Raw genomic sequence first — 56,338 nt, 5'->3', positions numbered from 1 at the left:
CTGTAGGGCTCCTCGCCGCTCGCGCAGCCCGCGCTCCAGACCTGGAAGGGGCCGCCCTGGTGCTGCCGGGCCCGCGACGCCAGCGAGCGCAGGTGCTCCGGGTGGCGGAAGAAGTAGGTCTCGCCGATGACGGCGTGCTCGATGAACGCCTCCACGGCCGTCGGCTCGCGGATGAGCAGCTGGCGCAGGAAGGCGGCCTCGGACATGTGGCGCGCGAGCGCCGCGCGGGACAGCGCGGGCTCCAGCGAGCGACGCAGGCTGCTCGCGAGCGTCAGGCCGCAGGCGCTCTGGAGCACCTCCTCGACCTTCGCCAGCGTTGCGTCGTCGAGAAGCCCGTCGCTCACAGGCCCTCCGTGCCGTTCAAGAGCGCGCTGGTGCGCAGGAGCGGGCGCAGCCCTTCCGGCGTGCGGCACAGCCCGGCCATCAGCCCGGTGCCGTCCCAGGGCAGCTTCTCCTCGCCGCCCTGCGTGCCGTCCACCAGCACCGGCGCCTCCACCAGGTCCTTCACCCGGTCCACCAGCAGCGCCACCAGGCGGCCCGCGTCCACCACCACCAGCAGCGAGTCCAGATCCGGCGTGCGCTTGACGCCCATCATCCGCGCCACGTCCACCACCACCGCCGGGCTGCCGCGGTACACGAAGGATCCGGGCACATGCGCGGGCGCGCCGGGCAGCGGCTCCAGCGCCACCAGCCGCACCACCTCCTGCACCTGCTTCGCGGGCACGAGCGCGGTCGTGTTGCCTGCCTCCACGGTCAGGTAGAGGCCCGGCAGGCGGACCTCTCCCTGCAAGGTGACGAGCTCCTGGCGCAGCTGGTTCTGCTCCGCCTCCAGCGCGCTCAGGCGCTGTTGCACGGAGATCCGGCGCACCTGCGGAGGAACGGGGACTTTGGGGGTTTCGGCCATCGGATGACTCGGCCCGCCAAATGGCGGGCAGGAAGAAAAACCGTAAACCGGGAGCCCTGCCTAAAGCAATGCGGGCTTGCCCGAAGGTCGCGACTCACATCCCCCCCTGCGACCGGGGTCGCTCTTGCCCCGACGTGGTGGATTCCGGACCCCCTTGGCGTGCGCCACACCGGCGAGTTGTGCTTGGATACGGATCCGCTGCTTTTGCCGGAGAAACCATGTTGCACGCAGCTTCTAGGGGACACGAATGATCAAGAGCGATTCCCCGAGCCCTGAGGCCCCGGGAACGGATCCGCTCATCGGCCGGACGTTGAACGGCCGCTTCAGCATTCTGGAACCCCTGGGCGTGGGTGGAATGGGCAAGGTGTACCGCGCCCTCCAAGCACCGCTGGAGCGGGTGGTCGCACTCAAAGTGCTCAACCCCAACTTCCCGAGCAGCCGCGACCCCGGCTTCCAGAAGCGCTTCCTGCGCGAGGCGTCGCTGACGTCGAAGCTGCGGCACCCGAATACCGTCACCGTCATCGACTACGGGCAGACGGACGACGGCATCTTCTACATCGCGATGGAGTACCTGGAGGGTCGCACGCTCCAGCAGGTGCTCGGCCAGGCAGGGCCGCTGCCCTGGGCGCGCGCGGTGTCGGTGGCGCAGCAGGTGTGCCGCTCGCTGCGCGAGGCGCACGCGCTGGGCGTCGTCCACCGCGACCTGAAGCCCGCGAACATCATGATCCTCAACGAGGCGGATCAGGACCTGGTGAAGGTCCTGGACTTCGGCCTCGTGAAGTCCGTGGCGCCGCAGCAGGAGGGGCCGGTCAGCCCCGAAATCACCCAGAACGGCACGTTCCTGGGCTCGCCGCAGTACATGGCGCCGGAGCAGGCGCGCAACGTGGCGGACGCTCGCAGCGACGTGTACTCGCTGGGCATCATGCTGTTCCAGATGCTGATGGGCCGGCCGCCCTTCATCGCGCGCGACCACATCGAGCTCATCTTCGCCCACTACAAGGAACCGCCTCCCACGTTCCAGTCCGTGCGTCCGGACCTGGCGGTGCCCCCGGAAATCGAGATGGTGGTCCGCCGCTGTCTGGAGAAGGACCCCGCGCGGCGCTTCCAGACGATGGACGAACTGCTCGAGGGCCTGCGCGAGGCGCACATGGCCGCGGGCGGCAACAGCGGAGTGTTCCGCCGGCTGGGGGGCGCGTCCACGACGGGCCCCTACCCCTCTCCGCCGACGACGGGCCCCTACGCGTCCGCGCTGTTCGCCAACGTGGGCAACGCGGAGCCCGCGGACGGCGGGCTCGCGGTGGACATCAGCGTGGAGGTGCCCGCGGACGTGCAGCGCGCCCGCCAGCGCACGCTCATGATGGGCGCGCTGGGTGGCGTGATGGTCGCGGGCCTGGTGGGCATCACGGCGTTCTTCCTGCGCGGCGGCAGCTCCGAGGAGAAGCCGGCGCAGCCGGCGGCCCAGGCGCAGGCCCCCACGGCGCAGGCCCCGGCGGCGGAGGCCCCCACGGCGGCGCCCGCGCCCGGCAAGGTGCGCTTCCGGCTGATGAGCCAGCCGTCCGGCGCGCGCGTCTACTACAAGGGCAAGGAGAAGGGCGTCACGCCCTTCGTGATGGAGCTGCCCCTGGGCAGCGAGGGCAGCATCACCGCGGAGCTGACCTTCGCGCTGGAGGGCTACCAGACGGAGACCATCATCACCGGCGGCTCCGGTGAGGTGGTGCTGTCCCAGAAGCTGACCAAGCGCCGGGGCGGCGGTGAGCGCCCGAGCCGCGTGGACCTGGCCACCGCCTCCACCCCCGAGGACTTCGAGAACGTGGCCCCCGTGACGCCGGGCGGGCTGGCGGCGCCGGTGATGATGCAGGCCACTCCGGCCGCCACCGCCGCGGTCGTCCCCGCCACGACGACGGACAAGGCGCCCGGCGCGCTGGGTGCGTCCGTCGCGGCGCCCGTCAGCGCGGCGGGCAGCCTCGCGGTGCCGTCGCTGACGACCGGCGCGCTCGCGCCCGTCAACCCGAACGCCGTCATCCCCTTCAACGACGCCATGGAGCGCCCGATGCTGGTGGAGGAGGGCCGCGACATCGCCTACACGCGCGAGGCGCTCGCCACCAAGGCGGAGGGGCTCGTGGCGGTGCGCTGCACCATCACCACCAAGGGCCGCGTGGAGAACTGCCGCGTCCTGAAGATGGTGCAGCACATGGACAAGGCGGTGCTCGACTCGCTCATGTCCCGCGTCTACAAGCCCATCCAGTACCAGGGCCGTCCGGTGAACGTGGACTACACGTTCACCATGCGGCTCGTGTCGCCGCGCCGCTGAACCGCCGGGCCCCGGCTCAGGGGCCGGTGGAGGGCACGAGCGGCGGCGACGGTGGGACGGACGGGGTGGCGCCTCCGGAAGGCACGCCCCAGTCCACCACCGGCCAGCCCCGCCGCCGGGCCTCGCGGCGCAGCCGGTGGTCCGGGTTCACCACCACCGGGCGCCCCACCACCTCCAGCACCGGCAGGTCCGAGTACGAGTCCGTGTAGAAGGCGCATGCGGACAGCGGCACTCCCGCCTCCTTCGCGGTGGCCTCCGCGTAGAGCCGCTTGCCCTCGCCGAAGCACACGGCGCCCAGGGGACGTCCGGTGTGCAGCCCCGCCGCGTCCACCTCGAAGCGGTTGCACAGCACGCCGTCCAGGCGCAGCTCGCGCGCCACCAGGTCGGACAGGTAGCCCGAGGACGACGTCAGCAGCACCAGGCGGTCTCCGGCCGCGCGGTGGGCCTCCAGCGCCAGAAGGGCCCCGGGCCGGTACTGCCCGCGCACGGCCTCCGCGTAGAAGTCCGCGGAGCGCGCCTCCAGGGCCTTCGCGTCGGAGCCGTGGAGCAGCGCCGTGGCGCGCAGGAGCACGTCCTGCATGGCCACGAAGCCCAGGTGGTACCGGGCGAGCAGGAGGCTCGCGCGCAATGCCTCCCAGCGGGAGATGTGCCCCAGCGCCAGTTCGCGGCGCACCCAGAGCGACGCGGAGTTGGCGGCGAGCAGCGTCCTGTCCAGGTCGAAGAAGGCGACGGCCACGGTGGGAATCTAACCGCGGGCCCCGCGCCGGGCAGCGCCAGGGAGGCGGGCCAGCAGGGCCGCTGACCGCCTGCTCCCGCGCAAGAGCGCCGCGCCCCAGAGCAGCACGGCGGCCAGGGCGGGCCCTCCCGGGGACGCGCCGCAGCCGGTGCCCTTCCCGTCCGCCACCAGCTTGAGGCCCGGGTCCTCCGGGATGCGGCACTGCGTGGGCGGCAGGCCGCGCGGATAGGCCGAGCAGAAGCCGGCCGCGGAGCCCGCGTCGATGACGCGCTTGGAGGTCTCTCCCTGCGCGGCGGTGTTCTCCATGGTGGAGCCCGCGGAGAAGACATGGTCCAACCCGACGACGTGGCCAATCTCATGCGTCATCGTGTTCTGCACGTCCGTGGCGACGCAGCTGGTGGACGGAGCGTCCACGCACGGCGGGCCGTTCACGGTGGTGAAGAGGAAGCTGGGGCCGTACTCCGTCTCCGCGGCGTTGAGCTCGATGTCCGAGTCCACCACCGTCCCGTCCTTGAAGCTGAACGAGGACGTGGTCAGCCCGATGGTGGCGCCCCCGTGCGCCCAGCACTGGTAGACGTTGCCGCACGTCGCCTTCTCCCAGCACTCGTCGTCCGGCGGGGCGACGTCCTGGCAGTTGCGCTCGCGGAAGGTGACGGCGTTGTAGTTGTCGAAGGGGTGCTCCCGGTCGTAGCCAACCACCACGGGGCGCGTCCAATCCTCGCCCCGGATGAAGCGGAAGTCGCTGCACGACGCGGACAGCGCCCGCCACGAGTCGAAGGCCGCCTCGATGGCGGCGAACTCCGTGTCCCCGGGCGTGCGCGTGCTGCCGGCCGCGTGCAGGTGGTAGACGTAGTCACGCCCCGGCCACACCAGACACAGCGGCCGGCCCGCCACGAGCGTGCGCTTGTAGTCCTGCTGCGCGCCCGCCGCTCCCGCGCACAGCAGCACTCCCAGGAGTAGCAGGCGGCGGCTCACTTCACACCCCGGCGGCGGCGCGCCAGCAGCGACGCGGCGGCCAGCAGCGGCAGCACCGCCAGGCCCCCCGCGGCCGCGGTGCAGCCGTCGCCGTCGCTCCCCTCTTCACCGTCCCCGTTCCCATTGCCGTTTCCACCGGGCACCGGGAAGCAGGGCTGGCTGGCGCTGCCCTTGGGGTACGCGACGCACACGAAGCTGCGCGAGCCGGAGTCGATGTTGCGCTTGGACGTCTCCCCCGGAGGCGCGCTGGGGTTCATCGTGGAGTTCGTCGCCAGCGTGTGGTCCAGGCCGACGAAGTGGCCCACCTCGTGGGTGGCCGTGTTCTGCACGTCCGTGTCCACGCAGTCCGGCGTCGCCACGATGCCGCACGGTCCGCCGCTGCCGGTGGTGAAGTTGAAGCGCGCGGCGTTGAAGGAGATGTCCGAGTCGTAGACGACGCCCGTGCGCTCGTCGTACGTGGTGAGCGTGATGGCGATGGTGCCGTCGCTGTCATCCCAGCAGTCGTAGGTGTTCGCGCACGTGTCCTGGGCGAAGCAGGCGTCGCTGGGGTCCACGGCCTCGCGGCAGGCGCGGCCCCGGAAGAGGATGAGGTTGATGTTGCCGCCCTCGCGGCTGTAGCCCACCGTCCGGTTGTTCACCCGCGCGCCCTCCACCAGCGACAGGTTGCCGCAGGAGGCGAAGATGTCCTGCCAGCTCTTGAACGAGCGGGTGATGGCGTCGAACTCCGTGTGGTTCGTCGCCTTCGGGTTGCCCACGGTGCTCTGCTGCCAGTTGACCTTGGACTGGGTCCAGTACAGGCACTGCGTGGACTCGTCCCCGGGGGACACGCGGCTGCGCACGTAGGGCGCGGAGCTCTGTCCCATCACCGCCGCCAGCACCACCCACGACGCGAGCGCGCCCATCACTTCGCCCCCTTCTTCGCGGGCGCCGCCTGCTGCGCCTGGACCGCGGCGCGCACGGCGGCCTTCAGCTGCTCCAGCGTCACCGGCTTCGCGTTGGAGACCGTCTCCTGGCGCGTCTTCGGATCAATCAGCACCGCGTCCCCGGTGGACGCCGGCACCGCCATGGCGCCCGGCCCCGTGCGCTGCACCTGGTACTTGCCCTGCGCCATGCCGGACAGCTGGAACGCGGCCGCGCCGCGCTTCTCCAGGAAGACGACGACCTCCTCACCCTCGGAGAAGGACGCCAGCCCGCTCACCACCTGGCCAATGTCCCCCACCCGGCCTCCCGGCTGGGTGACGACCACCGTGCCGCCGGGCTGCCCCTTGAGGGCCTCCGTCACCTGGATCTCCACGTCGGTCACGATGCGGCGGTTGTCCCCGCTCCAGCGGCTCTGGACGCGCCGGACGACGCCCTGCACCACCGTGTCGGACGTCTGCGCCATCCGCGGCAGGTCCGCCCTCAACATCGTGGTGGCCCCCACCGGCAGCCCTCCGAGCAGGGTGGCCAGCACCACCATGCGAACCGCGTGTCGAATCGACATGGAAAGTCTCCTTGGCCGCGCAGCCTAACCCCAAGCGGGCGGCTTGCGTTGACCCTCGTGCATCCGTCCTGCTATCGCGCGCCTGCTCATGGCTCCGTCAAAACCCCGCGTCCGTTTCGCTCCGTCACCTACTGGATACCTCCACATCGGAGGCGCCCGGACGGCGCTCTTCAACTACCTCTACGCGAAGCGCTACGGCGGCACCTTCGTCCTGCGCATGGAAGATACGGACCAGGAGCGCTCCACGCCGGAGTCCGTCCAGGCCATCACGGATGGTTTGAACTGGCTGGGACTGGAGTGGGACGAGGGCCCCGGCAAGGAGGACCCGAAGTACGGTCCCTATTTCCAGACCCAGCGCCTGGACACGTACCGCGCGCACGCGGACCAGCTCATCGCGCAGGGCAAGGCCTTCCGGTGCTACTGCACCCGCGAGGAGATCGCCCAGCGCCGCGAGGCCGTGGAGAAGGTGAAGGGCCAGGGCTCCTACAAGTACGAGGGCACCTGCCACGACCTGAAGGCGCCGCCCGCGGGCAAGACGTTGCAGGACGCCGTCATCCGCTTCCGCATGCCCTCCGGTGAGGGCACCGTGTCGTTCGACGACAAGGTGCTGGGCACCATCACCAAGGCGTACTCGGACCTGGATGACTGGGTGATGATGCGCGCGGACGGCATCCCCCTCTACAACTACGGCTGCGTCATCGACGACCACCTGATGGAGATCGACCTGGTGGCGCGCGGCCAGGAGCACGTCAACTCCACCTTCCCGCAGCTGATGCTCTACCAGGCGCTGGGGTGGACGCCGCCGGCCTTCGCGCACCTGCCGCTCATCCTGGGGCCGGACCGCGAGAAGCTCTCCAAGCGCAAGCATCCGGAAGCGGACGTGATGCTGCACAAGCGCACGGGCATCATGCCGGAGGCCCTGCTCAACTTCGTCATCCGTCTGGGCTGGAGCCACGGCAACGACGAGGTCATCTCCCGCGAGCAGATGGTGGAGTGGTTCGACTTCGACGGCGTGGGCAGCACCTCCGGCGTGTGGAACCCGGAGAAGCTCCAGTGGCTCAACCAGCAGTGGTTCAAGCTGCTGCCCCCGGCCGTGGTCGCGGAGCGCCTGGTCCCCTTCCTGGAGGCCCGCGGCTTCCAGGCGAAGGGCGATTCCCGCCTGGAGCCGCTGGTGATGGCCCTGCGCGAGCGATCGCGCACCCTGGACGAGATGGCGAACACCGCGTCCATCTACTTCAAGAGCGGCGTCACCCTGGATGAGAAGGCCGCCGCCAAGCACCTGGGCGGGGACTCGCTGAACCTCCTGCGCCAGGCGCGTGAGCAGCTGGCCGCCCTGCCCTCGTGGACGGTGGAACCGTTGGATGGCGTGGTGAAGACGGTGAGCGAGGCCGCCCAGGTGGGCATGGGCAAGGTGGCCCAGCCCATCCGCGTGGCCATCACCGGCAACACCACCAGCCCCGGCATCGGGGAGACGCTGCTGCTCGTGGGCCGCGAGGAGGCCCTCAAGCGCATCGACGCGGCGCTCGCTCGCGGGACGTGAGATTGGCGGTGGACGCGGACATCGCCGGGCCCTATCTTGGCCGGCGATGACGCGACCGCTTGACAGCCTGAGACCGCATTTCTATAAGGCGCGCCCGCTCGGGGCGGTGCTGCTGGCCCTCTGGGCAACGGCCTCTGGCGCCGAGCTGGTGAACGGCGCCCAGATTCCGGATGGTGCCCAGAAGGTGGGCGAGAACAGGTACCGGGCTTCGCGAGACTTCGAAGCGACGCTCGACTACTACAAGAACGTCTACCCGACCTCGAGCTACCCGAGGCGGTCGATCGTCAACCAGCCGGGCGTCAAGGCCGTGCACATCTCCAACCCCTCCGGGAAGAACTTCGAGGGGCTGAATATTTACGAAGCGAACGAAGAGGTTCGCATCTATGTCGTCCCGCTGCAGGGGGCGGCGAAGCCGGCGAAGAAGAACGAAGGCAAGCCGGTCAGGAAAACGAAGTAGTTGAAGTCAGCAGCAGAAGCCGGTAGTAGAAGCGCCCGCAACACCGCAGCGAGCAGCACGCAGCGCCTTGGGGAATCGTCTAACGGCAGGACAGCAGACTCTGACTCTGCTTATCTAGGTTCGAATCCTAGTTCCCCAGCTGAAAATCTCCGGTTGACGAAGCAAAACGGAGAATGTAGGAAGCAGCAGCAGAAACGAAGTGGTTGTAGGGAAGCAAGCCGGCCCTGTCGTCTAGTGGTTAGGACGGAGCCCTCTCACGGCTCAAACTCGGGTTCGAATCCCGGCAGGGTCACTCAGAGACGCCCACCTTCGGAAACGAAGGTGGGCGTTTCGCTTTGCGGGCTACGACGCTCTGGCTCCCGTGCGCCGCGGGCCGGTGGCTTCCCGGCCCGGGCGTTTCTCTTTCAGTTCGTGGCGGCGATGCTCTGGCGGAAGGCGTCCAGGGCGGAGGTGAGCCGCTGCTGGGCGCGCTGGATGCCCCGGCGCATCAGCAGCATGCGCACCTTCTCCGGCAGGATGCGGGCGGCGTTGGACTGGCCGTAGCCCACCAGGTCCATGCGCAGGGTGATGGCCTCCAGCAGGTCGCTCAGGTCGGCGTCCGCGCCGGCCAGGAGCACCACGTCCGGAGAGCGGCCCTGAAGCCGCTCCGCCAGCGTGTGCCACTGCGGGTCCCCGGTCTCCACCACCACCACGTCCACGGTCTCCAGCTGGGGCGAGTACGGCGGCAGCTCCACCACCTCGAAGGCCGCGTCGCGCAGCACCTTCACGGCCTCGGCGCTGCCCACCACCGCGACGCTGCCGCCGGGGCCCATGCGCACCGCCTGCTCGTAGTTGCGCAGCTCCGTCTCCAGCGCCTCATGCGCGGGCTCCGGGGCGTCCCGGCCAGCGTCCAGCAGCGCCGCGGCCTGCCGGGCCATCTCCCGGGCGCCGTCCCGCGTGCGCACCCGCTCCGAGCGGCGCTCCAGCGCGGCGCGCACCTTCGCGCGCAGCACCCGCAGGTCGTCAAAGGGCTTCACGATGTAGTCGCTGGCGCCGGCGGCGAAAGCGGCGATGACGGACTCGGAGCTGGCGTAGGCGGTAATCATCACCGCCTCCAGCGCGGGCTGCATCCGCCGCGCTTCGGCGATCAGCTCCACCCCGCCCATGCCGGGCAGGTTCTTGTCCGTCACCAGCACGTCGAAGCGCTGGTCCTTCAAGAGGACGAGCGCCTCCTCCGCGCTGCCCACGGGAGAGACGATGAGGTCCGCCTCCCGCCCCAGAAGGCGCACGCAGATGTCGAGCACCACCGGCTCGTCATCCACCAGCAGCACCTTCGAGGCGAGCGTCCCCCGCCCTTCCCCTTCACCTTCACCGGTCTCGAACGGGAGATCCATGAATTGGGAGGATCGCACAGCTCACGTTCAACTTCGAGGGTGGGAATCAGGCGCGCCCACTATGCTCGCCGGGTGAGCTTCGAAGACGCGCTCCGGGAGAACCGGGTGCCGCCGCGGCTGGGCGACGTGCGGCTTTTCTACGACGGGGGCCGGCTGGTGGGGGAATCCCTGCCGCCGGCCTGGACGCTGCGGCTGTTGCCCACGCTCTTCGTGGCCCTGGCCGCCGGGTGCACCGGGGCAGGACTGCTGCTGCTCGTCCTGGACAAGGGCCGGACGCCGGGCGGCGCTGGCCTGCTGCTCCTCTTGGCGGGGGCCCTGGTGGGGGCCGCGCTGGTGACGGAGGCGCGGCTGCGGCGGCGCAGGTTCGTGCTGCACTTCAAGACGGAGTCGCTGCGCCTGGAGACGCTCGCGTGGGCCCCGGGCGCGGCGCGCACGGAGACCTTCCCCTTCGACGACGTGCGCGCGGTGCACATCATCCAGCCGCCGAAGGGCGGATACGCACTTGTAGTGGAATACGGCCCGGAGGCGGCGCCCCGGCGCGCACTGCTGGTGCGGAACGTGCGGCCGCAGGAGAGCGACACCCTCTACCGGGTGTGGCGGCTCCTGCACAACGCCTTCGGGCTCAAGGGAGCGGGGCTCGCTTGAAGGTGAGCTCGATTTCGGTGCCCTCGCCCGGCGTGGACGACAGGCGCAGCTGACCGCCGAACTGCATCACCAGCTCGCGGCAGATGGACAGGCCCAGCCCCGTGCCGATGCCCACGGGCTTCGTGGTGAACAGCGGCTGGAACACCTTCTCCTGGAGCGCCAGGGGGATGCCGCAGCCGTTGTCGGACACGGTCAGCACCACGTCTTCGTCACGCGCGGCCCACCGCACGTCGATGCGGCCCGGCCGGCCCGTGCCCTCCATGGCCTGCGCCGCGTTGACGATGAGGTTGAGCAGCACCTGGCACAGCTTCACCGGCCCGAAGACGATGCGGATGGGCTCGCCGCTGCTGGTCAGCCGCGCCCTGTCCCGCACCTCCGCGCGCGCCAGCTTCACCGCGAAGGAGACGACCTCCGCCACCTCCGCCGTCGCCTCCATGTCCTCGCCGCGCGCCTGCGCGCGCAGGCCCAGGGCCACGCCGCGCAGGTGGGTGGCGCCCTCGGACAAATCCTTGATGAGCGACGGCAGGTCCTCGATGGTGGAGGACACCTCCGCGTCCGGATCCGTCAGCAGGTGCCGCGACACGTACTGCACCACCCGCTCCATGTCGCGCTGGAGCGACGACACGTTCTGCGTGAGGTAGCCCACCGGGCCCATCAACTCGTGCGCGATGCCCGCCGTCACCTGTCCCAGCGTGGCCAGACGCTCGGACTTCATCATCCGGCCTTCCACTTCGCGGATGCGCAGCTCCAGCCGGGCAATCTTGAGCGCGTCCTCCAGCGCCGCCAGCAGCTCCGCGCGGTCCCACGGCTTGACGAAGTAGCGCGTCACCTGGCCGCGGTTCACCGCGTCGATGACGGCCTGCATGTCCGCGTACGCCGTCACCAGCATGCGCCGCGCGTCCGGCGCGATGCTGCGGGCGCGCTCCAGCAGCTCCACGCCCGTCATGCCCGGCATGCGCTGGTCGGACAGCACCACGCCAATCTCGGCGCGCCGCTGCTCCAGGAGCGCCAGGGCCTCGTTGGGGGACGAGCACCGGAAGATGCGAAACCGCTGCCCGAAGTTGGCGTCGAACACCCTCAGGTTGAGGGCATCGTCGTCCACGTACAGCACGGCGGGCAGGTCCGAGGCGTTCATGGAGCTCCTCCAGACCATGGCTTCCTCATCCGGAAGACAGGCTGGTCCCGCCGAAGATAACGCGCACGTCCGACCGCGCGCCTGGGGGTACCTTGTACCCAGGCCGCAAACGAACGTCGCAAACCACACTCCACCTCAGACGGAGGCGTTGCCGAGCGCGAGGGCCACCCTGTCCACCGACGGGAAACGGCCCCGGGGCAACGTGCCCAGCAGCGACACCACGTGCGAGGGCGCCTCGTTCTCCCGCGCCACCCAGACCAGCTGCTCCGCGGTGAGCGGGTACAGCGCGCCGAGCAGCGCCTGCTGCAGCGAGTGCGCCAGGGACACCACCGGAGTCAGGGGGGCCGGAGACGGCTCCACCTCCCGCAGTCCAAGTCCCAGGCGCTCGCGAGTCATGTCGTCGTTCATTGAGTGAGAAGTTAAGCAGCGAACCGCACCGCCTGCTGACCTTTTTTCGCCGTCCGAAGGGAGTCAGGCAGACAAGCGCTCCGCGCCTCCATCCCACCGGGTGGCGGCGCGGAGGTGGGCATCCCACCGTACCGCCACGGAAGTCGTACCCACACCCCGGCTCCGGGGAGGAGTGACGCACCATGGCGAACAAGAAGAACGAGGATTTGGAGCCCGTGAAGCACGTGCAGGCCACCCGCCCGGATCCGTGGCCCGGCATCAAGGGCCGCAGCCCGGAGCACGAGGAGGACCTGGAGACGGGCACGAAGCGCGCGGACCAGGCGGACGTGACGGAAGCCCAGCGCAAGCTGGAGAAGGACGTCGAGTCGGAAGAGCCGACGCGGGAGTAGTCCTCGCCGGGCTTTCGCCCCCGTGCACGTCGCACGGGGGCGAAGCCAGCGGACCGCTCGACCGCTAGAACAACAGCCGCGAGGGGTGCTCCAGCAGGCCCTTCAGCTCGCGGAGGTACTCCGCGCCGGTGGCCCCGTCGATGACGCGGTGGTCACCCGACAGCGTCACCGTCATCATCTTGCGCACCGCCAGCTGGCCGTCACGCACCACGGCCTTCTCCGCCACGGCGCCCACCGCGATGATGGCGGACTGGGGCGGGTTGATGACGGCGATGAACTGGTCGATGCCGTACATGCCCAGGTTGCTCACCGTGAGCGAGCCGCCGTTGTACTCGGCGGGCTTCAGCGAGCGCTTGCGGGCGCGCTCCGCCATGTCGCGGGACTCGGCGGAGATGGCCTGCAGGCCCTTGAGGTCCGCGTCGCGGATGATGGGCGTGATCAGCCCGTCCTCGATGGCGACGGCGATGCCCACGTCCACGGTGCCGTAGTGCAGCACCTGGTCGCCCTGGAGCGACACGTTCATCTTCGGTGAACGCCGCAGCGCGATGGCCGCCGCCTTCACGATGATGTCGTTGACGGACACCTTGAGGTCCAGCGCCTTGGCCTCCTCGCGGATCTTCACCGCGGCGTCCATCTCCACCTCCACCGTGAGGTAGAAGTGCGGCACGCCGGGCTTCACTTCCGACATGCGCTGGGCAATCACCTTGCGCATGGAGGACACGGGCACCGCCTGCGGCTCCGGACGCGTGCCGAAGGCGCGGGCCTCCGGCTGCGTCGCGGCCTTCTTCGCCGCCGGCGCCTGCGCGGGAGCCTTCGCCAGGCCCTGGCCCAGCGCCTGCTCCACGTCGCGCTTCACCACGCGGCCCAGCGGGCCCGTGCCGCGCACCTGGCTGATGTCCAGCCCGCGCTCCTGGGCCATGCGCTTCGCCAGGGGGCTCGCACGCAGCCGGCCGCCACCGGAGGCAGGAGCCTCGCGGCGCGGCGGAGCGGCCTGTCCCCCGGCGGGCGCGGACGGAGCCGCGGCGGCAGGGGCCTGGGCAGGAGCCTTCGGCGCGGCCGCCGGAGCAGAGGCCCCGGCCTTGGCGCCCTTGGGCGTGAGGAACGCGATGGGCGCGCCGACCTTGGCCATGTCACCCGCCTGCACGGTGATGCGCGCGAGCGTGCCGTCGTCGTACGCCTCCACCTCGAGGTTGGACTTGTCCGTCTCCACCTCGGCGATGGCGTCACCGGAGGAGACCTTGTCCCCCTCCTTCTTGAGCCACTTGACGATCTTCCCCTCCGTCATCGTCGGAGAGAGGGAGGGCATCAGGATGGCAATCCCCTCGCCCGCGCCGCTGGCGGCGGGGGCCGGGGCCTGCTCGGGAGGCTTCGGCGCGGCGGGAGCGGCGGCCTTGGGGGCCTCCGTCTTCTGGGGCGCAGGAGCCGAAGGCGCACCACCACCGGTGGCCTTCTCACCCTTGGCGCCGAGGAAGCCGATGGGCGAACCCACCGTGGCGACCTCGCCCTCGGGCACGGCGATGGAGATGAGGTAGCCGTCGTCGAAGGCTTCCACCTCGAGGTTGGACTTGTCCGTCTCCACCTCGGCGATGGCGTCTCCGGAGGAGATCTTGTCTCCCACCTTCTTCAGCCATTTGACGATCTTCCCCTCCTTCATCGTCGGGGAAAGGCTGGGCATCTGGATGGGCGTAGCCATACGCGTTCAGGCCCCCTCGCCGCGGTACATGACCTTCTTGACGGCTTCGATGATCTTGGGCGCGTCCGGCTGCGTCGCGTTCTCCAGATTCGCCGCATAGGACATGTTCACATCCAACCCGGTGACGCGCACGACGGGCGCGTCCAGGTCGTCGAACGCCTGGGACTGGATGAGGTCCACCACGGACGCGCCGATACCCGCCAGCGCCCAGCCCTCTTCGCAGATGACCGCGCGGTTCGTCTTGCGCACGCTCGCGAGGATGGCCTCCTCGTCCAGGGGCCGCAGGGTGCGCAGGTCCAGCACCTCCACGCTGATGCCTTCCTTCGCCAGGGCCTCCGCGGCCTCCATGCAGAAGTAGTACATCCGGCTCCAGGTGATCAGCGTGACGTCCGTGCCCTCACGCTTCACGTCCGCCTTGCCCAACGGAACGATGTGCTCGCCTTCCGGCACCTCGCCCTTGATGGCGTAGAGGCGCTCGCCCTCGAACATCACCACCGGGTTTTCGTCCCGGATGGCGGCCTTGAGCATGCCCTTGGCGTCCGCCGGGGTCGCCGGGGCGATCACCTTCAGGCCGGGGAAGTGCGCGTAGTTGGCCTCCAGCGCCTGGCTGTGCTGGCTGGAGAGCCGGCCGCCCGCGCCGCCCGGGCCGCGGAACACGATGGGGCAGCGCAGCTGGCCGCCGCTCATGTGGCGCAGCTTGGCCGCGTTGTTGACGATCTGGTCCATCGCCAGGATGGCGAAGTTCCAGGTCATCATCTCCACCACCGGACGCAGGCCCACCGCCGCCGCGCCCACGGAGAGGCCCGTGAAGCCCAGCTCGCTGATGGGCGCGTCGATGATGCGCGCGCTGCCAAACCTGTCCAACAGGCCCTGGGACACCTTGAAGGCGCCGTTGTAGCGGCCCACTTCCTCGCCAATGAGGAACACATTGGCGTCGCGCTCCATCTCCTCGGCGAGCGCCTGGTTCAATGCTTCGCGATACATCAACTCGGGCATCGTCGGCTCCGAACTCGAATCTCGAAAGGGTAGTGGCTTGGGGGAACGTGGGCGCTAGCGGATCAGGCCCGCCTTCTTGTCCGCCTGCTCGGCCTCGGCGCGGGGCTCCAGGTCCCATGTCACCTTCAGCTCCTGGCCCGACGGGTACTTCGGCCAGTGGGTGACCTTCACGCCCAGCACGCGCTCACGCGGGCGCACGTCCTGCTCGCCCTCTTCCACGATGGTGTCGCGCCACAGCTCGTCCACGCTGGGCTCGGGCGACTCGTCGGCGAACTTCACCGCCGCGTCCACCGCGCGCTTCTCCTCCTCCTCGATGGCCTCGAAGTCCGCGTCGGTGAGCTTGAAGCCCTGCTCCATCGCGAACTCGCGCAGCTTCGGGATGGGGTCGTTCTTGCGCTCGTCCTCCACCTCCTGCTTGGTGCGGTAGTTCGCCGGGTCCGCCATGGAGTGGCCGCGGAAGCGGTACGTGTTCGCCTCCAGCAGCACGGGGCCCTTGCCCGCGCGGCAGTACTCCGCGGCGTCCTTCACGGCCTCGTACATCTTGAGGACGTCCATGCCGTCCACGGCCTCACCGCGCATGCCGTACGCGGAGGCGCGCTTGTGGATCTCCGGCACCGCGGACGTGCGCGCGATGGCCGTGCCCATGCCGTAGCGGTTGTTCTCGCAGATGTAGATGACCGGCAGCTTCCACTTCTGCGCCATGTTGAAGGTCTCGTGGAACGAGCCCTGGTTGGCGGCCGCGTCGCCGAAGAAGCACACCGTGACGCGGTCTTCGTTGCGGTAGCGGCTGGCGAAGGCCATGCCCGCCGCGAGCGGAATCTGCCCGCCGACGATGCCGTAGCCGCCGTAGAAGTGGTGCTCGATGTCGAAGATGTGCATCGAGCCGCCCTTGCCCTTGCTGTAGCCGGTGCCCCGGCCGAACAGCTCCGCCATGATCATCCCGGCGTCGCTGCCACGCGCCAGCGGCTGGCCGTGGTCGCGGTAGGCGGACAGCATGTAGTCATCCGGGCGGATGGCCTCGTTGCAGCCCACCGCCACGGCCTCCTGCCCGATGTAGAGGTGGCAGAAGCCGGCGATCTTCCCCAGCGTGTACTGCTGGCCGGCCCGCTCCTCGAAGCGGCGCAGGAGGTACATCTTCCGGTACATCGTCAACAACAGGTCCTTCGAGTACGCGCTGGCCACCGCGGCATGCCTCCGGTTGGGCCGCCCCTTGAAGACCCGAGGGGGAAAAGGGCGGCGGACGCCGTGCGCCTCTTAGCGCGCGGCCATGGGACTTCCAAAGCCTTTCAGAAACCGTCGTCCATCACGCCTTTCTTTCAGGCGCGCTGCGTCACGTCCTCCATGGAGAAATGCGGCACCGACACGATGCCATCCTTCAATTCCACGACCCGTCCCGAGTGGTCCGTGGCCAGGTGGATGACCGTCGCCTCCGGGAAGCGGTGGCGGTAGTCATTGGCGTGCGTGGGTTCATTGTCGAACGCGGCCACCACGGTGCCCATGCGGCCCAGGCGCGCGTGCGCCTCGCGCTTGAAGGCGTCGTCGTTCTCCGCGAGCGTGGGCTTCATGATGAGGTGCACGCGCCCGTCCACGCCGGGGGGCGTCACCATCCCGCAGCGCGCGAGACACGACACGGTGCCCTCGCGCATCGCCTCGTGGCGGCCCGTCAGGTAGACGACCTGCGCGCCCGTCGCGGCCACCGCCTGCGTGAAGGCGGCGGCGCCGTCAATCGCCTCGTCGGAGACGCAGTAGTCGCTGGTGAAGAAGCGCTCCTGCCAGAAGGCGCGCGCGTCCGCGTAGCGCTGCTCCACCTCCGCGTCCTCCATGCCGCACGCCCGCATGGCCGCGCGCATGTCCCAGCCGGTGTCCCAGTGGCGCGGCTCGCACGCGGAGAGCAGGCGCAGGGACCGCGCGTCGCCGTACTCGCGCAGGATGCGCGCCTGGCGGGGACGGTTGTCGAAGAGGGTGGAGTCCAGGTCGAACGCCAGGACGGCCTGGGGGCCGAGCGAGCGGGCCTTCTCCAGGATGCCCCGGAGTGCGTCGCGCCAGTCCGGCCGCACGCGTTGCTTGAGGTCTTCAAAAGCCATGTGCGCCGGAAGATACATGCCCCCGGCGCGGGGCTGGGCATCAAATCACGCGCCCTGGCGCAACGCGGCCGGCTGGATGGGCACCGACCCCACGGGCTCCTTCGCCTCTCCCAGGACCTCCGGAGGCCGGGCGAAGTTCTGCATGCGCTGGATGCCGTTGCGGTCCAATACCAGCCTGACCAGCTGCGCGGATTCGTGACGCACGCCGTCTTCCATCACCGTGAAGCGGAACACCAGGTCCACCGGGTAGCGCTTCGCGCCCCGGATGTGGCCCACGGAGAAGTCCTCCAGGTCCACGTACTCCAGCGCGAACTCCGGCTCGTCCATGTCGCGCAGGAAGCGGCCCACGTGCAGCCGGAGGATGTCCGTCACGCCGGTGAGGCCGCGCTCGGAGCGGGGCAACAGGCGCGCGTCCAGCACGATGCGCTTCTGGTAGCGGATGACCGCTTCGGACAACTCGCCCTGGGACACGGTGAGGAAGTCGTCCTGCAGCCGCAGCGACGACACCGCCTTGGGCACCTTCACCGCCGCACCGTAGTCCACGCGCTCTTCACAGGTGCCAATGGCGCGCGCCGTGACGGGGTCCACCAGGTCCGTGGTGCGGTCGTACAGGTGCGTGGCGGCCACGCGGCTGAACATGCGCCGCAGCCCTTCCTTGATGCGGTCCTTCATCATGTAGCCGACCACGGCCACCAGGAAGAAGTTGAGGCTCACCTGCGTGTAGCGGACCTGCGCCCAGAGCGCCACCGACGTGGCGAAGGCCATGGCCACGCCCGCCGCGATGGCGAACAGCACCTCCTCCCAGCCCTGCCGCCGCTGACGGCGGCGCGAGGACAGGAAGAGCACGTTCATGCAGAACTTCTTCAGGAAGCCCAGCCGCTGCATGTACTCCTCGTTGTCCCCCGTGGGGCTCAACACGGAGCGCAGCCGGTGCTCCTTGCGGTAGGACTCCTCGCGCAGCACCGCCTCCATCAGCCCCTTGCGCAAGGGCAGCCACGGCCCCGTGCGCGGCAGCGCGTCCATGTCCGCCACCGCGCGGCGGAAGAACTGCTCCACCAGCAGGCTGACGTACTCGTCCACCAGCCGCAGCGACGCGCGCGTCTTCTCCTGGAGCTTCGCCTCACCCGTCGCGCGCAGCCACGCGCGGAAGCGCTCCAGCACCACGGGGACGGACGCCCCCGCCTGACGCACCACCGACTCCAGGTCCACGCGCGCCGCTTCGCCCGTCCTGGCGTCACAGCGCGTCTCCACCGTGGTGGCGAACCGGCGCAGCGCGCCGCGCAGCACGCACGACAGGAGCTTCGCCTGGTAGACGACGTCCGACTCCGGCGCCAGCCCCGTGCGCTGCCACGCCTCCAGCTTCACCAGCGGCGAGCCCTCCGAGGACAGGATCTCCCCGAGCCCCATCACCGGCGTCTTGAAGCGCACGTAGTTGTGGATGTCCGCGTAGAAGTCCGCGCGCGGGTACGTCTCCGCGTCGATGTTCAGGCTCGACGGCAGGAAGAGGTAGGCCTCCACCAGGTAGCGCGTCTCGTCCGCGCCCGTGGGCTGGTACTCGAGCTTGATCTCGAACTGCTTGCGGTCGTGGACGTCGAACCGGCTGTGGAGCGCTTCGGGGGCCTGGGACACAAACTCCAGTCTACGTCACAGGCCTGTCACACGGGAGCCACCCCCACCGAAGGAGGGCGAAGCGTCCGGGGCGGCACACCCGGACGCACTCCGCCGGGGCCTCAACCGTTGGTGCCCGTACGAGACGACGCGCCCGGCACGGCGCCCGGGATGACGTCGCCCACCGGCAGGGGCGCCGCCTTGGGCTGGGGCTTCGCGTTCCACACCCGCGTCGCCAGCAGCAGGCCCACGACGGCCAGGGGCAGCATGGCCAGGGGCCACGGCTTCCAGTTGGCGGGGTCCTTCATGGCGGCGCCCGTGGGCAGGATGGCGCCATAGACGAGCGCGTGGATGGCCGTGCCCGCGTACACCGCGCCGTCGATGATGCCTACGACGATGCCCGCGTTCTTCTTGCCGCCGAAGTCCATGGTGGCCGTGCCGGACAGCATGCCGTGCACGCCGATGACGCACAGGGACATGAACACCACGGACCAGCCGGCCCCCTGCGTCCCCAGCAGGAACACCGCGCCGACAGCGCCCAGGAGCAGGCCCGCGTAGAGCACCGCGGACACGGGGCCCCGGCGCGAGTCGAAGATGCGGTCGCTGATGACGCCCGCGAACATGCCGCCCAGGATGCCCGCGACGCACGACAGCATGCCCCAGTTGGAGGCCACGAAGCCGCCGGACTCGCCCACCGCCTTGGCGTACTTGGGGTACCACTGCATGACGGCGTTGCGCAGGAAGCCGCTGCAGAACTCCACGCCCAGGATGATGAGGATGACGCGGTTGCTGAGCAGCTTGCCGAACAGCTGCGGCACGCTGAGCGCCGGGCCCGTCTCACCGCTGGACGCGTCCGCCGTGTCGAAGTCCGGGTGGCCCGTCTGGGACGGCGTGTCGCGGATGACGAAGAAGTCCAGCACCAGGAAGCCCGCGAGCAGCGCGGCGGGCACGAAGAACACCCACCACACCGGCGCCGCGTCCGCGATGAAGCGGCACCAGTCGAACGCGAAGTACAGGCCCAGCGAGATGAGGATGCCGAACACGCCGCCCAGCTGGCCGCGCTCGCGCACGTGGAACCACGACGCGTTCACCTTCACGATGGAGACCGCGCCGAAGCTCTGGAAGTACATGTTCACGCTGTAGAGGAACGCGAGCCACGCCACCACGCCGCCCGGCGGGGCCCAGCCGTTCTTCAGCACCGCGTACACCAGGCCGCCCATGGCGATGTTCGCCACCGCGCTGCCGCCCGCGGACAGCAGGATGGTGAAGCGGCCACCCAGCTTGTCCGTCAGCGGGCCATTGAGGAGGAAGGCCACGCCGTACGTGAGCGTCCCCCAGAAGAAGATGGTGGCGAAGTCCGCGTTGGACGTCTGCGCGCCCATGGCGCTGGTGGCCACGTTGACGTTGTAGCGCCCCATATAGAGGAACGCGTACGTCAGGCCCAGCGGGAACCAGTTGAAGAAGCGGCGGCGGCGGAACGCATCCGTGTGCCCCAGCTCCACCTTCGGCAACCGTGAGAGCACCAGGCCAATGGCCCCGAGCAGGATGAGGATGGGGAGCAGCTGGGCCAGCCACGGGGGCAACGACATGCGACGAACCTCGCCTGGAGGAGGAAGCGGAACGGGGCAGCACCCTACCCCGTCCATCCTCCCCCCGGAAACAGCAAGCGGCGTTCAGCCCAGCCGCGCGAGCAGCCGCGTGAGGGACACCTCCGTCTTCGCGTCCGCGATGTCACCGCGGCGGCACGCCTCCAGCACCGCCTGCAGCGGCCGCCACTGAAGGTGGATGCCCTCCTCCAGAGGAGAGCCGTCTCCCTCCACCTCGCCCTGCGTCACGCCGGTGACGTCCACCGCCGCGGGGAAGACCTTCTCCGACAGGATGCCCGGCGCGAGGAAGAAGGCGCCGCCCAGCAGCTGGATGCCCTCCGGCCGCACCGTGAAGCCCGCCTCCTCCTTCACCTCCTCCGCCGCGCGGCGGCGAAGCCCCTCCTCCCCCTTGTCGGACGGCTCCAGCAGGCCCGCGACGATTTCCTCCACGCGCAGATAACTCACCGCATCAGGAACGGTCATGGACGCGGTCTGCTCGCGGCGGAAGTACGCCGCGGGGCGCAGGTTCATCCGGGTCAGGACTTCCAGGTTTCCATCCGGCGCGCGGCGGTAGATGAGCACGGACACGGCGTCCAACCGGGGCCGGTCCACCACATCCACCCGGTACACCGGAGACGACGAGCCATCCGCGCGCCGGTTGCGGCAGCGCAGCCGACGCACTCGGAGGAAACCTTCGTCACAACGCGCCGTGGCGGAGAAATCCTCGATGATCTCGATGTCAGTCACATTGGAACTGCTGGGACGCATGTCTGCCTGCTCTCCTGGTGTCCTGGTAGGTGGAGGTGCCACGGTGGCGTTGCTTGCCCGTGCACCCTTGATCCCGTAGGTTGCGCCGTCCTCAAGTCGTCACTCCCTCAGAATCACGGATCCGCCACGAATGTGTCGCGCACTGCTCGGCCTCTTCTGCGCCTGCGCCCTGGCCCTCGCCTCGTGCATGCCTGTGCTGGAAGGCCAGGATTACCACCTCGAGGGTCAGGAGGTGCGGCTTACCCTCCTCCATACCTCTGACATCCACTCGCGGCTCGTCCCGTACGACTTCACGCCGCTCAAGACCGACCAGGACCTGGAGCTCATCCCGGAGGCCGGTCCCTTTGGTGGTGCCACGCGCATCGCCTCCATCCTCAAGCGCGAGCGCGCCAAGGGTGACCGCGTCCTGCACCTGGACTCCGGTGACTGCTTCCAGGGCGCGCCCATCTTCAACGTGAACACGGGCGAGGCGGAGTTCCGCTTCCTGTCCGAGTCCCGTCTGGACGCCGCCGTGGTGGGCAACCACGAGTTCGACGCGGGCGCGCTCAACTTCGTCAAGAAGGCGCGCGACTTCGCCAACTTCCCGCTCCTGGCGGCGAACTACTACTGGGACGACCCGAAGACCACGGGCACCAACGGCGCCGCCATGGTGACCACCCCCTACACCATCCGCACGGTGAAGGGGCTGCGCGTGGGCATCATCGGCATGGCGAACATCTCCTCGCTCAACTCCATCGTGGAGGGCGGCAACAGCCTGCAGGTGACGCCGCTGGAGCAGAACGAGGCCGCGCGCTCCTACGTGGAGCTGCTGCGTCCGGTGACGGACCTGATTGTCATCGTCAGCCACCTGGGCCTCACCGAGGACCAGGATCTCATCCAGGGTTATGAGGCCTATTACGAGTACGGCCGCGCGAAGCCCTTCATCAACCGCGCGCACGACGCGTGGAAGGTGCTGGAGTGGTTCGGGCCGGAAGGCAACGACAAGTCGGTGGTGCGCGTGCACATCGCGGGCGTCAGCGGCATGGACGTGATCCTGGGCGGCCACCTGCACGTGGTGCTCAACCCGCCGCAGCTCGTCACGGACCCCGCCGGCCGCAAGGTCGTGCTGTCGCACTCGGGCGCGTTCGCCAAGTACGTGGGCCGCCTGGAGCTGGTCGTGAAGATGCCCAACCAGCTGGGCGAGGCCGAGGGCGCCGAGGTCGTCAGCCAGGACTACCACGCGTTCCCGGTGGACGGCCTCTGGTGCAACGAGGCGATGCGCAAGTACCGCTTCGACGACGACATCTTCTGGGACCCGGGGGAGTTCATCAACGCGCCGGGCGTGCGCGAGGCCATGGCCGAGTGCGGCCGTCAGGAGGACGCGCAGACGACGGACCTGCTCATCCCGTACCTCTTGGGCATGGACGTGAAGCTGCAGCTGACGTCCATCTTCTCCTACGCCCCGCTCGACGTGCAGCGGCGCAACAACTCCAACGGTGGTGACAGCCCGCTGGGCAACATCGCCGCGGACTCCATGCGCAAGCGCAACCGCGTGGAGGCGGAGATGGCGCTCACCAACAGCCTGGGCATCCGCGACAACCTGTACGCGGGCGTCGTCACGCAGGAGGCGATGTTCAACGTGTTCCCGTTCGAGAACACCATCAACATCATGTACCTGTCCGGCGTGGAGATGCAGGAGATGTTCGACTTCGTCACCGAGCGCTCCGCGGAGCGCGGGTGCGTGAGCCAGGCGCAGATCTCCGGCGCGCGCTTCACCATGGACTGCGCCCAGGTGCAGCTCAATGACCTGCGCATCCAGTGCACGCCGGCCACGGTGCAGAAGGACTGCCCCCAGGACAACCGCGAGGGCCACGCGCCCTGGACCTGCCTGGAGGACACCAGCGGTTCGCGCTGCTGGGCGCACCCGGGCATCAACATCGAGATCAACGGCAAGCCGCTGGACACCAACGGCACCTACAAGGTCGCGGTGAACGACTACATCGCCAAGGGCGGCTCCGGCTTCACGGTGCTCAAGCGCAACACCACGCGCATCGAGACGGGCATCAGCCTGCGCGACTCGCTCATCGGCTACATGCAGGGCTTCTGCAACTGCGACGACCTGCTCAACGGCCGGCCGACGTCCAGCAACGGCACGCGCTGCGGTTCGCTGGTCAACGGCCAGTGGACGGTGGACGAGAAGACGCTCAACTCCTGCAAGGTGTCCAAGACCTTCGAGGACGCGCTCGACAAGCAGGTGGGCAGCTGCTCCTGCCGCGAGCTGCTCAAGGTGCCCGCGGACGCCACCGAGCAGGCGAAGGCCATGGCCGCGTGCGGCCTGGCGGACATGACGAAGGAGGCGGCGGTGGCGGAGTGCGCGCTGCCGCAGGGCCCCTACACCGGCCGCTGCACCTGCCGGGACCTGCTGACGGGGGGCAACCCCACGTGCGGCAACATGACGAGCCAGCTGCGGTCGTTCTGTGAGAAGCCCACAGCCATGCCCATCGCGAGCGCCATCGAGGATGGCCGCATCGGGCGGAGGGTGAAGTGATGAAGCGGCTCTTCCTGCTGTCCACGCTGGCCCTGGCGGCCGGCTGTTACACGAAGGAGTCCGAGGCCCCCACCGGGCTCTCCTCGTTCCGCGTGGAGGTCACCGGCATCACCACCGGTGACTCCCCCGGGACGCTGCTGCCGGTGGTGAACGCGTGCGTCGCGAAGTACGGCAACGACCAGACGCGCGTGCCGCTGGAACTGCGCGGCACGGCGGAGTGCCCCTACACCCTGCCCCGCACGGACGTGGACATCGCCCTGGCCATCACCGCGATTGACGGCACCGGTGGGGAGATGACGTCCTTCAACGGGCCGGTGTCCTTCCGGGTCATCCCGGGTGACCTCACCGGTGACTACGGCACCCGCTGGGCGCAGCTGACCAACGGCAAGGGCACGGGCAGCGTGCGCGTGGCCCACCTGTACGGCGAGACGCACGTCTGGGTGCAGGACCAGGACCTGGAGCTGGACTACGCGGACGGCGGCGTCGTGGGTGACCTGTCCCAGCTGCCGGTGGAGCCGTCCAAGCGCACCTACGCGACGGGCCTGTCCCACGGCATCCGCTTCGAGGAGCCCTCGCTGTCCACCATCAACCTGCCGGAGGGCGGCTCGGAGACGAGCGTCTTCATCAAGCAGTTCATGCGCATTGGCCGCAACCCGGAGGCCGGCGAGCCCCTGGTGCAGAACTGCGCCGACCCGGCGGACCCCAACAACGGCAAGCAGATGATGCTGCTGGTGACGGGCACGGACTCCAGCGGCTTCTACGTCACGGACATGACGGCCTGCCGCGTGCCGGAGAAGAGCGTCGCCGGCGCGAACGTGCAGACCGCGGAGCCGGACGGGTTCAACCCGGGCCGCTTCAACAGCATCTACATCTACAACTACTCGTTCCCGGAAGGCCTGGACTCCGGCGACCTGCTCTGGACGCTGTCCGGCACGGTGGCCGAGTTCACCAACACCACGCAGATGAGCTTCCCCGCGTGGACGCTGCGCGAGAACGTGCGCCTGCTGCCGCAGGAGCAGTGGAACAAGTACCTGAAGGAGGTGCCGCCGGTGGAGGTGAACGGCCGGCTGTGCGGCTACAGCTCCTCGCCGTACCTGGACGACATCCTGTGCGGCTACAGCTACAAGAACTACAAGATGGAGAGCCTGGAGTCGTCGCTGGTGAAGCTGCGCCGGGTGAAGTTCCCCAAGGTGTTCCGCAACTGCGACGCCAACGGCAACAACGACATGCCCATGTTCTGCCCGGTGGGCCCCAGCGCGACGCGCAGCTGGCAGAACTGCTTCGAGGAGCCGCCGGATGATCCGGACCTCCCGGAGCGCCAGTGCGTCATCGACTGCACGCTGGGCATTGGCGAGTACGCCGGCACCATCTGCGCGGAGAAGACGACGTACACGAGCTTCGGTCAGTTCGTGGTGGAGATGAACGCCACCGGTCCGGCCTCCCTGGGCATGGACGAGTCCGTCCCCAACCGCATCATGAGCGTCAACGTGGGCACCACCTCCGTGAAGCCCTCCAAGACGCTGCCCCCGGGCTACCGGCTGAACATCATCTGTGATCAGCCGGTGCGCGCGCGCTTCGGCGGCGACAACGTCACGGCGGACCAGACGGGCACGCTCATCCCGGCGAACAGCCGCTACGAGTACACCCTGAAGGACTCCGAGGTGACGGTCGCGCTGGTGCGCGACGCCGCCGCCACGGCCAACGCGGCCTGCAAGGTCGCGCCGGATACGCGCTCGCGCATCAGCCTGCAGATCAAGGACGCGGTGCCGGACCTCAATCCGGACTGCAGCGAGACCGACCCCGACGCCGCGAAGGCGCTCCAGTGCAAGCAGCTGCGGGCGGCCACCTTCGACGTCGTGGGCCACCTGAAGCACGTGGGTCCGGCGCGTCCGCGCTGGAACGTCCTGCCGCGAGATCAGGACGACCTGTGCTGCTACCCCGGGCCCGGGATGGAGTGCCCGAAGCCCATCAAGCCGTGCCCGTAGTCATCCACCTTTGCTTTTGATTTGAGCAGTCGCATTGCGCGCCCCGGCGGTATGCCGGGGCGCTGGGAGGAGCGGTCTCCCCCGGACCGCTTCCTGGAGGGAATTTGAAAACGTTGCAGACGCTGGCCCTGACGGGCCTGACAGCCCTTTCCGCGCCCGCTTGGGCCGGGGACTTCGTGGACACCCGTTTGTCGTTCGTCTTCGCGGACGACAACGTGCTGGCGGGCGCGGGAGAGACGACTCCCAACAGCCCGAACGCGCGCTTTGGCGCGGGTAACCAGAACACGCAGTTCTACGACAACTTCAACACCAAGTTCTCCGGCTTCGAGTCGCTGTCGAACGTCGTGCTCTACAAGCGCATGCCGGCGTTCTTCGAGGGACTCACGACGGAGGCGGCGCTCACGCTGCTGGTGCTCGAGCGCCCGTCCGGCGGTGTCGACATCCTCGACAACTCCAGCTACGTGCGCCTGAACTACCAGCCGCCGGGCTGGGGTGAGAAGGAAGGCGTCTCGCTCACCGGCTTCCCGGTGTCCGCGGACCGCTTCCGTCTGGGGTACGCGTACCGCATCTCCTGGGGCGGCAGCCCCATCTTCACCAACCGCGCCACCGCGGCGGGTGTGCCGGGCGCCAAGCTGCAGCTGACGCGGGACCGCTGGTACGCGTACCTGGGCGGCAAGACGGCCCTGGTGCTCAACGACCTCATCCTGGAGCAGGAGACGCTCTACGGCGTGATGGCCGGCGCGGGCTGGGACATCCTGGAGACGCTGCGCGTGGAGGCCGGCGGCGGCTACTTCCAGAAGGGCATCGTCCCGGGCCTGGCGAACCAGTCGATTGAAGCGGGCGTCAACGCGGCCGGTGTGTCCGGCCAGGTCGTCTACCACGTGGGCGTGCCGGTGGGCACGAGCGTGGACTTCCGGCTCTACAAGAACGACCCGGAAATCTACCAGCGCTTCTTCGCGCCGGAGCAGTACCCGGGCGGCCTGTCCTACTCGCTGTCGCTGGAGGGCAGCTACCTCACGCAGACGCTGCAGGACCCGGACAAGTTCGGCGCCACCAAGCCCCAGGGCGCCGTGGCGCTCGCCTTCCAGGGCCGCGCGAAGCTCAACCGCTTCCGCTTCAACGCGCTGGCGCTGGTGCGCAGCCTGTCCTTCATCCAGTTCGACGTGCCGGGCTTCCCCCCGTTCCAGGACTTCCCCACCGGCACGGTGCTGAAGCCTGAAGTCTTCGGCGCGGTGGGCGTGGACTACAACATCGCGGGCCTGCACCTGACGCCGGGCTTCATCATCGGCGCGCAGCAGCCGGCGTCCTTCCGCAGCCCGGTGCCGCTCGTGGGCGGCAGCAACCCGCCCCCGGCCCTCACCGGCACGCGCACGGTGGTGGTGCGTGACGCGAACCAGCTGAGCATCCTGCCCAGCACCTGCGGCGGCTCCAGCGCCTGCGAGGCGGAGCTCATCTGGTCCGCCAAGGCCACCTTCCGCTGGGACCTGTCGGAGACGGTCGCGGCGGTGGGCGAGGTCTACTACACGTACGACACCAACCGGACCACGTTCGAGGACGACGTGACGGGCATCGCGCAGCCGAACTTCGAGAAGCCGCACGCGCTGGGCTTCAACACGCTGCTGCAGGCGCGCTTCTAGACCGCCCTGCCCTGCTGACTGTTTTTTGAAGGGCCCGCCGTGCTTCACGGCGGGCCCTTCGTATTTTCAGGGCGGTCCGCGAATCAGAAGGCGGACGTCATCCGCACCACCTCGTCGAAGGCGGTGAGGCCCTGCGCCAGCTTGCGCACGGCGGCCTCGCGCAGTGTGCGCATGCCGCTTCTGCGCGCGGCCTGCACCAGCTGCTCGTAGGGGGCCTCGCGGGCGATGAGCTCACGCACCTCGCGGGTGGTGGAGACGATTTCGAAGACGCCGGTGCGGCCGGAGAAGCCGGTGCCCCGGCAGCGCGCGCACCCGGCGCCCTTGGACAGCTTCACGCCGCCGGGCAACAGCGGCAGCGGGGCCTGGAGGGCCAGCAGCTCGTCCGGGGTGAGGACGGCCTCCTCGGAGCAGTTCGGGCAGACGCGGCGCAGGAGGCGCTGGGCCATGACGCCCAGGAGGCTCTGCGCCAGGAGGAAGGCCGGCACGCCCAGGTCCTTCATGCGCGCCACCGCGCCCAGCGCGTCGTTGGTGTGCAGCGTGGAGAGCACCAGGTGGCCGGTGAGCGCGGCCTGGAGCGCGTTCTCCGCGGTCTCCGCGTCGCGGATCTCGCCCACCATGATGACGTCCGGGTCCTGGCGCAGGATGTGGCGCAGCGCCCCCGCGAAATCCAGGCCCACCTTGGGCTGCACCTGCACCTGGTTGAAGGTGTCCCACACCATTTCGATGGGGTCTTCAATCGTGGTGACGTTGACGTCCGGGCCCGCCACCGCCTTGAGCGCGGAGTAGAGCGTCGTCGTCTTGCCGCTGCCCGTGGGGCCCGTCACCAGGATGAGGCCGTGGGGTTGATCGATCCACGACTCGAAGTGGACCTTCTCATCCGGTTCGAAGCCCAGCTGGGCGATGTCCTGCACCAGCGTCTCCGGGTCGAAGATGCGGATGACCACCTTCTCGCCGAAGGCGGTGGGCAGCGTGGAGACGCGAAGCTCCACCTCGCGGCCGTTGCGCTCCGTCTTGATGCGGCCGTCCTGGGGGCGGCGCTTCTCCGAGATGTCGATGCGCGCCAGCATCTTCACGCGCGACACGATGGGCGGGTGCACCTGCGAGGGCAGCGAGTACACGGGGTGCAGCACGCCGTCGATGCGCAGGCGCACCACGGCGGTGGCGCGCTTGGGCTCGATGTGGATGTCCGACGCGCGGTTGTCGAAGGCGTAGCGCAGGAGGTAGTCCACCGCCTGCACCACGGGCTGGTCGGACGCCTCCAGCTCCTGCGTGCCGCTCAGCGACACCAGCTGTTCGAAGTTGGCGATCTGCCCGCTCGCGTCTCCGAAGTCGTCCGCGGCCTTGGCCAGCGTCCTCTTGAAGCCGTAGATGTCCGCGATGGAGCGAAGGATGTCCGTCTTCGCGGACAGCACGGGCTCCACCGGCTCGCCGGTGAGGCGGTGGAAGGACTCGAAGAGTTCGCGGTCGAAGGGGTTGGCCACGGCCACGCGCAGCCGCCCCTGTTCGGTGCGCTCCAGGGGCAGCAGCACGTGCTTCTGCGCGTAGGGCCGGGACACCGTGCGGGTGGCCAGCGCCATGTCCATCTTCAGCGGATCCAGCTTCCGGTAGGCCAGCCCCGCGGCGCGCGCGGCGGCCTCCGTGACGCGGTCCTCGTCCAGCACGCCGCGCCCACCCGGCGCGGGAATCTGGAAGGCCGCCACCAGCTCCACGGGTGACACGTCATAGCGGGCGGCGTCCTTGCCCGTCCCACCCTGCGCCTTGAGGACGCGGGCGCGCGCGGCGGGCTCACGCGCCAGGACCTCCTGCGCCTGCTGAGGGGTCAGCAGGCGCTGGGCGACCAGGGCCTCCAACAGGAAGCCCAGGGTGAAGTCCGTGGCGCTTCGCGAGGGACCGCTGCTGCCGGGGGGAGCCGCCTGGGTCAACCGTTCCTCCTTCTGCGGGTGGCCAGGAACAACACGCCAAGGCCCACGAGGAATGCCGCGGACGACGGGGCGCTCTGGCAGCCGCAACCGCCAGGGTCGTTCGTGCCACCCGTGCCGCCGTCCACCGGCGGGGGCGGAGGCGTGCCGCCGTCGCTGCACAGGGCGCAGGTGCCGCCGTCCGTCTGGGCGTAGGGGTCCTCGCACTTGCCGCCGTTGCCGCAGAACAGGCCGTTGGGGCAGTCCTGGTTGGTGCGGCAGGGGGCGATGCAGGCGGTCCCTTCCGCGAACGGCACGCACTGGAGCGGCGAGGCGCAGGTGCCCTCACCGCAGTCCTTGAAGCAGAAGCGGTCATCGCCGGTGCCCGCCGGACGGCAGGTGTTGCCGGGGCTGCACGTGCAGGCGGCCACCGAGCACGGCTCCGCGCACACGCCCTGCGGGTTGCCGTTGAGCTTCAGGCACTGGAGGTTGGTGCCGCACTCGGCGTCCTGGAAGCACGGGTCGCCCACGCCGCGCGTGCCGGACTTCTGGGCCACGCAGGCGTGGTCGCACGAGCGGCAGGCGTAGCTGCCACCGCAGTCGTTGCTGGTGGCGCAGTCCGCGACGCAGACGTCACCGCCGTTGTCGGGCAGCGTGGTGCAGGTATAGCCCTGGCGGCAGTCGCCCTTGCCCGGGCGGCAGTCCTTCAGACAGCGCTTGCCCACGGAGCCCACCGTCGCGCACGTGGAGCCGGTGGGGCAGTCCGCGTCGGCGACGCAGGACTCCGTGCAGTAGCCGTCCTTCCACGCCGGGAAGGCGGTGGTGCGGTCCGCGTCCGTGAGGCAGCGCGAATCCGGCGCGCCGCAGGTGGACGCGTTGGCGCAGGGGTTGCCCACCTTGGTGCCCGTGCCGAAGGGCTGCGGCAGACACGCGGACTGCGCGCCGGGGACGAGCGTGGACGCGACGCACTGGTAGGGCGCGGGGCAGAAGCCCGGGGTGCCGGTGGGGCAGGCCTTGGAGCAGATCTTGAGGTTCGCGCCCGTGGTGGTGGACCGGGTGGTGACGCAGGTGAGCCCGGAGCCGCACGCGGTGGTGTCACACGGCGAGCCCACCGCGCCCTTCTGGGGGTAGTGCTTGCAGAGCGCGCCCTTGTCGTAGGACGTCAGCGTGCGGCGCTGGATGCCCCGATCCAACGAGAAGTACATCACCGCGTCCGTGTAGAAGTACGTGCTGCCCAGGCCCAGGCAGTGGCCCACCTCGCGCATCACCGCCGTCTGGATGTCGATGAAGCCCGCGGGCGTGGGGTTGAGCGTGGTGAACTGGTAGGTGACGGCGTTGAGGAAGATGTCGCACTGGTAGACGTAGCCGCTGTGGCGCAGCGGCACCGCGGCCGCCACGCTGTCACCGGCGTTGAGCACGTCCTTGAATTCAGTGCTGTTCGGGTCGGTGACCCAGATGGCGGCCACGCTGAAGCCGTCCAGCCGGTCGTTCACGTCCGTGATGGGGACGATGGAGGACTTGCCCTTGTACGTGAAGGCAGGCCACGCGCAGTCCACGTCCTGCCAGGCCTGGAAGGCCTTCTTGACCGCGTCCTCCACCAGGCCCAGGTCGTTGCCCGCGGGAGTGCCGTTGCGCGCGTCCAGGTAGTACGGGAACGGGTCCTGGCTGTTGTTGAGGACCCAGTGATCCAGGAACTGGTAGTCCTCCTGCGTCTGGGCATGCGCTGTCGCGGCCAACGCCAGCAGTCCAAGGAGGAAGACACTCCGCTGCGACCCACGAATCATCACCCGCACCTCTTCGCGTCACGTCCCCACGGGGCGCCTGCCTGGCGCCCGGGACGTCACCGGGCGGACAGTCTACCCGTGAACGGCGCGAACGGTGGCATCCACCAGCGCTTCGGGCGTGGGGCGCTCGGCGACGGCGGCCACGGGGATGCCCAGCTGCGTCAGCGCCGTCGCGGTGGTGGGGCCAATGGCAACCACCTTCGCGGACGCCAGGAGCTCGCGGCCCACGCCCTCCACGAAGGCCTCGGCGGTGCGCGGCGAGGCGAAGAGGACCACCTGGGGCGGGGCCTCCTTCAGCTGCGCCAGCGCCTCCGGTTCGACGGTGGCCGGCGCGCTGCGGTAGGCCGTCACGCGCGTGACCCGCACGCCCAGGTCTCGCAGGCCGTCCTCCAGCTCGCGCCGGCCCTCCTCCGCCGCGGGCAGGAGCACGTCGTCGTCCGGCCCCAGCACGTCGCGCAGCGCGGTGAAGAGCGCCGCGCCGGTGCCCTCGTTGGGTTCGGCCTCCACCTTCAGGCCGTAGCCCTCCACGGCCCTCGCGGTGCGCGGCCCCACCGCGGCCAGCTTCACGCGGGACAGCCTGTCCAGCGTGCCCGCCAGCCGCAGGGCCTCCACGAAGGACTCCACGGCGGAGGGGCTCGCGAACACCACCCAGTGGTAGCGCTGCACGTGCTCGGCGGCGGACGCGAGCGGGCGCGGGTCCTCCGGCGGATGCAGCTCCAAGAGCGGGAGGCTGAGGACCTCCGCGCCCTCGTCCTCCAGCAGGAAGCACAGCTCCTCGGCCCGCTCACGGGGGCGCGTCACCAAGACTTTGATGCCATCCAGTCGCCGGTCCACGGCCGGCACTCTAGGCGCGCGGCGCGCCTTCGCGGCGGCCGAAATCGCGCAGGATGTCTCCCGCCCCGCGCGACAGGAGCTCGTCCGCGAGCGCTTCGCCCAGCCGTTCCGCTTCCGGCACGGGTCCCTTCACCTCGCCCCGCACCACCAGCGAACCGTCCGGCCGGCCCACCAGGCCGCGCAGGTACACCTGGCCGTCCTCCACCGTGGCGTGGCCGGCCAGCGGCACCGTGCAGCCGCCCTCCAGCTTCGCCAGGAAGGCGCGCTCGGCCCGCACGGCGTTGCGCGTGGCCAGGTCCTCCAGGGGCGCGAGCAGCGCGCGCACGTCCGCGTCCGCCTCGCGGCACTGGATGGCCAGCACGCCCTGCCCCACCGCCGGCAGGCTCTCCGCCACCGGCACCACCTGGGTGATGTGGTGATCCAGGCCCAGGCGCTTGAGCCCCGCCGCCGCGAGCATGGCGCCCGCGAGCTTCAGGTCGCGCGTCTTCTGCAGGCGCGTCTGCACGTTGCCGCGCACGGAGACGATCTCCAGGTCCGGCCGGCGCGCGCGCAGGATGCAGCTGCGCCGCAGCGACGACGTGCCCACCTTCGCGCCCGGGGGCAGCATGGCCAGCGTGTGCCCGTCCGGGCTGCAGAACGCGTCGCGCGGGTCTTCACGCGTCGGCACCGCCGCCAGGATGAGCCCTTCCGGGAACACCGACGTCATGTCCTTGAGGCTGTGCACCGCCACGTCCGCGCGGCCGTCGATCAGCGCCTGTTCAATCTCCTTCACGAACAAGCCCTTGCCGCCCACCTGGGACAGCGGCGCGGACAGGAAGCGGTCGCCCTCGGTGGTCATCTTCACCAGCGTGACCTCCAGGCCGGGGTTGCGCTGGGTGAGCAGCGAGGCCACGTGATTGGCCTGCCACAGCGCCAGCGGGCTCTCACGCGTCGCGATACGGACCGTCTTCATCGCCGGCTCCCGGTGGCCACCACGGTGTTGCGCGCTTCAGCAGGGGCCGCGGCGGGCTCCTGGGGAGCGATGGCCGCGGCCTCCGTCTCCGTGAGGCCGAACAGCTCCGCGGCGGCGCCCGCCAGCCGGTTGCCCTCTCCCTGCGGACCCACGGCGCGCAGCCGCGCGGTGGGCTCGTGCAAAAGCTTGTTCACGATGGCGCGTCCCATGGCTTCGATGCTCTTCTTCTGCTTGTCGGTGAGCCCGTCGCCCAGGCCCAGGAGCGTGCGCTCCACCTCCGCGCGGGCAATGGCCTCCGCGCGCTGACGCAGGCGCGCCAGCACGGGCATGCCGTCGCGCAGCGCGCGCTCCCGGGCGAAGCGCGCCACCTCCTGCGCCACCAGCCCGCCCGCCTTGTGCGCCTCTTCCGCGCGCGCGGCGGTGTTGTCCGCGACGAACTTCTGGATGTCATCCACGTCGTACGCGTGCACCCAGTCCAGCGTGCCCACCGCCGGATCGATGTCGCGCGGCACCGCCAGGTCCACCATGAACAGCGGCCGGCCCTTGCGCGCCTTGCCCAGCGCGCCGACGTTCTCACGCGTGAAGATGGGCACCGGCGACGCGGTGCTCGTCACCACCACGTCCGCGGTCCCCAGCAGCGGGAAGAGCTCCTCGAAGGGCTTCGCGACGCCGCCCACCTCCGCCACCAGCGCCTCCGCGCGCGCGAGCGTGCGGTTGGTCACGATGAGCTTCCCGGCGCCCGCGTTCTTCAGGTGCCGCGCCGCCAGCTCGCCCATCTCTCCCGCGCCCACCACCAGCACGGTCTTGTCCTTGAGCCCGTCGAACACCTTGCTCGCCAGCTGCACGGCCGCGGACGCCATGGACGTCGCCGCGCGCCCCACCGCCGTCTCCGTGCGCACGCGCTTGGCGCAGCCGAACGCCGCCGCGCACGCGCGCGTCAGCTCCCCGCGCACCGCGCCCGCGCCCTGGCCGCGCTCGAAGGCGTCCTTCACCTGGCCAAGAATCTGCGCCTCGCCCAGCACCATGGAGTCCAGGCTGGACGCCACGCGGAACAGGTGCACGAGCGCCGCCTCGCCCTGGTGCTCATACAGGTGCTCCAGCGCCTCCGCGCCGCCCAGCGTGTGCAGCGTCTCCCGGGCGCGCTCCCGCGCCAGCTCCGCGCTGGGGGCCGCCAGGTACACCTCCACGCGGTTGCACGTGGACACCCAGAGCGCTTCAACAGGCGCCTGCGCCAGCCGCTGCAACACTTCCGTCTGCCGCGCCTCGGGCAATGCCAGCCGCTCACGGACGCCCAGCGGGGCGGTGCGGTGTGACACGCCAATACAGATGAATTCCATGGCTACGGCATCCCCGGGCCAGCGGCGGACAGGTCGTAGGACGACAGGAAGGAGACCAGCACCAGGCAGAAGCCGGCCATGGTGAGCAGCGCCACCCGCCGGCCCCGCCAGCCCGCGAAGATGCGCGCGTTGACGAGCGCGGCGAACACGCCCCAGGCGACGAACGTCGCCACGTGCTTGGCTTCGAGCGCCCAGGCGAGCCCCCGCAGCGTGGTGGTGAACAGGGCGCCGGTCGCCAGCGTGAGCGACAGCGCGATGAAGCCCCAGATGACGAGCCGCCGGTTGAGCGTGTCCAGGAACTCCAGGGACGGCAGCCGGGAGAAGAGCAGCCCGAAGTGCTTGGCCTTCACCTCCCGCTCCATCAGCAGGTACATGACGCCCACCCCGGCCGCGACGCCAAAGGCCGTCATGCCCAGGAGCGCGATGGTGACGTGCACCGGCAGCAGGGGCTGGCGCACCGCGTCCGGCAGCGGCGTGGACCCGCCGTGCAGCAGCATGCCGATGAGGAGCACCGCCACCGCCAGCGGCGTGAGGAACGCGCCGATGACGGGCTTGCGGTAGCGCATGTCCAACGCCAGGAACAGCCCCAGCAGCAGGAAGGCGAAGGTGGACATGCCCTGCGCGGGGCCCACCAGTCGGCCCCCCTGCGCGCTCAGGAGTTCGATGAGCGCAACGCAATGCATCAGCAGGCCCGTGCCCACCAGCACCCGGCCGGTGACGGCGAGCACCTGGGACTGGCGGACCAGGAAGGCGAGGTAGACGAGCGCCGCCAGACCGTAGGCGTGGCAGGCGAGCGAGACGAGCGTATGGCTCATGGCGGCAGGCTCATAACCCCGGCCGAGGAGGCATTCACTCCTGCCTCAGCCCATTTTGTTGAGAATGAAGGCCGCCAGCAGGTCGGTCTCCGAATTGGGCTTGCGCTCAGGGGAGGGCGCACCCACCTCCGCGACATAACCCGGAACGACCTCGTAGGCGGAGTCCCCGACCAGGATGGAGTCCGCCATCTGCTCGGCGCCCAGCCGGCCGAGCTGCTCCTCGGTCTTCACCCGGGACACCAGCTGGTGGGTGTCCTCACCCGACACCAGCTGGAGGACGTGGACGGCGGGCGTGAGCGGCCAGTCCGTCCCTCCCTCGGCCGCGACCACCAGGCGGCCCTCGCGCAGGTCTGCTTTGTCCGCCAGCGCCCACTCCTCGAGCTGGGCCTGGGACAGGAAGAGCTTCGTCACGCCTTCCAGCCTACACCACCCTTCGCGCCCGAGGGCCCGGAAATGGGGTGCAACCCCCGGCCAGATGCGGCATCCGTTCACCGGGGCGGCCCGGCGCTCCCGCCTCCAGGGGCACCCGCCGGGCATGAAGCCCAAGGACGCACCTTCATCCAAGCCGTAGAGACACGAGGAGACGACATGGCTGGCGACGTGATCAACATCGGTGATTCGGACTTCCAGAAGCAGGTCCTGGACTCTCAACAACCCGTGCTCGTGGACTTCTGGGCCACCTGGTGCGCACCCTGCCGCGCGATCGCGCCCTCCGTGGAGGCGCTGTCCGGTCAGTACAAGGGCCAGGTGACGTTCGCGAAGATGGACATCGACGCGAACCAGGACACGCCCCAGAAGTATGGCGTCCGCTCCATCCCCACCCTGCTGCTCTTCAAGGGCGGCAAGGTCGTGGACCAGATTGTCGGCGCGGTGCCGAAGTCGCGCATCGACGAGGTCATCCGGAAGAACCTCTGAGCCCGCGTGCTCCCGGTGACGGGCCCGCTGCCAGCCTGTCCCTGGCGTCCCCTCCCACCCAATGATGCGCCTGGCCTTGTGCCGCCAGGGTTCGCGTCCGGTGTGAGGGGACGTTGCGTTTTGGGGCTCCCACCCAGACACCCCGGCGTGACAGCGCGGCCGCGTTCGATATGTCTGTAGAAAGACAACTCACCGCGACGGTAAGGGCTTTCACTTACTGGGTGCTGCTCGCCCCCCGAGGGAAACATTTCTCCGCGGTTGAGACAAACGCGCTCGTGGCACAGCTGGACGATCCTCCCGTCTTGTTTTGTTCAACAGCCATTGAAATTGCATTACGAGTCAAACACGACCCCAACATGTCTTGTTGACAGAGTTCGCCACTCCAGACACAAGTCACGAGTACACGCCTGTCTTGATTGGCGAGTTTCAACAGGAGTTTTCATGGCACGCCTTCGCAAAGAATTGACCTCGCAAGCACCGCTGACCCCTGCCCTGACGTCGTGGGCGGAGGCCCTGGGTGATGCCATCGGCCGCGGCATGCTGCGCGCGCTGAACACGGGAATGCCGGGCATGGGCGCCCCCGTGGCGTCGCCGGGCAATGGCGCGGTGATGGCGGGCCGCCGCCGCGGCCGTCCCCCCAAGACGGTGGCGGGCGGGCCGGTGCCCATGGACCGCCGCTGCACGGTCAATGGCTGCACCCGCGAGCAGCGCTCCAAGGGCCTGTGTTCCGCGCACTACCAGGCCGAGCGCCGCAGGCAGATCGCCACCGGCAAGCCGGCCTGAGTGTTTGTTTGAACACCCACGACCCCTACTCGCCGCGCCAGGGGTCTCCGGGCGTGGTGGCCTTGAGCAGCTCCCAGGCCGCCATCACGTCGATGACCCGCTCCAGCTCATTGGGCAGGGAGCGGGCGCGAGCCGACTTGAGGTAGTCCTCCGTGAAGGCCCTCAGGCGCATGCCCAGGAACAGCCGGGCGAGCGCCACCTCCGTCTGACCGGAGAAGTCCAGGAAGCGCAGGGCGAACCCGCTGCGGCCCTCCTCTTCCGGGCCGCGCTCCTCCCGGACGATTTCGGCGCGAGCCTCCACGGGGGCGGCCCCCGGCTCCAGCGCGAAGCGGGTGCGCACCACCGTGCCCATGGGCAGGAAGAAGGTGCTCGCGAGGAAGGCCCCGCTGACGCTCACGTTGACGGACGTGAGCCCCGCGGAGAAGCGCCGCCCGCCCCCTTCGTCCTCCACCCAGAGGTCGAAGTGCGTGGCCAGCTGCGCGCGCGGGAAGTGCCGGTGCTCCGGCTCCCCCTGATTCATCTCAATGCGAGGCGCCGCGCCGGCCACGGGCACGTTGCGCGACGTCCCCACCGGCGGAACGAACGGCCGGGGTGTCTCCGTGCCGGCCTTCACCGTCGTCACACCCTTCCTCTGAACCGCCATCGAAGCCTCCGCGGCCGTCAGAACATGTGACGGCGCATGCTGATGTTCACCAGCAGCCCGATGCACAACATCACCGACAGCATCGAGGAGCCGCCGTAGCTCATGAGGGGCAGCGTGATGCCCGTCACCGGCAACAGGCCAATGACCATGCCGATGTTTTCGAACACCTGCCAGAAAAGTGTGGCCACCACCCCCACCGCAACGAACGCTCCAAAACGGTCTCTCGCGCTGAAGCCCACGCCCAGCCCGAGAATGAAGATGCCGCCGTAGAGCACGAGCAACAGGAGACAGGAGAAGAAGCCGTGCTCCTCGGCCCACACGGAGAAGATGAAATCCGTGTGCTGTTCCGGCAGGAAGCGCAGACCTGTCTGGGTTCCCTCGCGCCAGCCCTTGCCGGTGAGCCCACCGGAGCCCACGGCGATCTTGGATTGCGCCGCGTGATAGCCGCTGCCGCGCAGGTCCGCTTCCGGGTCCAACCACCCGGAGATGCGCTGGCTCTGGTGTTTCTTGAGGTGGTGGCGCACGACGGTACTGCGCGGCTCGGGCATCTCCCGGACGTAGTCGTTCCAGATGATGAGGCCGCCCACCAGCACGCCCGCCACGATGGTGGCGGCCAGGTACCAGCGCACCTTGCCAAAGAGGATGACGGTGCCTGAGGACAGGAAGATCATCAGCGCGGTGCCCAGGTCCGGCTGCACCAGCACCAGCGTGAAGGGCACCATCACCACCAGCACCGGCTTCCACAGACGCACCAGGCCGTAGGACGGCTGATTGGGCTGGAAGTCGTCGTGGTAGACCTTGGCCAGCATCAGCACGACGCCAATCTTCATGAACTCCGCGGGCTGCAGGCGGAACGGCCCAATGGCGAACCAGCTCTCCGCGCCCTTGGCGGTGTGGCCCACCACGCGCAGCGCCAGCAGCGCCAGGATGTTGAGCACGTAGATGGGGAAGGCCATCCGTTGAATCCAACGGTAGTCCACCAGGCACACCACCAGGACGGCGCTGATGCCCACGGCCAGGTAGAGGGCCTGGCTGTGCCACACGGGCGCCATGGGGGGCCGGGAGGCGGACGCCAGGTTCCAGATGCCCAGGAAGCACACGCCCAGCACGCACACGATGAGCCCCCACGGCACGTGGGGCATCATCCGGCGCTCAATCCGCAGTTGCACTGTCGTCTCCGGTTTCCGAGGGCGGCTGGATGGGCTCGCCCGGGGACACCACCTTGGGCGGCGGCACCACGGCGCGCGTGAGCGCCGCTTCATCCAGGCTGGGCGCCGGCGGCAAGGACGGCGTGTAGGGCTGGTTGGCGCGGGGCGGCGGCGACGTCGCGTCCTGCGCCTTCAATTCGAAGTACTTCTTCATCACGGCCAGCGCCGTGGGCGCCGCGTCCACGCCGCCGTGGCCGCCGTGCTCGTTGAGCACCACCACCACCAGCTCCGGCTTGTCCGCGGGCGCGAAGCCGGCGAACCACGCGTGGTCGCGCTCGAAGTAGCTCATCTGGTGCGTCTTCAGACGCACGGTGCCGATGCGCGTTACCTGCGCGGTGCCCGTCTTGGCCGCCACCAGGAAGTCCGCGGGCAGGCCCGACTTGAGCTTCGCGCGGTACGAGGTGCCGCCGGGCTCCTGCGCCACCGCCTCCAGGCCTTCCACGATGGCCTTCAGGTGCGCGGGGTTGATGTCCACCTTCGACACCACCTCCGGCTTGAACTCCTCCATCACCTGCCCGTCCAGGTTCTCCAGCCGCTGCACCAGCTGCGGCTTGTAGAGCTTCCCGCCGTTGGCCACGGCCGCGTACACCAGCGCCAGCTGCAGCGGCGTCACGTTGACGTCGCCCTGCCCCATGGCGCTGTTGAGCGCCATGCCCTTGGTGTAGCCGCCCGGTGAGGCTTTGTCGTGGTACGCGCTGGACGGCATGATGCCCGGCACCTCCGCCACCACGCCGATGCCGGTGGGACGCCCCAGGCCCAGCAACTTGCCCATCTCCGCGATGGGGTCCAGGCCGATGGTGTCCGCCACCTTGTAGAACCACGAGTCGCACGACGCCTTCATCGCGCCCCGGGCGTCCAGGGGTCCGTGGCCGCTCTCCTTGTGGCAGCGCCACACGCGCGCGCCCAGCCGGTAGCCGCCGGAGCAGTTCACCACCGTCTCCGGGCGGAACAGGCCGGACTTGAAAGCGGCCAGCTGCGAAATCACCTTGAACGTGGACCCGGGGCTGTAGTGCTCCGCGGCCACGCGGTTGATCATCGGGTGGAGCGGGTCGCGCGCCAGCGTGGCCATCTGCGAGGGCGTCACGCGGCCCGTCAGGAGGTTGGGGTCGAAGCCGGGGCGGGACACCAGTGCCCGGATGAAGCCGGTGTTCACGTCGATGGCCACCACCGCGCCCGTCACGCCCGGGAACGCGCGCTCCGCTTCCTCCTGCAGGCGCATGTCCAGGGACAGCACCAGGTTGCTGCCCGCCGTGGGAGGGATGACCGCGTTCTCACCGAGCTTGTCGTTGAGCTCTTCAATCGTCTGGCCGCGCGCGTTCACCACTTCCTTGCGCACGCCGTCCTGGCCGCGCAGCTTGGATTCGAAGTAGCGCTCCAGGCCTCGCCGGCCGATGTAGTCACCCAGCGCGTACTTCGCGCCGTCCCCGTTGAGGCGCTCCAGCTCCTCCTGGGTGATTTCATTCATGTAGCCCAGCACGTGCGACAGCACCGTGTCCGCGCGGTAGTTGCGGTGCGGCACGGGCACCACCTCCACGCCGTCCAGGATGTCTCGCCGGGCGTTGAGCCGGTCGTACTCGTCACGCGTCAGGTCCACGCGCACCGGCACCGGCTGGAAGGGCGCGTTGCGGCGGCTGGCTCGGACCAGGTCCTCAATCTTCTTGCGCTGATCCGCGTCCCACTGGAGCAGCTCCGCCAGGCGCGGAATCACCTGCTCGAAGCAGTCCGTGCAGAAGGCCGGCGTGACGAAGGCGTCAAAGGACGGACGGCTGTCCACCAGGATGGTGCCGCGCGCGTCCTTGATGACGCCGCGGTCGGCGCGCAGGCGCACCTCCTTCACGAAGTTCGCCACGCTCTTGGCGGCGTACTCTTCGTGACGGATGAGCTGGAGCCGGTACAGCTGGATGGCCAGCGCCACGATGCCCAGCGACATGGCCAGGCCCAGCCACAGGAAGCGGCGCTTCAGGTCCCGGCCCGGCGTGGTGTTGCCAATGGTCGGAGGCGTCAACGGAGCAACCCCGCCGGGCGCTCCTGCGCCACTTCAAACCGCTTGAACAAGGGGAAGAGGAGCAGCGCCGCCACGCCCGTGAGCGCCAGCTGCACCGGCATGCCGGACAGGAGCGGCGCCGTGGAGCCCTCCTTCACCGTGAGCCAGGTGAAGAACGTGGACAACAGGCCGTGGCCCAGGTCCGCGCCCATGGCGAACAGCGCGAAGGCCACCGGCCCGCGCACGTCCACGAAGGACGCCACCAGCCGGCCCACCAGGAAGGTGAACACGGCGAGGAAGGTGAAGAGGCCGGTGGGCTGGCCGCTCATCAGGTCCAGGAGGTAGCCCACCGCGAAGGCGGAGCACGCCCCTTCCATGAGGCTTGCCCGGAGCGCGAGGAAGGCCACCAGCACCACCGTGACGTCCACGCGGCCCAGCACCAGCCCTGCCTGCTGGACGAAGACGGACTCCAGCGTGAGCAGCACCAGCGCCAGGATGACGGTCACCAGGAACTTCATTTCTGCGCGCCCTCCGTGGACGCCCCGCCGGTGGCGGCCATTTCACTGTAGGGACTGCCCACCACCAGGACCTCCTCCAGCCGGCTGGTGTCCACCGCGGGCGTGATGTCCGCGCCCTGGAACATGCCGTGCTCCTTCTTCTCCAGCTGCGTCACCCGCCCCACCACCAGGCCCGGAGGATAGATGCCGTCCGTGCCGGAGGTGATGATGAGGTCGCCGTTCTCCACGTCCTCCGTGCGCAGCATGTTCTCCAGCGTCAGGGGGCCGTTGCCCGCGCCCGCCGCCGTCCCGCGCGCCCTCGAGCGCTGCACCCGCACCGCCACCCGGCTCTGCGGGTCCGTCACCAGCGCCACGTCCGCGTAGCCGCCCGTGGACCGGATGACCTGCCCCACGATCCCGTCCGGCGTCACCACCGACATGCCGCGGAACACGCCGTCCTTTTCACCGCTGCTGATCCGCACCGACAGGAGCTTCGCCACCGGATTGACGCCCACCACGCGCGCCGGAATCTCCGGCCCGGGCACGGCCTCCGCGTAGGCCAGCAGCTTTCGCAGCCGCCCGTTCTCCGCGCGGGCCTCGCCCAGGGCCTGCACCGTGGCCCGCAGCTGGAGGTTCTCCAGCCGCAGCGCGTCATTGTCCTGACGCACGCCGCGCAGGTCCAGGTAGTTGCGCACCGCGGCCACGACGCCCTCGATGCCGGCGGTCAGCCCCTGCTGCACGGGGGCCGTGAGCGCGATGACGCCCCGGTCGATGAAGTTCGGGTCGCGGCCCCTCCGGCCGCCCAGCAGGAAGGCGCCGAGCGGGTACAACAGGAGGGCGGCCACGAGGAGGAAGCGGCGGTACCGCTTGAGAAGAGACAGCACGGACGGGGGCTTTCCCGGGGTGGGCGAAAAGACGCGGGTGGAAGGGGGAGAGGGGCTGGCTAAGCTGGCTGAATCGCTTGCATTTTCCGGTCTGTTGTCCTAGGCAGTCAAGGCCCGGATGAGGGGGTGTTGACACTCATGCATCCCCACCGGCCGGGCTACCAACAACACGGCGCCGCGAGACCTTCCGCAAGGTGATTCGCGGGCGCTTCCGACCGTGAAGTGACGACAATGGACGGTTTGAATCCCCGGAAGGTCTTCTCCCTCCTGTTCATCATCGGCATCGCCGTGGTGTTCACGCTCCAGTTCGGTCCGGGCAGCAACGGGTTCGCGGACACGGGCAGCCAGGCGCCTACCGCCAGCGCGGTCGCCACGGTGAACGGCAAGGAGATCCCCCTGCGCGACTTCAGCATGGCCTGGTCGCGCCAGATGAACTTCCTGCGCTCGCAGGGCAACCCCATCCCGGAGTCGGTGGCCCGCCAGTTCGGCCTGGACAAGCAGGTGCTCGACCGGCTGGTGAACGCGGAGCTGCTCGCCCAGTCGGCGGAGCGCCACGGCATCACCCCGTCGGATGAGGAGCTGCGCAAGGTCATCCACGAGAACACCGACTTCCACAGCAAGGAAGGCGCCTTCGACTTCGCCCGCTACCAGCAGGTGCTGCGCGACTTCTACCGCCGCACGCCGCAGGAGTACGAGCAGGAGCTGCGCCGCCAGATGGCCGCCCAGAAGATGCTGGACGTGGTGCGCACGGGTGCCGTGGTGTCGGACGACGAGGTCCGCGCCCGCTACGAGAAGGAAGGCAACCAGGCGAAGCTGGTGTTCGCCCGCTTCCTGCCCACGATGTACGCGGACAAGGTCCCCGCGCCCACGCCCGCGCAGCTGGCCGCGTTCCAGAAGGACCATGAGAAGGAGATCGCCGACTATTACGCGGCGAACAGCTTCGTCTACAACGTGCCGGAGCGGATCCGCGCGCGCCAGATCCTGGTGAAGGTGGCCCCGGACGCCACGCCCGAGCAGAAGGCCCAGGCCAAGGCGAAGGCGGAGGGCTTCCGCAAGGAGCTGGAGGGCGGCAAGGACTTCGCCACCCTGGCCAAGGCGAGCAGCGACGACACCGCCACCAAGGCCAAGGGCGGCGAGCTGGGCTGGGTGGAGCGCACCACGTGGGACCCGGCGCTGGCCGACGCGGCGTTCGCGCTGAAGGCCGGGGAAGTCACGCAGCCGGTGGAGTCCGCGCTGGGCGTGCACCTGGTGAAGGTGGAGGAGAAGAAGGACGCCCAGGCGAAGAAGCTGGAGGACGTGAAGGGCGAGATCGCCACCACCCTCTTCAAGCAGGAGCAGGCGAAGGGGCTGGCCAAGGCGGAGGCGGAGAAGGCGCTGGCGGCGGCCAAGGCCGGCAAGTCCCTGAAGGAGCAGTTCCCGGTGCCCGCCGGTCAGCAGCCCGCGCTCTTGCGCTTCGAGGCGGAGACCAAGCCGGAGGCGGTGGAGACGGACAGCTTCACCGCGCAGGGTGACTCCGTGCCGCACCTGGGTCCGGCGCCGGGCCTGGTGAAGGCCACCTTCGAGGCCAACGGCCCGGCGGTGCTGGGCGAGGTCTTCACCGTGGGCGAGGCGAGCATCGTCGCGCAGGTGGTGGATCGCGAGAAGCCGGACACCGCGGGCTTCGACAAGCGCAAGGAGGAGCTGCGCACCCAGGCCCGTCAGGCCAAGCAGATTGAGCTGACGGAGTCCTTCCTCAAGTCGCTGAAGAAGAGCGGCAACGTCGTGACCAACAACGAGGCCATCGACTCGGTGTTGGGCTCCGCGGGGTAGTCACCCGCCGGAGCGGGCGTAGGGGACCTCGCGAGGGGCCCCCTCCGCCGAAGGGGCCTCGGCGACGGCGATGCCGTCCCGGCCCCGCCCCTTGGCCGCGTACATGGCGAAGTCCGCCGCGCGGATGAGGTCCGTGGCAGTGGTGGCGTGCTCCGGGAAGGAGGCCACCCCCACGCTCGCGGTGAGCGCCACGTCCAGTCCCTGCTCGCGCAGGAAGCGCTGGCCGCGGAACGCCTCGCAGATGCGCTGGGCGATGACCTGCGCCCCTGCCGTGTCCGTCTCAATCAACATCACCGCGAACTCGTCGCCGCCGTAGCGGAAGACGGCGTCCAGGTTGTGGCGGCCCAGGCTGATGAGCAGGTCCCCCACCTCCTTGAGCGTGGCGCTGCCCACCAGGTGTCCGTGCCGGTCGTTGATGGACTTGAAGTGGTCCAGGTCCAGGAACACCAGGGACAGCGGGTGGCGGAAGCGCGCCGAGCGCTTCACCTCCTGCTCCAGTTGCGCGCGCAGGTGCCGCGCGTTGAAGCAGCCGGTGTGCTCGTCCGTGATGGTGAGCTCCTGGATGCGGCGGAAGTTGCGCGCGTTCTCGATGGCGATGGCCGCGTAGTCCGCGATGGCGGACAGGGCGGTCAGATCGTCATGCGTGAAGCCGGGCTCCGTGGGGCCGTTGACCAGCTCAATCACGCCCAGCACCCGCTCGCGCGCCACCAGGGGCACGGCGAGCAGCGAGCGCGTGTGGAAGGCGGAGGCCTCATCGAAGCGGGGCGCGAAGCTGGAGTCGCCCGCCACGTCGTGGACGAGCCGCGCGACGCCGGAGGAGAACACCGCTCCGGCGATGCCTTCACCGGGGTTGAGCTGCAGGCCCTTGAGGGCCTCGGCGCCCTCCCCCACCGCGATTTCGAAGTAGAGCTTTCCGCTGCGCTCGTCCTGGAGGATGAGCGACCAGTTGCGCGGTTTGAGCAGCGCGCTGACCTTCTGCATCACCAGCGCGAGCACTTCGCGCAGCTCCAGCGTGGAGGTCAACGCCTTGGCCATCTCGTTGTAGGCGGCCAGTTGCTCCACTGTCCGCTTCATGGCCGACAGGAGGTCCGCGGGGTTCATCGAGGTGCCCTCTGGAGCGCAAGTCTGCTAAGGCCCGCGAGCGCGAAACCTCCCGCACCCGCCCATGGATCCAACCGCTCTGTTCGTTCTCGCCTCCGCATCGCCCCGGCGCAAGGATTTATTGGCCCAGCTGGGCCTTCGCTTCACCGTGGCGGCGGCGGATATCGATGAAACGCCGAAGGCCGGAGAAATTGCGCCGGACTACGTGCGAAGGCTCGCGGAGGAGAAGGCCCGCACGGTGGCCGCCCGGCACCCGGAGGCCTGGGTGCTGGCGGCGGACACCACCGTGGCCCTGGGGTCGCAGCTGCTCGGCAAGCCCCGGGACGCGGCCGAGGCGCGGGAGATGCTTGGCCGGTTGTCCGGCCGGGTGCACGAGGTCTTCACCGGCATCGCGGTGGCGGGAAGGGCCCGGGAGGCCCAGGTGGTTCGCACGCAGGTGACCTTTCGCGCGCTCTCGCCAGATGAGATTGCCTGGTACGCGGATACCGGTGAGCCCCTGGACAAGGCGGGCGCCTACGCCATCCAGGGCAAGGGCGGGTTCCTGGTGCAGGGCATCGACGGCAGCCACTCGAACGTCGTCGGCCTGCCGCTGGGAGAGACGCTGGCGCTGCTCCAGCGCGCGGGCATGCCGCTTCCCTGGACGCCCGGCTCGCCCGGCTCGCCCGGCTCGGAGGCTTCGCGATGAGCAGCGTGGCGGACAACCTGGCGCGGGTGCGCGAGCGCGTGGCGAAGGCCTGCGCGAGCGCGGGGCGGCCGGAGTCGTCGGTGACGCTGGTGGCCGTGTCCAAGCTCAAGCCCGCGGCGCTGATCCGCGAGGCCTACGCCGCGGGCCAACGCGACTTCGGGGAGAACTACGCCCAGGAGCTGCGGGACAAGGCCGAGGAGCTCAAGGACCTGGACGGCCTGCGCTGGCACGCCATCGGGTCGCTGCAGACGAACAAGGTGAAGTACGTGGCGCGCGTCGCGCACGCCTTCCACGCGCTGGAGCGGCTGGACGTGGCCACGGAGCTGTCCAAGCGGCGCGCGGGCTCCACGCCCCTGCCCTGCTACGTGGAGCTCAACCTGGGCGGCGAGGACACCAAGCACGGCCTCACCCCGGACGCGCTGGGCGACTTCGTGGCGAAGGTGCGCGAGCTGCCCCACTTGCAGGTGGTGGGGCTGATGGCGCTGCCGCCGCCCACGGACGACGTGGCGCGGATGCGCGAGGGCTTCGCCCGGCTGCGCGAGCTGGCCTCGGCGCACGGGCTCACCGCCCTGTCCATGGGCACCACGCACGACTTCGAGCAGGCCATCCTGGAAGGCGCCACCGCCGTGCGCGTGGGCACCGCCATCTTCGGCGAGCGCGCCTGAAGTCCGCTCACAGCTCGCGGAACCGCAGCCGCCCCTCCTGGTTGACGAGCGCCTTGAACTCGCAGCCGCAGTAGTTGCAGCGCACCTCGTCCCCGTCCGTGAACGTGTCGTCCACGGGGTTGTTGGCGTTGCAGCCCGGGCAGTCGAACTCATCGAACACGCGGATGCCGGCGCCCGCGCCGCTCTCCTTGGCGAAGTCGTCGTCGTCGAACTGGAAGTCGTTGGCCATGGGCCCGGACGCTAGCACCGGGCACCCCGTCCGGGAGTGCCTTGCCGGGCATGCAGGCAGGCGCGCGCGACTGTCCGCCATTTGTCAGCGGGGCTTGGGGGCGTGTACCCCTGCGGGCCGCCATTTCCGTCTCCTGCCGGCCGTTCCCAGGGGCGTCCGGAGGGCGGCCGGACGGCTTTGAATGCTGTCCCACGGCCGTCCGTCCTGGAAATGTCCGGTGGTGGGGGCGGTTGAGCGGCACGGTTGGCTTGGGCGGGCCGGCCACCTAACTTGCAGGCAAGGGAGCACACCCGATGCGCGGTCTGTCCAGGTGGCGGTTCACGGCGGCGGTGGTGGGACTCATGGGGTCCACGCTGGCGCATGCCCAGGAGCCCACCGGTTCGGCGTTCGGCCCGGGTGAGCAGGCGCAGTACCGGGTGAAGTACCTGGGGCTGACGGCCGGCACTGCGACGGTGACGGTGGGCGCGCCCATGACGCAGTGGGGCCAGAGCGTGTGGCCCATTGTCTCCACGGCGAAGTCCGACGACCTGGTGGGCGTGTACCCCATCAAGAGCCGCTTCGTGACGTACTGGAACGCGGGCAGCCAGCGGGTGACGGGGAGCGATCTGCACTCGGAAGAGAACCGCAAGCGCCGCCGCCAGCGCATCCAGCTGACGGCGGACGGCGCGGGCGCGAAGGTCATCAAGCAGAAGGAGAGCGACCCGCCGCGCGAGTCGGAGCACACGCTGCCCGAGGGCACCATGGACGTGGCGGGCGCGACGTTCGCGCTGCGCGGCCAGGAGCTGGTGGTGGGCCGCTCCTATGCGTACCCGGTGTTCACCGGCAGCAAGCAGTTCACCCTGAGCGCCACGGTGGAGGGCCGCGAGACCGTCTCGACGCCCGCGGGCGCGAAGGACACCTTCCGCGTGCGCGTGCGCACCGACTTCGGCGGCAAGCTGGAGTCCAAGCGCGACATGGTCGCGTACCTCACCACGGACTCACACCACGTGCCGGTGCGCATCGAAGCGGACTTCGCGCTGGGCACCGTCGTGGCGGAGCTCACGGACTACAAGCCGGGCCGCGTGGTGGCGGCGGTGGCCCGGGCGGACAACTCGGGCGACTGAAGTCAGCGTCGTCCGCCAACCAGGGGAAGGCAGGGGGCATGGGCGTGGGTTGGGCATGGGCAGTGGCGGCGGCGCTTTCCGCCGCGCCGGGTGGCGTGCAGGTGGTGTCGCCCCTGGTGAAGGTGCGGCCGGACGCGACGCCCAAGGGCGCGAAGGAGGCCCGCCTCAGCGCGGCCCGGGGTGAGTGCGAGGGCACGCAGCTGGTGCTCCCCCAGGGCGTGACGCGCGTGACGATGCAGCCCCTGGCCCTCAAGGGGCCGGGCGCGCCGCTCACCGTGGACGCGTGGCGCGAGGTCTACATTGACGTGAAGACGCCCTCCAACGGCGAGGGCAAGACAGGGCCGTGGCCCGACGCGCTGGTGCCGCTGTCCGCGCCGGGCAATCCCAGACATCCGACGGTCGTCTACGTGGAGGTCTGCGTTCCGGCGAAGCAGGCGCCGGGCACCTATACGGGCAGCCTGACGGCGTCGGTGGACGGGAAGGAACTGCCGGCCGTTCCGTTCAGCGTGGAGGTGCAGCCCTTCGAAATCCCCGCGACGTCGTCCCTGCCCAACAGCTTCGGCGTCTCGCTGTACAGCATCGCGAAGGGGCACGGCATTCCGGCGGACTCCGCGGAGGCGAAGGCGCTCCTGCGCGAGTACGGCAAGGCGCTGCTGGAGCACCGCGTGAGCGCGCACGGCATGGGCATGGACCCGCCGCCGGTGAAGTTCCAGGACGGCCGCGCGGTGCTGGACTGGACCGCGTACGACGCGGAGATGGGGCCCTTCCTGGACGGAAGCGCGCTGCCCTCCGGCGCTCGCTTCACCACGACGGACGTGCGCGACAACCGCAAGGCGTCCACGGACGCGGAGAAGTCCGCGTACTACCGCGCCTTCCAGAAGCACTTCGAGGACAAGGGCTGGAAGGCCCAGCTCTTCTTCTACGCCAAGGACGAACCGAAGCCCGCGGACTTCCCGCTGGTGAAGGCGCAGGCGAAGCGCGTGCGCGACGCGGGCGGCTCCATCCCCGTGCTCGTCACCACCGCGCTGAACCCGGCGCTCCAGGGTTCGGTGGACATCCTCACGCCCATCATCAACTGCTTCTATCCGCGCGAGGGCCCGCAGACGTGCCACCACGTGGCGGATGCCGCGACCGCGCGCTCGAAGCTGCCCTCCAGCGCGAAGGTGTGGTGGTACCAGAGCTGTATGGCCCACGGCTGCACGGGCGGCCCGCCTCCGGACAAGACGCTGGACAAGGCGTACAGCGATTGGGCCTCGTACATGGTGGACCACCCCGCCCCGCTCAACCGCGCCATGGGCCCGCTGGCGTTCGGAAGCGGCGTGGACGGCGAGCTCTATTTCGACACCGTCTTCGCCTACAACACGAAGAAGGACGTCTGGGCGGACCTGTTCGAGTTCGGCGGCAACGGCGACGGCACCCTCTTCTACCCGGGCACGCCCGCGAAGCTGGGGGGCACCGAGCACCAGCCCGTGGTGTCCCTGCGGCTCAAACACATCCGTGACGGCCTGGAGGACTACGAATACCTGCGCCTGCTCACGTCGCTGGGCGACGGCGCCTTCGCGAAGACCGCGGCGAAGCGGCTGGCGAAGTCCGGGTACGAAATCTCCCGGGACCCGGCGGAGTGGGAAGCGGTGCGCAGGGAAATCACCCAGCACATCGTGAAGCGGCAGTCGGCTGAACAAGCGAAGGGCTCCGGACGTCGGACTTCCGGGGGAACCCCGTAGTCACTCCCCCCTGGGAGGAAGCAGAATGAACGCCATGCGCAACCTCGTCGCGGCCTGCCTCGCCTTCAGCGCCCTCAGCGCCATTCCGGGTCAGGCCCAGGAGGCCCAGCCCCGCCCGTTGAACGTCCCGCGTCCGCCCACGATGCGCGCGGCGGACCCCGCGGAGGCGACGGATCCGGCGAAGGCCGCCGCGACGGCGGAGAACACCGGCGACGCGTCCTCCGCCCCGGCCGCCGACGAGCCCGTCGTCGCCGTGAAGCCTTGTGAGCAGGGCCTGCCCACGCTGCGCACGCCGCTGGCGTTCAAGCCGGGGGAGCTGCTCGAGTTCGACATGGACGCCATGGGCGCGAAGGCCGGCCGGCTCACCATGCGCGTGCAGCGCCCCGCCAACGGCTCGCTGCCCGTGGTGGTGGAGGCGCAGACCAATACGCTGTTCTCCAAGGTGCGCCGGGTGCGCGGCAGCGCGACCAGCTACCTGCACCCCAAGACGCTGCGCCCCTCGCGCTACACCGAGGAGGCCGTGGAGAACGAGCAGCGCCGCAAGGTGAACGTGGACTTCGGCGCGCAGGACAAGAGCGTCAAGGTGGACTACCAGATTGGGGACCGCCCCAAGGGCCACTTCGACTACGCCTACGACAAGGACGGCCTGGACGTCGCGGGCGCCATCTACCTCATCCGTCAGCTGCCCATGAAGAAGGACCTGCCCGTCTGCTTCGACGTGTACGGCATCCGCCGCATGTGGCGCATGACGGCCACCGTGGTGGAGCGCGAGCACGTGTCGCTGCCCCTGGGCGAGTTCGACGCCTGGCACGTGGCCGGCACCGCCACGCGCCTGGACCGTCCGTCGCAGACGCGCGACGTGCACGTCTGGATTACCGACGACGAGCGCCGCCTCCCGCTGGCCGCCGTGGGCGCCATCGACCTGGGCGCGGTGCGGCTGACGCTGTCCGGCGTGAAGCGCCCCGGTGAAAAGCCCATGGAGGCGCAGGGCAAGGAAGATCTCAAGTGGTGACGCGGGGCTGAGACACCGCCCCCGGCCCGCCTCCCCCTGGGAGCGCGGGCCTTCTTATTGCGTCAGGCTTGAGCTGGGTTCGCGAAGTCTCAGCCGTGGCGGATCATCCCGGCGGCCTGCGACAGGCGGCGGCGCAGCTGCGTCACCACCTCGTGCAGGTCCTCCAGGCGCTGGAGCACGTGCAGGTCCTCCGCCGCGTTCATCAGGGCCACCGGCGTCAGCTTCTCGCGGTGGAGGGCCAGCAGCAGGTCGTAGAAGTGGGCCTGCACGTCACCCAGGGCGTCCAGGCCCTCGCGGAGGTCGTCCTCCATGAAGTCCAGGAGGACGGTGGCGTCCTCGCGCGCGGGCAGCGTCCGGGCCAGGCGCTCCACCGCCCCGCGGACGGGGTCGGTACGGCGCAACATCGCGGGGGTGGCGAGGGCTGCGACGGGAGGAGACATGCCCCGGACGCTACAGGCACGTAGCGCCCGGTCAATTTTCCCACCCCCTGCCCCGTCAGCGCGCCGGAGCCCCGGCGCCACCCGCGCCAGCCGGAGCCGCGGCAGGGCCCGTGGCGGGCCCGGCGTTGACCGGGGCTGGCGTGGCCGGCAGCGCGGTGCCCGGCGACGCATTGAGCGGCGCGGGCGTGCTCACCAGCGGCGTGGGAGCCGCCGTGTTGAGCGGCGCGGGCGTGCCCAGGATGGGCGCCGACGGCGTGCCCGGGGACTGCGACAGCGGCGGCACCGTGGCGATGAGGCCCGGGCTGACCTGGCTGGTGCCCACGAAGTTGTTGAAGTCGGGCGCGGACAGCTGCGGCGTGGTGAAGCCACCCACGGACACGCCCCCCACCGTCGGCGGCGTGGCGAAGGTCCCCTGCCCCACCGTGCCGGTGACGCCCGGCTGCACACCCGACACCACCGCCGGCGGATCCGCCGGAGCCGTGGGCCCGAACGTGCCGCTGAACGTCGGCGGGGCCGCCGAAGGCAGCGTCGGCGCCGAGGGCACCGTGGCGGTCGTCGCCCCGGGCGCCCCCACCGTGTTGCCGGTCCCCGGGGTGGCCGCGCCAGGCACCGTCCTACCGATGCTCGCCGCGCTGGGGGAGCCGGCCGTGGCCGCCGGGCCCGTGGGGCCCGTGGTGGTCGCCAGGTTGTTCCCACCCGCCGTGGCCGCCGGACCCGTGGCACCCGTGGTGGTCGCCAGGCCCGTATCGCCCGTGGTCCTCGCTCCCAGCGTCACGCCCGCCGTGCCGCTGCCCCCCGTGCCCTGCGCGCCTTGCGTGAAGCGCGGCCCGGACACCGGCGCCACCGCCGCCGGGAACGAAGTGGGCGCCACGGGCGTCAGCGCCGCGAGCGACGCGGGCAGCTCTCCGGTGTTGGGCACCACCGCCAGCGACGGCACCCGCGTCCCGTCCACGTCGATGGCGACGTTGTCGAAGAGGAACTGGATGAACCCGCGCGGCTCCGCTCGCGGCGGCAGGTTCCACACCACCACCACCACCTCCGCGTCCCCCGGCCGCGCGTCGCGCAACAGCCGCGTCGTGTCGTCATCCGAGAACGTGCCCGCGTCCAGGGCCGCCGCGTGCACCAGCGCCGAGTCCGTCAGCAGCGTCCCGTTGCGCCACACGCTGCCAATGCCCCACACGGCCATGGCCGCGTGCGCGCGCGTGGTGGCGCGCCAGCCCAGCCCCGTCTCACCGTAGATGGGCGTCCCCATCAGCACCCCGCCCTCAATCAGGTGCGGGGGCGGCGGAGGAAGCGGCCCGGTGGGCGCCCGCGCCATGGCCTGCACCGGCGGGAAGCCCACCTGCGTCAGCTCCACGCGGTACTCGGTGCCGCCCACGCGCAGGCTCGCGGAGAGCTGCGCCTTGTCGCCGAACGTCGCGTTCGGGATGCCGACCCGGTCCTCCACGGACATCGACACCTGACCTGTGCCGCGCTCGGTCAGGTCGTTGAACGGTAGGGAACCCTGGAAGAAGTAACCGTCCGGCTGCTCGGTCCTCGCGCTGGCCTCCCGGCCCTCGAACGTGAACCTGTCGCCCCCTGGCGCCGCCGCCAGGAAACCGGACAGCAAGATGCTCGTGATTGGACCCGCCATCGACGCTGCCTCCCTTGAAGTTGAAGGTAGGCAGCGGAGCGGGCCGTGGCACGCCCCGGGACTAAATCAGACCGCGGGCGCGGCGGATCTGCTCGACCGTCTTGTTGTACTCGATGTCGAAGGCGCTCGTGCCTTCCTGCAGGTGCTTCAGCCGCGAGCGGGCCTCCCGGTCGATCTCGTCGTCGACGTCCAGGTGCTTCTTCATGCCCTGGAACATCTTCTGACGCAGCACGTTGTCGGGGGAGTAGACCTCCTCGACGTTCCGGCTGATGAGGAGGAACTCAATCATCTGGTTGATGACGTACTCGATGCCCTCGTCCCCCATCTTGAAGCCGCGCACGTCCGCCATCTCGCGCTTCACCTGGTTGAACTTGGAGTAGTCATATCCCCGACGCTCCAGGGCCTCGCGCGTCGCCTGGTTCACACGCTCTTCGTTGGCGAGGTACTCGCGCATGATGGCGGAGAGATCCATCTCGGCGTCGGCCACGCGCATCGGCTCCACCTCGATGTCCCCGTCCTGCATGAGCTGCTGAATGGCCTCGCGCGAGATGATCGGGATCACCTTCGGATACAGCCTCATGTCGGTCCCTCGTCCTCTTCAAACGTGCTCGGATCTTCAACCGCTATAAATCAGCGCCGAGCATGGTCGCAATGAAAAACCCTAGGAACGTCGCGGGTTCCAGCGGCCAGTCCCCCCGGCGTCCGAAGCGGAACTTAATCATGCCGCACCGGGTGGCGACCCTCCATCCGCTTTTTCGTGCACAGGCTCGGAAGCGTCATCCAGGGACGCCTCGCGCACGGGGTCCTCGGAGTCGTCCTCGGGGTCGCCATGCAGGCCCGCGTGGACGCGCTCGGCCATCGCCGGGCCAACGACCTCGGTCAGCTCCTCGATGCTGGCCTCGCCCACCCGCTTGAGAGAACCGAAGTGGCGCAGCAACATCTTCCGCCGGCCCTCCCCCACGCCCGGAATGTCCTCCAGCGCCGAGCGCAGGGAGCTCTTGCGCATGGACTTGCCCTGGAAGGTGATGGCGAAGCGGTGGGCCTCATCCCGCATGCGCGTGAGCATGAACATTTCCGCCGAGTTCTGGGGCAGGACGATGGGGTCCTTGCGGCCCAGGACGAAGACGCGCTCGGGGCTCCTGGCGCTCTCCGCGTCCCGGTCGAAGACCTCCTGGTCGCGGCTCTTGGCCAGGCCCACCACGTCCACGCCCTCCACGCCCAGGTCCTTCATGGCCGCGTGCGCGCTGGCGAGCTGGCCCTTGCCGCCGTCGATGACGAGCAGATCCGGCAGGTCGTTCTCCTCCAGGCCGCGCTTGAGCCTTCGGGTGATGACCTCGTACATGCTGGCGAAGTCGTCCTGCTTCTCCACGGACTTGATCTTGTATTTGCGGTAGCGCGACTTGTCCGTCTCCCCGTCCGTCACGGCCACCTGGGACGCGACGATGGAGGAGCTCTGGAAGTGCGAGATGTCGTAGCACTCCATGCGGCGGGGGAAGTTGCGCAGGCCCAGCTTGGACTGGAGCCGTGACAGGACGGTGTCGGTCTCGTCCTTGGTGCGCTTGCGCTCGATGAACGCCTGCTCCGCGTTCTTCACCGCCATGTTCACCAGCTCGTGCTTCTCCCCGCGCTTGGGGACGAAGACGCGCACGCGCTCGCCCTTGCGCTCCGTGAGCAGGGCCTCCAGCCCTTCCGTGCCGTCGCCGGGCTCCAGGGGCAGCAGGACCTCTTCCGGAACGAAGCCGCCCTGGTCGTAGTAGAGGTTCACGAACGAGGCGAGCAGCTCGTCGTCCGGGAACTCCTGGCTGCCGAAGGGGAAGGCCTGGCCGCCGTTGAGCCGGCCCTGCCGCACGTGCAGCACGTAGAACAGGATGCGGTCCCCCTCGCGATACAGGGCGAACACGTCCTGATCCTTGAAGTCCGTGGTGGCGACCTTCTGGCGCTCCAGGCTGCGCTCGATGGCAAGCAGCTGGTCGCGCACCCGCGCGGCCTCCTCGAACTTCAGCTCCATGGAGGCGCGCTTCATCCGCGCGCGCAGCCCTTCGATGAGCTGCCCCGCCTTGCCCTCCAGGAACATGGCCACCTCGTCCACGCTCTTGCGGTACTCCTCGGGCGGCACCGGATGGACGCACGGGGCCGGGCACCGTCCGATCTGGTACAGCAGGCACGGCCGCTTGCGGTTGGCGAGCACGTGGTCCGTGCAGGTGCGCAGCTGGAAGAAGCGGTTGATGAGGCGCAGCGTTTCGCGGATGGCGCCCGCGCTGGAGTACGGGCCGAAGTAGCGCGCGCCGTCCTTCTCGTACTTGCGCACCACCTCCAGCCGGGGGAACGGCTGGGTGCGGTCCAGGCGCAGGGAGATGAACTGCTTGTCGTCCTTGAGCAGGACGTTGAAGCGCGGCTTGTGCTTCTTGATCAGCTCGTTCTCAAGGAGCAGCGCTTCCTTCTCGTTGTGGACGAGCACCGTCTCCAGGTCACCCAGCATCGTGTCCAGCAGGGACACGAAGACGCGGGTGTCTCCGGAGCGGTTGAAGTAGCTGCGCACGCGGCTGCGCAGGTTGATGGCCTTGCCCACGTAGATGATGGTCCCGCGCTTGTCCTTCATCAGGTACACGCCGGGCTCGGTGGGCAGCGCGTCCAGCTTCTCCTGCAGCCGGATGTCCATGGCTCAGGCCTCGCTAGTTCTTGCGGGAGCGCGAACGGGCCGCGGGCTTCGCCGCCCCTGAGGAACCGCCGGCTGAACCGCCACCGGACGAGGACGGACGTCCGCGTCCCCTCCCCTTCTTCGGGGTCGTCCCGGGCTGATCCGCGGGCTTCGCCGGCGCGCGCAGGAGCGAACGCGAGGCGGGCTTCAGGCCCAGGTCCATGTCCTTGAGCAACTGGACGCGGTCGCGGAACTCGGCGGCCTTTTCGAACTGCATGTCGTCCGCGGCCTTGAGCATGTCGGCGGTGAACTCCTTGATGAGGCGCTGGATCTCCTTGGGCTCCAGCAGGTCGTTCTCGCCTTCGGCCGCCATGGGCAGCGCGCCCGCGCCCGCGTCGTAGTCCGGGATGTTCTCCGTGAAGTCGGTGATGTTGCTCTTCACCGACCGCGGCGTGATGCCGTGCTCCTTGTTGTACGCCTGCTGGATCTCGCGGCGTCGCGCGGTCTCATCCATGGCGCGCTTCATGGAGGCGGTCATCTGGTCCGAATACATGATGACGCGGCCATTCACGTTGCGCGCCGCGCGTCCAATGGTCTGGATGAGCGACACGTGGCTGCGCAGGAAGCCTTCCTTGTCCGCGTCCAGGATGGCCACCAGCGACACCTCGGGGATGTCCAGGCCCTCACGCAAGAGGTTGATGCCCACCAGCACGTCGAACTCGCCCCGGCGCAGGTCGCGGATGATGGCCATGCGCTGGATGGCGTCGATGTCCGAGTGCAGGTAGCGGACCTTCACGCCCACGTCGCTGTAGTACTCGGTGAGGTCCTCCGCCATGCGCTTGGTGAGCGTCGTCACCAGCACGCGCTCGTTGCGCGACACGCGCACGCGGACCTCTTCCAGCAGGTCGTCCACCTGGTTGCCCGCGGGGCGCGTCTCCACCTCCGGGTCGGTGAGGCCGGTGGGGCGGATGATCTGCTCCACCACCACGCCCTTGGACTTCTGCAGTTCGTACTCAGCGGGGGTCGCGGAGACGAAGACGACCTGGGGGACCATCTCCTCGAACTCATTGAACTTCAGCGGCCGGTTGTCCAGCGCGCTGGGCATGCGGAAGCCGAAGTTGACCAGCGTCTCCTTGCGGGCGCGGTCGCCCCGGTACATGGCGCCAATCTGGGAGACGGTCTGATGGCTCTCGTCGATGAGGACCAGCAGGTCGCGCGGGAAGTAGTCGATGAGGCACGGGGCCGCTTCGCCCGGCGCGCGCCCGGTGAAGTGGCGCGAGTAGTTCTCGATGCCGTTGCAGTAGCCGACCTGTTCAATCATCTCCAGGTCGAACATGGTGCGCTGCTCCAGCCGCTGCGCCTCCAGCAGCTTGCCCTCCACCTTGAACTTCTGGAGCTGTTCGGCCAGCTCCTCGCGGATGGTGCGCATGGCGTTCTGGCGCGCGTCCGCTCCGGCGACGTAGTGGCTGGCGGGGAAGATGACGATCTTCTCCAGCTGGCCCAGCGTCTGGCCTCGCAGCGGGTC

General features: G+C 69.6%; 51 protein-coding genes and 2 tRNA genes (2 of these 53 only partly in view). 18 read left to right on the top strand and 35 right to left on the bottom strand.

What is annotated here, in order from left to right; all coding sequences use genetic code 11:
• Positions 1–344, bottom strand: the beginning of a protein-coding gene (locus tag D7X96_RS01275) for a CheR family methyltransferase (protein ID WP_121768770.1). 1,120 nt of this gene lie to the left of the window's left edge; 344 of the gene's 1,464 nt are visible here — the first part of the coding sequence; it begins with the start codon at positions 342–344; its stop codon lies beyond the left edge, outside the window.
• Positions 341–904, bottom strand: coding sequence for a chemotaxis protein CheW (locus tag D7X96_RS01270; RefSeq protein ID WP_120546750.1), 564 nt, complete (start codon positions 902–904; stop codon positions 341–343). Before D7X96_RS01270 ends, D7X96_RS01275 begins: the two co-directional genes overlap by 4 nt.
• A gap of 247 nt (positions 905–1,151) precedes the next feature.
• Here D7X96_RS01270 and D7X96_RS01265 point away from each other — a divergent pair, with 247 nt between their 5' ends.
• Positions 1,152–3,215: a TonB family protein gene (locus tag D7X96_RS01265; RefSeq protein WP_120546751.1), complete on the top strand. Its 2,064-nt coding sequence runs from the start codon at positions 1,152–1,154 to the stop codon at positions 3,213–3,215.
• 16 nt (positions 3,216–3,231) lie between these two features.
• On the opposite strand, the gene D7X96_RS01260 is transcribed toward D7X96_RS01265, so the two are convergent.
• From D7X96_RS01260 to D7X96_RS01245, 4 genes are read right to left on the bottom strand one after another with little or no spacing between them, the layout of a single operon-like run.
• The gene (locus D7X96_RS01260) at positions 3,232–3,951 is read right to left on the bottom strand and encodes an HAD family hydrolase (protein ID WP_120546752.1); all 720 of its coding nucleotides are present in this window, start codon (positions 3,949–3,951) and stop codon (positions 3,232–3,234) included.
• A 9-nt stretch (positions 3,952–3,960) separates the two neighbouring features.
• A complete protein-coding gene (locus D7X96_RS01255; protein WP_120546753.1) occupies positions 3,961–4,926 on the bottom strand; it encodes a myxosortase-dependent metalloprotease, MXAN_2677/MXAN_2678 family in 966 nt (321 codons plus the stop codon).
• Positions 4,923–5,828, bottom strand: coding sequence for a myxosortase-dependent metalloprotease, MXAN_2677/MXAN_2678 family (locus D7X96_RS01250; RefSeq protein ID WP_121768769.1), 906 nt, complete (start codon positions 5,826–5,828; stop codon positions 4,923–4,925). Before D7X96_RS01250 ends, D7X96_RS01255 begins: the two co-directional genes overlap by 4 nt.
• Positions 5,828–6,409, bottom strand: coding sequence for a hypothetical protein (locus tag D7X96_RS01245; protein WP_120546755.1), 582 nt, complete (start codon positions 6,407–6,409; stop codon positions 5,828–5,830). Before D7X96_RS01245 ends, D7X96_RS01250 begins: the two co-directional genes overlap by 1 nt.
• Positions 6,410–6,497: 88 nt before the next feature.
• Between D7X96_RS01245 and gltX the strand changes: the two genes are divergently transcribed.
• The 4 genes from gltX to D7X96_RS01225 all read left to right on the top strand — a co-directional run bounded on the left by gltX (position 6,498) and on the right by D7X96_RS01225 (position 8,698).
• Complete coding sequence (gene gltX / locus D7X96_RS01240; protein WP_121722646.1) at positions 6,498–7,949, top strand: glutamate--tRNA ligase; 1,452 nt, start codon at positions 6,498–6,500, stop codon at positions 7,947–7,949.
• 46 nt (positions 7,950–7,995) lie between these two features.
• Entirely contained in the window at positions 7,996–8,406 is a 411-nt protein-coding gene (locus D7X96_RS01235) for a hypothetical protein (protein WP_014398160.1), read from the top strand.
• Positions 8,407–8,474: 68 nt separating this feature from the next.
• A tRNA-Gln gene (locus tag D7X96_RS01230) sits at positions 8,475–8,545 on the top strand.
• A gap of 81 nt (positions 8,546–8,626) precedes the next feature.
• Positions 8,627–8,698: transfer RNA gene (locus D7X96_RS01225), tRNA-Glu, on the top strand.
• 112 nt (positions 8,699–8,810) lie between these two features.
• Here the strand turns inward: D7X96_RS01225 and D7X96_RS01220 are convergent.
• Entirely contained in the window at positions 8,811–9,779 is a 969-nt protein-coding gene (locus D7X96_RS01220) for a response regulator (RefSeq protein WP_199746891.1), read from the bottom strand.
• Between the two features lie 72 nt (positions 9,780–9,851).
• Here D7X96_RS01220 and D7X96_RS01215 point away from each other — a divergent pair, with 72 nt between their 5' ends.
• Positions 9,852–10,424, top strand: a complete 573-nt coding sequence (locus D7X96_RS01215) for a hypothetical protein (protein ID WP_244219407.1) — start codon at positions 9,852–9,854, stop codon at positions 10,422–10,424.
• On the opposite strand, the gene D7X96_RS01210 is transcribed toward D7X96_RS01215, so the two are convergent.
• Together D7X96_RS01210 and D7X96_RS01205 are read right to left on the bottom strand one after the other, a co-directional pair.
• Positions 10,402–11,559 carry a sensor histidine kinase gene (locus D7X96_RS01210; RefSeq protein WP_120546759.1) on the bottom strand — a complete coding sequence of 386 codons (1,158 nt, stop codon included), beginning with the start codon at positions 11,557–11,559 and terminating at the stop codon, positions 10,402–10,404. The genes D7X96_RS01215 and D7X96_RS01210 overlap by 23 nt on opposite strands.
• 135 nt (positions 11,560–11,694) lie before the next feature.
• The gene (locus tag D7X96_RS01205; RefSeq protein ID WP_233609674.1) at positions 11,695–11,955 is read right to left on the bottom strand and encodes a DUF2795 domain-containing protein; all 261 of its coding nucleotides are present in this window, start codon (positions 11,953–11,955) and stop codon (positions 11,695–11,697) included.
• Between the two features lie 194 nt (positions 11,956–12,149).
• Here D7X96_RS01205 and D7X96_RS01200 point away from each other — a divergent pair, with 194 nt between their 5' ends.
• Complete coding sequence (locus D7X96_RS01200; RefSeq protein ID WP_121768767.1) at positions 12,150–12,356, top strand: hypothetical protein; 207 nt, start codon at positions 12,150–12,152, stop codon at positions 12,354–12,356.
• 64 nt (positions 12,357–12,420) lie between these two features.
• On the opposite strand, the gene D7X96_RS01195 is transcribed toward D7X96_RS01200, so the two are convergent.
• From D7X96_RS01195 to D7X96_RS01165, 7 genes are all read right to left on the bottom strand, one after another.
• Positions 12,421–14,049 carry a pyruvate dehydrogenase complex dihydrolipoamide acetyltransferase gene (locus D7X96_RS01195; protein ID WP_121768766.1) on the bottom strand — a complete coding sequence of 543 codons (1,629 nt, stop codon included), beginning with the start codon at positions 14,047–14,049 and terminating at the stop codon, positions 12,421–12,423.
• Positions 14,050–14,055: 6 nt separating this feature from the next.
• Positions 14,056–15,045 (bottom strand): pyruvate dehydrogenase complex E1 component subunit beta, encoded by a 990-nt coding sequence (locus D7X96_RS01190; RefSeq protein ID WP_120546763.1) that lies wholly within the window; start codon positions 15,043–15,045, stop codon positions 14,056–14,058.
• A gap of 54 nt (positions 15,046–15,099) precedes the next feature.
• The gene (gene pdhA, locus D7X96_RS01185; RefSeq protein WP_121768765.1) at positions 15,100–16,227 is read right to left on the bottom strand and encodes a pyruvate dehydrogenase (acetyl-transferring) E1 component subunit alpha; all 1,128 of its coding nucleotides are present in this window, start codon (positions 16,225–16,227) and stop codon (positions 15,100–15,102) included.
• A gap of 134 nt (positions 16,228–16,361) precedes the next feature.
• Complete coding sequence (locus tag D7X96_RS01180; protein ID WP_120546765.1) at positions 16,362–17,129, bottom strand: HAD family hydrolase; 768 nt, start codon at positions 17,127–17,129, stop codon at positions 16,362–16,364.
• Between the two features lie 45 nt (positions 17,130–17,174).
• Positions 17,175–18,758, bottom strand: a complete 1,584-nt coding sequence (locus D7X96_RS01175; protein ID WP_120546766.1) for a hypothetical protein — start codon at positions 18,756–18,758, stop codon at positions 17,175–17,177.
• A gap of 101 nt (positions 18,759–18,859) precedes the next feature.
• Positions 18,860–20,326: an MFS transporter gene (locus tag D7X96_RS01170; protein WP_120546767.1), complete on the bottom strand. Its 1,467-nt coding sequence runs from the start codon at positions 20,324–20,326 to the stop codon at positions 18,860–18,862.
• A gap of 84 nt (positions 20,327–20,410) precedes the next feature.
• Complete coding sequence (locus tag D7X96_RS01165) at positions 20,411–21,091, bottom strand: NUDIX hydrolase (protein WP_121768764.1); 681 nt, start codon at positions 21,089–21,091, stop codon at positions 20,411–20,413.
• A gap of 232 nt (positions 21,092–21,323) precedes the next feature.
• On the opposite strand from D7X96_RS01165, the gene D7X96_RS01160 reads away from it, so the two are divergent.
• The 3 genes from D7X96_RS01160 to D7X96_RS01150 all read left to right on the top strand — a co-directional run bounded on the left by D7X96_RS01160 (position 21,324) and on the right by D7X96_RS01150 (position 27,240).
• Complete coding sequence (locus D7X96_RS01160; RefSeq protein WP_244219406.1) at positions 21,324–23,618, top strand: bifunctional metallophosphatase/5'-nucleotidase; 2,295 nt, start codon at positions 21,324–21,326, stop codon at positions 23,616–23,618.
• Positions 23,618–25,603: a hypothetical protein gene (locus D7X96_RS01155; protein ID WP_120546770.1), complete on the top strand. Its 1,986-nt coding sequence runs from the start codon at positions 23,618–23,620 to the stop codon at positions 25,601–25,603. The genes D7X96_RS01160 and D7X96_RS01155 overlap by 1 nt, the downstream gene beginning before the upstream one ends.
• 104 nt (positions 25,604–25,707) lie before the next feature.
• A complete protein-coding gene (locus D7X96_RS01150; RefSeq protein WP_199746917.1) occupies positions 25,708–27,240 on the top strand; it encodes a hypothetical protein in 1,533 nt (510 codons plus the stop codon).
• Between the two features lie 83 nt (positions 27,241–27,323).
• Here the strand turns inward: D7X96_RS01150 and D7X96_RS01145 are convergent, their stop codons facing one another.
• The 7 genes from D7X96_RS01145 to D7X96_RS01115 form a co-directional block, all read right to left on the bottom strand.
• Positions 27,324–29,162, bottom strand: coding sequence for a GspE/PulE family protein (locus D7X96_RS01145; protein WP_120546772.1), 1,839 nt, complete (start codon positions 29,160–29,162; stop codon positions 27,324–27,326).
• Positions 29,159–30,922 (bottom strand): MYXO-CTERM sorting domain-containing protein, encoded by a 1,764-nt coding sequence (locus tag D7X96_RS01140; RefSeq protein ID WP_121768762.1) that lies wholly within the window; start codon positions 30,920–30,922, stop codon positions 29,159–29,161. Before D7X96_RS01140 ends, D7X96_RS01145 begins: the two co-directional genes overlap by 4 nt.
• A gap of 72 nt (positions 30,923–30,994) precedes the next feature.
• A complete protein-coding gene (locus D7X96_RS01135) occupies positions 30,995–31,756 on the bottom strand; it encodes a uroporphyrinogen-III synthase (protein WP_121768794.1) in 762 nt (253 codons plus the stop codon).
• A 10-nt stretch (positions 31,757–31,766) separates the two neighbouring features.
• A complete protein-coding gene (gene hemC / locus D7X96_RS01130) occupies positions 31,767–32,708 on the bottom strand; it encodes a hydroxymethylbilane synthase (protein WP_120546774.1) in 942 nt (313 codons plus the stop codon).
• The gene (hemA, locus tag D7X96_RS01125) at positions 32,705–34,045 is read right to left on the bottom strand and encodes a glutamyl-tRNA reductase (protein WP_120546775.1); all 1,341 of its coding nucleotides are present in this window, start codon (positions 34,043–34,045) and stop codon (positions 32,705–32,707) included. The genes hemC and hemA overlap by 4 nt, the downstream gene beginning before the upstream one ends.
• A gap of 2 nt (positions 34,046–34,047) precedes the next feature.
• A complete protein-coding gene (locus D7X96_RS01120; RefSeq protein ID WP_120546776.1) occupies positions 34,048–34,860 on the bottom strand; it encodes a cytochrome C assembly family protein in 813 nt (270 codons plus the stop codon).
• Positions 34,861–34,905: 45 nt separating this feature from the next.
• On the bottom strand, positions 34,906–35,271 hold the full coding sequence (locus D7X96_RS01115; protein ID WP_233609768.1) for a hypothetical protein: 366 nt from the start codon (positions 35,269–35,271) through the stop codon (positions 34,906–34,908).
• 177 nt (positions 35,272–35,448) lie between these two features.
• Between D7X96_RS01115 and trxA the strand changes: the two genes are divergently transcribed.
• Together trxA and D7X96_RS01105 are read left to right on the top strand one after the other, a co-directional pair.
• Positions 35,449–35,775 carry a thioredoxin gene (trxA, locus tag D7X96_RS01110; protein ID WP_120546777.1) on the top strand — a complete coding sequence of 109 codons (327 nt, stop codon included), beginning with the start codon at positions 35,449–35,451 and terminating at the stop codon, positions 35,773–35,775.
• Between the two features lie 441 nt (positions 35,776–36,216).
• Positions 36,217–36,558, top strand: a complete 342-nt coding sequence (locus tag D7X96_RS01105; protein ID WP_120546778.1) for a hypothetical protein — start codon at positions 36,217–36,219, stop codon at positions 36,556–36,558.
• Between the two features lie 25 nt (positions 36,559–36,583).
• Here the strand turns inward: D7X96_RS01105 and D7X96_RS01100 are convergent, their stop codons facing one another.
• From D7X96_RS01100 to mreC, 5 genes are read right to left on the bottom strand one after another with little or no spacing between them, the layout of a single operon-like run.
• Positions 36,584–37,201 (bottom strand): PilZ domain-containing protein, encoded by a 618-nt coding sequence (locus D7X96_RS01100; RefSeq protein ID WP_120546779.1) that lies wholly within the window; start codon positions 37,199–37,201, stop codon positions 36,584–36,586.
• A 17-nt stretch (positions 37,202–37,218) separates the two neighbouring features.
• The gene (rodA, locus tag D7X96_RS01095; protein WP_199746918.1) at positions 37,219–38,346 is read right to left on the bottom strand and encodes a rod shape-determining protein RodA; all 1,128 of its coding nucleotides are present in this window, start codon (positions 38,344–38,346) and stop codon (positions 37,219–37,221) included.
• 7 nt (positions 38,347–38,353) lie between these two features.
• On the bottom strand, positions 38,354–40,414 hold the full coding sequence (gene mrdA, locus D7X96_RS01090) for a penicillin-binding protein 2 (RefSeq protein WP_120546781.1): 2,061 nt from the start codon (positions 40,412–40,414) through the stop codon (positions 38,354–38,356).
• The gene (locus D7X96_RS01085; protein ID WP_120546782.1) at positions 40,411–40,911 is read right to left on the bottom strand and encodes a hypothetical protein; all 501 of its coding nucleotides are present in this window, start codon (positions 40,909–40,911) and stop codon (positions 40,411–40,413) included. The genes mrdA and D7X96_RS01085 overlap by 4 nt, the downstream gene beginning before the upstream one ends.
• Complete coding sequence (gene mreC / locus D7X96_RS01080) at positions 40,908–41,774, bottom strand: rod shape-determining protein MreC (protein WP_120546783.1); 867 nt, start codon at positions 41,772–41,774, stop codon at positions 40,908–40,910. The genes D7X96_RS01085 and mreC overlap by 4 nt, the downstream gene beginning before the upstream one ends.
• Positions 41,775–42,005: 231 nt before the next feature.
• Between mreC and D7X96_RS01075 the strand changes: the two genes are divergently transcribed.
• Entirely contained in the window at positions 42,006–43,583 is a 1,578-nt protein-coding gene (locus D7X96_RS01075; RefSeq protein WP_121768761.1) for a peptidylprolyl isomerase, read from the top strand.
• Here D7X96_RS01075 and D7X96_RS01070 read toward each other — a convergent pair whose 3' ends face one another.
• Entirely contained in the window at positions 43,584–44,684 is a 1,101-nt protein-coding gene (locus D7X96_RS01070; RefSeq protein ID WP_120546785.1) for a GGDEF domain-containing protein, read from the bottom strand.
• A gap of 64 nt (positions 44,685–44,748) precedes the next feature.
• Between D7X96_RS01070 and D7X96_RS01065 the strand changes: the two genes are divergently transcribed.
• Positions 44,749–45,369, top strand: coding sequence for a Maf family protein (locus D7X96_RS01065; protein WP_120546786.1), 621 nt, complete (start codon positions 44,749–44,751; stop codon positions 45,367–45,369).
• Entirely contained in the window at positions 45,366–46,034 is a 669-nt protein-coding gene (locus D7X96_RS01060) for a YggS family pyridoxal phosphate-dependent enzyme (RefSeq protein ID WP_120546787.1), read from the top strand. Before D7X96_RS01065 ends, D7X96_RS01060 begins: the two co-directional genes overlap by 4 nt.
• A gap of 7 nt (positions 46,035–46,041) precedes the next feature.
• Here D7X96_RS01060 and D7X96_RS01055 read toward each other — a convergent pair whose 3' ends face one another.
• Positions 46,042–46,263 carry a hypothetical protein gene (locus D7X96_RS01055; protein WP_120546788.1) on the bottom strand — a complete coding sequence of 74 codons (222 nt, stop codon included), beginning with the start codon at positions 46,261–46,263 and terminating at the stop codon, positions 46,042–46,044.
• Between the two features lie 293 nt (positions 46,264–46,556).
• On the opposite strand from D7X96_RS01055, the gene D7X96_RS01050 reads away from it, so the two are divergent.
• Genes D7X96_RS01050 through D7X96_RS01040 form a run of 3 tightly spaced genes read left to right on the top strand, consistent with a single transcriptional unit; the run spans position 46,557 to position 50,102 of the window.
• Complete coding sequence (locus D7X96_RS01050) at positions 46,557–47,366, top strand: DUF3108 domain-containing protein (RefSeq protein WP_121768760.1); 810 nt, start codon at positions 46,557–46,559, stop codon at positions 47,364–47,366.
• A 38-nt stretch (positions 47,367–47,404) separates the two neighbouring features.
• The gene (locus D7X96_RS01045) at positions 47,405–49,090 is read left to right on the top strand and encodes a DUF4091 domain-containing protein (RefSeq protein ID WP_121768759.1); all 1,686 of its coding nucleotides are present in this window, start codon (positions 47,405–47,407) and stop codon (positions 49,088–49,090) included.
• A 25-nt stretch (positions 49,091–49,115) separates the two neighbouring features.
• The gene (locus tag D7X96_RS01040; RefSeq protein WP_244219405.1) at positions 49,116–50,102 is read left to right on the top strand and encodes a DUF3108 domain-containing protein; all 987 of its coding nucleotides are present in this window, start codon (positions 49,116–49,118) and stop codon (positions 50,100–50,102) included.
• Between the two features lie 89 nt (positions 50,103–50,191).
• Here D7X96_RS01040 and D7X96_RS01035 read toward each other — a convergent pair whose 3' ends face one another.
• From D7X96_RS01035 to uvrB, 5 genes are all read right to left on the bottom strand, one after another.
• On the bottom strand, positions 50,192–50,542 hold the full coding sequence (locus D7X96_RS01035; RefSeq protein WP_120546791.1) for a hypothetical protein: 351 nt from the start codon (positions 50,540–50,542) through the stop codon (positions 50,192–50,194).
• Positions 50,543–50,597: 55 nt separating this feature from the next.
• Positions 50,598–52,175 carry a hypothetical protein gene (locus D7X96_RS01030; protein WP_121768758.1) on the bottom strand — a complete coding sequence of 526 codons (1,578 nt, stop codon included), beginning with the start codon at positions 52,173–52,175 and terminating at the stop codon, positions 50,598–50,600.
• Between the two features lie 61 nt (positions 52,176–52,236).
• Positions 52,237–52,755 (bottom strand): DUF507 family protein, encoded by a 519-nt coding sequence (locus D7X96_RS01025; protein WP_014398200.1) that lies wholly within the window; start codon positions 52,753–52,755, stop codon positions 52,237–52,239.
• A gap of 138 nt (positions 52,756–52,893) precedes the next feature.
• The gene (gene uvrC, locus D7X96_RS01020; protein ID WP_120546793.1) at positions 52,894–54,834 is read right to left on the bottom strand and encodes an excinuclease ABC subunit UvrC; all 1,941 of its coding nucleotides are present in this window, start codon (positions 54,832–54,834) and stop codon (positions 52,894–52,896) included.
• Between the two features lie 13 nt (positions 54,835–54,847).
• A protein-coding gene (gene uvrB / locus D7X96_RS01015; protein ID WP_167510783.1) for an excinuclease ABC subunit UvrB crosses the window boundary here: on the bottom strand, positions 54,848–56,338 show its 3' portion. Its footprint extends 678 nt past the window's final position; the window shows 1,491 of its 2,169 coding nt (coding positions 679–2,169); its start codon lies off the right edge, out of view; it ends in the stop codon at positions 54,848–54,850.

The sequence above is a fragment of the Corallococcus interemptor genome, assembly GCF_003668875.1.
In the GTDB taxonomy this organism is placed as follows: domain Bacteria; phylum Myxococcota; class Myxococcia; order Myxococcales; family Myxococcaceae; genus Corallococcus; species Corallococcus interemptor.
This window is presented reverse-complemented; position numbering and strand designations above follow the sequence as displayed.

Bases quoted from the DNA above. Each gene is read 5' to 3' on its own strand.
- D7X96_RS01270 (WP_120546750.1), bottom strand. From the start codon at position 904: ATGGCCGAAACCCCCAAAGTCCCCGTTCCTCCGCAGGTGCGCCGGATC.
- D7X96_RS01265 (WP_120546751.1), top strand. From the start codon at position 1,152: ATGATCAAGAGCGATTCCCCGAGCCCTGAGGCCCCGGGAACGGATCCG.
- D7X96_RS01250 (WP_121768769.1), bottom strand. From the start codon at position 5,828: ATGGGCGCGCTCGCGTCGTGGGTGGTGCTGGCGGCGGTGATGGGACAG.
- D7X96_RS01245 (WP_120546755.1), bottom strand. From the start codon at position 6,409: ATGTCGATTCGACACGCGGTTCGCATGGTGGTGCTGGCCACCCTGCTC.
- gltX (WP_121722646.1), top strand. From the start codon at position 6,498: ATGGCTCCGTCAAAACCCCGCGTCCGTTTCGCTCCGTCACCTACTGGA.
- D7X96_RS01235 (WP_014398160.1), top strand. From the start codon at position 7,996: ATGACGCGACCGCTTGACAGCCTGAGACCGCATTTCTATAAGGCGCGC.
- D7X96_RS01220 (WP_199746891.1), bottom strand. From the start codon at position 9,779: ATGGATCTCCCGTTCGAGACCGGTGAAGGTGAAGGGGAAGGGCGGGGG.
- D7X96_RS01210 (WP_120546759.1), bottom strand. From the start codon at position 11,559: ATGAACGCCTCGGACCTGCCCGCCGTGCTGTACGTGGACGACGATGCC.
- D7X96_RS01205 (WP_233609674.1), bottom strand. From the start codon at position 11,955: ATGACTCGCGAGCGCCTGGGACTTGGACTGCGGGAGGTGGAGCCGTCT.
- D7X96_RS01200 (WP_121768767.1), top strand. From the start codon at position 12,150: ATGGCGAACAAGAAGAACGAGGATTTGGAGCCCGTGAAGCACGTGCAG.
- D7X96_RS01195 (WP_121768766.1), bottom strand. From the start codon at position 14,049: ATGGCTACGCCCATCCAGATGCCCAGCCTTTCCCCGACGATGAAGGAG.
- D7X96_RS01190 (WP_120546763.1), bottom strand. From the start codon at position 15,045: ATGCCCGAGTTGATGTATCGCGAAGCATTGAACCAGGCGCTCGCCGAG.
- D7X96_RS01180 (WP_120546765.1), bottom strand. From the start codon at position 17,129: ATGGCTTTTGAAGACCTCAAGCAACGCGTGCGGCCGGACTGGCGCGAC.
- D7X96_RS01170 (WP_120546767.1), bottom strand. From the start codon at position 20,326: ATGTCGTTGCCCCCGTGGCTGGCCCAGCTGCTCCCCATCCTCATCCTG.
- D7X96_RS01165 (WP_121768764.1), bottom strand. From the start codon at position 21,091: ATGCGTCCCAGCAGTTCCAATGTGACTGACATCGAGATCATCGAGGAT.
- D7X96_RS01155 (WP_120546770.1), top strand. From the start codon at position 23,618: ATGAAGCGGCTCTTCCTGCTGTCCACGCTGGCCCTGGCGGCCGGCTGT.
- D7X96_RS01140 (WP_121768762.1), bottom strand. From the start codon at position 30,922: ATGATTCGTGGGTCGCAGCGGAGTGTCTTCCTCCTTGGACTGCTGGCG.
- hemC (WP_120546774.1), bottom strand. From the start codon at position 32,708: ATGAAGACGGTCCGTATCGCGACGCGTGAGAGCCCGCTGGCGCTGTGG.
- hemA (WP_120546775.1), bottom strand. From the start codon at position 34,045: ATGGAATTCATCTGTATTGGCGTGTCACACCGCACCGCCCCGCTGGGC.
- D7X96_RS01120 (WP_120546776.1), bottom strand. From the start codon at position 34,860: ATGAGCCATACGCTCGTCTCGCTCGCCTGCCACGCCTACGGTCTGGCG.
- trxA (WP_120546777.1), top strand. From the start codon at position 35,449: ATGGCTGGCGACGTGATCAACATCGGTGATTCGGACTTCCAGAAGCAG.
- D7X96_RS01105 (WP_120546778.1), top strand. From the start codon at position 36,217: ATGGCACGCCTTCGCAAAGAATTGACCTCGCAAGCACCGCTGACCCCT.
- D7X96_RS01100 (WP_120546779.1), bottom strand. From the start codon at position 37,201: ATGGCGGTTCAGAGGAAGGGTGTGACGACGGTGAAGGCCGGCACGGAG.
- rodA (WP_199746918.1), bottom strand. From the start codon at position 38,346: ATGATGCCCCACGTGCCGTGGGGGCTCATCGTGTGCGTGCTGGGCGTG.
- D7X96_RS01085 (WP_120546782.1), bottom strand. From the start codon at position 40,911: ATGAAGTTCCTGGTGACCGTCATCCTGGCGCTGGTGCTGCTCACGCTG.
- D7X96_RS01075 (WP_121768761.1), top strand. From the start codon at position 42,006: ATGGACGGTTTGAATCCCCGGAAGGTCTTCTCCCTCCTGTTCATCATC.
- D7X96_RS01070 (WP_120546785.1), bottom strand. From the start codon at position 44,684: ATGAACCCCGCGGACCTCCTGTCGGCCATGAAGCGGACAGTGGAGCAA.
- D7X96_RS01065 (WP_120546786.1), top strand. From the start codon at position 44,749: ATGGATCCAACCGCTCTGTTCGTTCTCGCCTCCGCATCGCCCCGGCGC.
- D7X96_RS01060 (WP_120546787.1), top strand. From the start codon at position 45,366: ATGAGCAGCGTGGCGGACAACCTGGCGCGGGTGCGCGAGCGCGTGGCG.
- D7X96_RS01055 (WP_120546788.1), bottom strand. From the start codon at position 46,263: ATGGCCAACGACTTCCAGTTCGACGACGACGACTTCGCCAAGGAGAGC.
- D7X96_RS01050 (WP_121768760.1), top strand. From the start codon at position 46,557: ATGCGCGGTCTGTCCAGGTGGCGGTTCACGGCGGCGGTGGTGGGACTC.
- D7X96_RS01045 (WP_121768759.1), top strand. From the start codon at position 47,405: ATGGGCGTGGGTTGGGCATGGGCAGTGGCGGCGGCGCTTTCCGCCGCG.
- D7X96_RS01040 (WP_244219405.1), top strand. From the start codon at position 49,116: ATGAACGCCATGCGCAACCTCGTCGCGGCCTGCCTCGCCTTCAGCGCC.
- D7X96_RS01035 (WP_120546791.1), bottom strand. From the start codon at position 50,542: ATGTCTCCTCCCGTCGCAGCCCTCGCCACCCCCGCGATGTTGCGCCGT.
- D7X96_RS01030 (WP_121768758.1), bottom strand. From the start codon at position 52,175: ATGGCGGGTCCAATCACGAGCATCTTGCTGTCCGGTTTCCTGGCGGCG.
- D7X96_RS01025 (WP_014398200.1), bottom strand. From the start codon at position 52,755: ATGAGGCTGTATCCGAAGGTGATCCCGATCATCTCGCGCGAGGCCATT.
- uvrC (WP_120546793.1), bottom strand. From the start codon at position 54,834: ATGGACATCCGGCTGCAGGAGAAGCTGGACGCGCTGCCCACCGAGCCC.